Below are 47,879 nucleotides of genomic sequence, written 5' to 3'. Positions count from 1 at the left end.
AGCGTGCGCCTGGAACGGAAAGCGACGGTTGTCAGGGGTTCCCCATTTATTCTCCAACCAGAAAGGGACTATCACAGAAAATCAGTTTTCACTGACTTTCTGGACAGCCCCCCTTTGAATTCAATTTCATCATTATTCGCCAGCTACCTCGCGCGCAATAATCACCGCGATTACTGTCGTTGCAAAGAATACGCCTGCCATTAAATAGAACATTGAAGATTCCCTCCTTTGCAAGGAAATATACCCTTCTACTATTTTACCATAAACCAATTACAATTTCGATATAGCTTGTAAAACAATATCTGAAGAATGACGAGCCGCTAATGGCAGGAATTCGTCAAAGCTTATTGATGATTCTTTTCCTGCAATATCGGATAGAGCTCGAATAACAACAAACGGCGTGCCGAATTGGTGGCAAACTTGTGCAACTGCAGCAGCTTCCATTTCAGAAGCAATCATTTCCGGAAATTGCCCCTTCACAAGTGCCACTCTTTTGGGATCGCTCATAAAGACATCTCCAGAAGCAATCAAGCCAACAGCATAAGGATGCTTCCCAATTTCAATTACCGCTTCACGCGCCACTTCAATCAATTTCTCATCAGCCTCATATTTTGCCGGCATGCCTGGCACTTGACCAATAACGTAGTTGAATGCTGTCGCATCGACATCATGATGGCAAACAGCATCTGAAATGACAACAGTACCGACATCAAGTAAAGGATCAAAGCCTCCTGCTGAGCCTGTATTTAAAATAACATCCGGTTCGTACTGTTGGATTAAAAGCGCTGTCGCAAGCGCTGCATTCACTTTTCCAATTCCGCTTTTTACTACGATAACAATATGTCCGCTAACTGTCCCTTCAATGAATTCACACCCTGCAATTGTTGAAATTTGTGGGTCTGCTAACTTTCCTCTTAAAATTTCCACTTCTTGCTCCATTGCACCGATAATTCCAATTCTCATTCATACAACCTCCAACTGAACGTACCGTTCAATAATCAAAATCCAATGTGTTTAAAATATCCATTTGGACTGGCTTCCAGCCCTCACCATCCACCCATTCCAAATAAACACGATATTTTTCGGATTGATCTTTCGTCGAGACGATCCCTATCGATTTTTGTGGATCGCCACCATTTTTGATCTTCCAGAAAATCAAGTTGCTTTCAGGCACATTTGTCGCATAGGAAATTGCCTTCTTCTTCTCATTCCAATCAACAGATTCGCCATCATATAAAGACACATGCTCTCCAGTTTGCTCGGTGCCGATTGGCTCCCATGCCGTTTCAATAACGGTTTCCTTGACGATTCCGTCATCTCCTTCTGTAATTGTCACCGTGCCGGGCTCATCCGTGCTTTGCTCTTCATTGCGATTTCTTTCCGAATCATTTTCTTCGGATGCTCCGTCGGACGAAGCCCGCTCTTCACTTATATCGTCAGGTTCTTCTTGCTCTTCAGTTCCCTTTTCAGAGTCATCTTCATCCTGTTCCTCATCCACCACTAAATCAATATTATCATCTGATGCCGTGTCTTTATCGGCTTTATCGTCGTTGCCTCCGGAGATAATTGTATAGCCAGTTATTATAATCAAGATAACGACTGCACCGATTAAAATATTCAACAATTGATTTGAACGTTTTTTCTTCCGTCCGACACGCGAAAATTTTGGATCCCGCTCTTCCATAGTACCCCCTCCTTATATGCGATTACGCGAAATCGACTACTCCATATTAATTCGGAATAATTTGCAGCAGTTTTTTCTGTCTATGAATCCAATGCTAAAACGCATAAGGTAGTCCATTTTCCGATACGTAGCCACAAAGTTCTTTCTTTTCGCATTGATGTATAATGTAGTTAGATAGAACTGGAACACTATTTCACCATGCATCTTAAGTCGAGATTCTAAAGTGCTACAATACCCAATCAAAGAGGAAAAGCCGCCTTCAGCTGAAAGCGGCCCCCAAAAGGTTACTTAATGTCTACGATCGTAACCGTCATTTCTCCCCCGGGTGTCATAATTTTCACTTCATCGCCTTTTTTGCGGCCAATCAAACCTTTGGCAATCGGTGAATCATTTGAAATTAATCCTTCGATCGGATTTGCTTCCGCAGATCCGACAATTGTGTACGTCTCTTCATCGCCGTCAGGCAACTCTTTAAATGTAACCGTTTTCCCAAGCTGCACCTCGTCATTGTTCATCTCATCTTCGTTAATGATAACAGAATTGCGGATCATGGATTCTAATGTTGAGATTTTTCCTTCTACAAATGCTTGATCTTCCTTAGCTGAATCATATTCAGAGTTCTCGGAAAGGTCACCGTAACTGCGGGCAATTTTAATTCGTTCTACAACTTCTTTACGTTTAACCGTTTTTAAATATTCAAGTTCCTCTTCTAACTTCTTCTTTCCAGACAATGTCATTGGGTATTTTTTCTCAGATACCATTTTACAACACTCCTCATATTCCTGTTCATAAAAACACTATGTCGCTTCTATAATACGTATGCGACATAGTCTTATTTATCTTTTTTCAGCAGAAGACTCGAACCTCTTTTCGATGGAATTTATGTTCATATAGCGTTCAAATTCCTGCTGAACTAAGATAGAGCCTCCAGCGGGTGTCTCGGATTTTCGATAGATTTTTTTCGGACCTTACCCGAAAATCAGGACGCAATCAAATCTAAGGCGTTGATATTAAATTCTGACTTTATCATATTACAATTTCGTTCCATATTCAAGAATTGTTTTTATTTTCGTCACCATCAAGTCGATCGCCACTTCATTTTGACCGCCTTCTGGAATAATTATATCTGCATATCGTTTTGTCGGTTCAATGAATTGATTATGCATCGGCCGAACAACCGTCAAGTATTGCTCGATGACAGATTCAACACTTCTTCCCCGTTCGTTAATATCGCGGAGGATTCGCCGGATAATGCGAAGGTCAGCATCAGTATCGACAAACAGTTTAATGTCCATCAAATTGCGTAACCGTTCATCTTCCAGCACTAAGATCCCTTCAAGAATAATAACATCTTTTGGCTCAATTACAACGATTTCGTTCGAACGAGTATGGCGTGCATAATCATACACTGGCTTTTCGATCGGCTTTCTATTCAACAGTCTGTCAATATGGTCAATGAGCAAATCTGTATCGAAAGCAAGAGGGTGATCGTAATTCGTTAACAATCTTTCCTCAAACTCTAAATGAGATTGATCTTTATAATAGTAATCTTGTTCTATAACAACTACTGAGTGTTCTTTAAACTCATCATAAATTCGATTTGTTACGCTCGTTTTTCCCGAGCCAGAACCTCCGGCAATACCTATGACAAGAGGTTTTCTCATTTCCATTTCTTTTCCTCCCTTAAACTGAATTCAGCAGAATTCCCCCATTTCTGCAAGTGGGGGTATGAATAACTATGATCCAGTAAGGGTACAACCCCGGCTGAATTAATTTTTGCTCCGGGGATGCCATAAATCTTGAAAAAAATTAAGAAAAGAAGTCTATATGAACGTCATCCTGAAGGCAACTCGAACCAATAGTTGTCGTATGCAAAACAATTAATCATATGACTCCAACCTTCTTACTTCTTTTTCGCGATTAAAATGCCATCTCCAATCGGAAGCATTGATGCATCAAAATCTGGATGGTGCATGATCCATTCTGTAAATTCTTTTAGCTTCCGGATCATCGTACGATTGCGCTTTGGCACTTCCTCATCGCTTAAAAGAACAGCACCGTGCATAAACATATTGTCGCAATATATGATGCCATTATGTTGAACGAATGGGGCATACTTTTCAAAAAATCGTTTATATTGCCCCTTTGCAGCATCAATGAACAACGCATCAAATTTACGATGAGCAAATTCTTCATCATTCAATTCCAAAGCATCTGCATGAATCAACTGAATCCTATTCTCTAAACCGCTTCGTTGTATATATTCCAAAGCAGATTCATACCGTTCCGAATCTCTTTCGATTGTGACAACTGAAGCATCTTTCAGAGCGGAAACCATCCGTATAGCAGAATATCCTATTGCGCTTCCAATTTCAAGTATAGAGGTCGGCTGCTGTATCCGTAAAAGACTAATAAACGTGTTAATTCCGTTCTTTTCCATTATCGGAATTTTGTTCTCTTCTGCAAAGCGCTCTATCTCCGTAAATAAAGGATTCTCCTCTTGCTCAAAAGATAAAAGATATGCTTCATATTCATTCATTAAGTTCACTTCCATTCACAGCATCAATCGCCAGATAAGTATTTCGCCTGATTTTTCAAATGTTCTTCATACGAGTTGGTGAAGTGGTTATTCCCTTCCTTATCAGCTAAGAAATATAAATAATCCGTATCTGACGGTTCAACGACCGCATCGATCGATGACTTTCCTGCGTTGGAAATCGGTCCTGGCGGCAATCCCTTCACAACATACGTATTATAAGGGTCTTGAACTTTCAAATCCGAATAGAGCACTCTATCTTTATGCTCCCCTAAAGCATAGAGCACTGTTGGGTCAGTTTGAAGCGGCATATCGATATCTAACCTATTGTAAAAGACACTTGCGATCGTTTCACGATCTGTCTTCGCTGTCGCTTCTCTCTCAAGTAAAGAGGCGAATGTCAGTAGCCAATGGACAGATTTTTCCTGTTCTTGAAGATACGTCAAGTAAGGCGTCAAATTGGCCGCAGTTGCATCTAACATCGTTTCAACTACCGTCTCAACTGATGGATTCTCTTCGTAAAATGGATAGGTTGCCGGAAATAAGTAACCTTCTAAAGGATATTTAATATTTTCATTCCGGATTTCATCTGTTAAAATGTTCGGATATTTCCCCATTAAATCATCGATCGTTTTTTCATCTTCTACATAGCTCATGAATGCCTGTTCAGTAATGCTCGTTTTCTTCTCTACAATTTTTGCTATTTGTTTTAAAGTCAAGCCTTCGGGGATTGCGATTGTGAAAACAGGTTCGCGGTAAACTTTTCCTGTTTTCAAGCTTTGAATAAGTTCATCAAGCGTCATTGATTTTGATAATGCGTAAGTACCTGCCTGGAACTGCGACTCATTGTTGAACTTTGCATAGTATTTAAATATTTTCGCGTTACGAATAATCCCTTCATCCTCCAACGTTTCTGCAATCGAAGATAATCCAGAGCCTATTGGGATTTCAACTTCAATCGTTTCTTCGGAGTCCGGATCTACCGGCTGCAGCGATTCTGTTATGTATTTATAAACAGCCCGGCTGCCAACAAGACCGATTATCAAAACGACGAGTGCAATAGCAAATACAATCCGTCTGACAATCTTCACTTCTTTTTTCTGTTCAATCATTTTTTCGAACATAACATCTTTCTTTGAGTCTTTCCCCATCGATCTTTCACCTCAATTCAAGGAATGAAATCCTCTTTGCAGTGCTGTTGTACAGAAAAAAACGGAATGGCCTGCACCATTCCGTCCGTGCACATATGGATTATTCCTCGTCTTCGTCCTCTTCAGCTAAAAACGTGTTTAGCATTTCTTCAATCATATCCCATTCTTCATCTGTTTCGATCGGTAGCAATTCGCCGTCTTCATTGTCTTCAGATGGAATGAATGCAGATGCATGGATTTCAATTTCTTCATCGTCTCCCACTTCATCCTCGCCTAAAATATGATATAGAACGTAAGATTTACCGAAGTCCTCCGAATCAAATGTAAAAATCACTTCACAAACATGCTCTTCACCGTGCTCGTCAACTACTGTCATTGTTTCCTGTCCGTGTTCCATGTTATCACCTCATCTATTTTTTGAATCAAGATACCCTTGAAGTATCATGACCGCAGCCATCTTATCGATCACTGACTTTCTTTTTTTTCGGCTGACATCCGCCTCAATCAGCATACGCTCCGCAGCCATGGTCGTAAGCCTTTCATCCCAAAGGACAACAGGATATCCGAATGTTTCTTTTAATAGTTCCGCATACTTCTCGGAAGCTTCTCCACGCGGTCCTACTGAATTATTCATGTTTTTTGGATAGCCGACGACGAATGAAGTTATTTCATACTCTGCAACCAATTCTTGAATTCTTGGCATGCCAAATTGGCCGGCGCTCTCATCGATTTTCACCGTTTCGATGCCTTGGGCTGTCCATCCAAGGGCATCGCTGATTGCGATCCCGACCGTTTTGGAGCCAACGTCCAATCCCATTACCCTCACTTACCGGAACCTCCGTTTTCACGGATATAGAACTTTACAAGTTCCTCCAATATTTCGTCCCTCTCCAGTTTACGAATTAGGTTTCTGGCTTCATAATGGCGTGGGATATAAGCTGGGTCGCCCGATAAAAGATAGCCGACAATCTGGTTGATGGGATTGTAACCTTTGTCTTCCAATGCCTTATGAACATGAAGCATGACTTGTGTCACTTCCTGCTCCATCGATTCTTCAGGAAAGTTGAACTTCATCGTCTTGTCGTATGAATCCATAGCCGACACCCCGCTTTCCAATCATCCGTCGCAAATCGGATACCTTTCCTACTTGCCTATACCCGACATATCATTCCTCTTAAACGGATTTGACATAATCATACACGGATTGAAGTGCTTCATCAAGTTTAGAAGCATCTTTCGCTCCGGCCATCGCCATATCAGGGCGCCCTCCGCCCTTTCCTCCGCAAAGAGACGCTACATGATTGACGATTTTACCTGCATGGAAGTTCCCGCCTTTCAAGTCTTCCGTTACTCCAGAAGCCAATAGTACTTTTCCATCTGATGCAGTTCCTAATACAATAATTCCTTTTGTCAATTTCTGCTTTAATTCATCAATCATTTGTCGAAGAGCATTATTATCCTTCACATCTACTCGAGCAGAAATGACAGTCATGCCGTCAATTTTGCTTGCACTTTCAATAATATCTGTCAATTGACTATTCCCCAATTTAGCGGATAGCGATTCGTTTTCCCGTTGCAGTTCTTTCATATCTGAAAGTGCCGAGCTCACCTTATTAACGATTTCTTTCGGATTGGACTTTAGCAATACAGCTGCGTTTATAAGCAAGCTTTCTTCCTCTTTAAACGATCGATAAGCCTGCTTGCCTGTAAATGCTTCAATTCTTCGCGTGCCTGCTCCGATTCCGCTTTCAGATTCGATTTTGAAAACGCCGATATTCGCTGTGTTGGAAACATGGCACCCTCCGCAAAGTTCAAGTGAATAGTCACCTACTGATACGACACGTACGACATCGCCATATTTTTCACCAAACAGCGCCATTGCACCCATCTCTTTTGCCTCATTGATCGGCTTTTGCTCAATTTTCACCGGAATCTCTTCCCAAATCTTTTCATTGACAATGCGTTCAATTTGCTCCAGCTCTTCTTTGCTCACTTGTCCGAAGTGGGAGAAGTCGAAACGCAAACGGTCCGGACCGACATATGAACCTGCCTGATTTACGTGCTCGCCTAACACTTCTTTCAAAGCTTTATGAAGAAGATGCGTTGCAGTATGGTTTTTGAGGATCAATTTGCGATCTTCTTTATTCACTTCAGCATACGCTTCTGCACCGACAGTAACATCACCGGAACGAACGGTTGCTGTATGCAAATGCTGTCCATTCGGCGCTTTTTGCACGTCTTTTACGTCTACGATGAATAAATCATTGACAAGTGTTCCCTTATCTGCAATTTGGCCTCCGCTCTCCGCGTAAAATGGTGTTCGATCAAGAATGAATTGAATTTCATCCCCCTCTGAAGCATGGTCCACTACCTCGCCGTTATGCAACAATGTTACAATTTTTGCATTGCAGGACAATGCATCATAGCCGATAAACTCACTTTTCTCATGCAGATTTCCTAACACTTCCGATTGCACATGCATTGAGTCAACGTCTTGGCGAGCCGCACGAGCGCGATCACGCTGATGTTGCATTTCTGCTTCAAAGCCTTCACGATCTACTGTTACACCAGCCTCTTCAGCAAACTCCTCAGTCAATTCGAATGGAAAACCATACGTATCATAAAGGCGGAATGCATCTGTTCCAGCTACAATTGAAGAACCTTCTTCTTTCGCCTTTTTAATGACACCGTTTAAAATCGCCAAGCCTTCATTCAATGTTTCGTGGAAACGTTCTTCTTCATTTTTTACGACTTTCCTTATAAAGTCCTGCTTGTCTTCCACTTGTGGATAAAAATCTTTCATAATTTCTCCAACGACTGGAACCAATTCGTACATGAATGGGCGCTCGATACCTAATTGCTTAGCAAAACGGACCGCGCGACGCAACAATCTTCGAAGGACATATCCACGTCCTTCATTGGACGGCAATGCCCCATCCCCAATTGCAAAAGCGACTGTCCGAATATGGTCTGCTATGACTTTGAAAGCAGTATCTTTTTCGTCATCTTTACCATAAGTTTCACCGGATACTTTCTCGATTGCATGCATAATTGGCATGAATAAATCCGTATCAAAGTTTGTCGGCACATTTTGAATGACGGATGCCATCCGTTCAAGCCCCATGCCCGTATCAATATTTTTCTTTGGAAGCGGCGTATACGAATGATCCGGGTTATGGTTAAACTCAGAAAATACCAAGTTCCAAATTTCTAAATACCTTTCATTTTCCCCACCAGGATATAGTTCTGGATCAGAGAAGTCATCACCATACGATGGGCCTCTATCGTAAAAGATTTCTGAGTTCGGGCCGCTTGGACCTTCTCCGATATCCCAGAAGTTTCCTTCGAGCCGGATAATGCGCTCTTCAGGAATTCCAATTTTATCTCTCCAAATAGCGTATGCTTCCTCGTCCTCTGGATGAACCGTAACAGACAAAAGTTCTGGTTCGAATCCAATCCATTGTTCGCTCGTCAAAAACTCCCAAGCACGAATAATCGCTTCTTCCTTAAAGTAATCTCCGATTGAAAAATTACCTAACATTTCGAAGAAAGTATGATGCCTTGCTGTTTTCCCTACATTTTCGATATCATTCGTACGGATTGATTTTTGAGCGTTTACGATTCTCGGATTCTCCGGGATAACACGTCCGTCAAAATATTTTTTTAGCGTTGCTACTCCGCTGTTGATCCATAATAAGGATGGATCATCAATTGGAACTAAAGGCGCGGATGGCTCTTCGCTATGTCCATGCGCTTTGAAATAATCCAAAAACATTTGCCGAATTTGTGTTGCTGTCAACTTTTTCATGAATATGCCCTCCTTATGATTTCACGATGAACGAAAATAAAAAAATCTTCATCCCTATGAAGGGACGAAGATCTATTCTCGCGGTACCACCCTAATTTACCGGTTTGTAGACCGGTATCTCGGAAGCCTTAACGCGGCGAACGGCAAGGATTAGTTGCACTCTGGAGTAGCTTTCGGACAGATGCCAAGGGAACTCTTACAGCCAAGGAGCTCCTCTCTGTTCGTGGCAATCAGCTTACTTTCTCCATCAACGTGATCAATATGATACTTTGGATTATAGGGAAAGACGCTCCTTCTGTCAATCCATTCCTTCCAAAAAATCGTAAGGCGTTACATTTCCCATGCCGATCATAGGATCAATTCCGAAAATTGTTTGTTTGCTAAGGGTACATTTTTCAGCTTCAGCAAAATTTGCAACTGCTGGTTCCTCTATTTTTTGTGCAGATACAGATTCCTCTTTTTCAAGAACCGTTTCGTCCTCCATTGATTCGGCGAATCCGTCGCTTAAACGTTCTTTTAAAGTTGTTTGTCTTTTCGTCTCGTCAGTTCTTGAAACGCCATAGCTAAATTCCTCAGGTTCACCACAAAGGATCAAAAAGTCTTTCGCTCTCGTAATGCCTGTATAAAGAAGATTTTTGCGGAGCATTTTACGGTAGCCACGCACGATCGGCATAATGACGATCGGAAATTCACTTCCTTGGGATTTATGAATCGAACAGCAATATGCAAGTGTAATTTGATTTAAATCATTCCGCTCATATGTCACCTCGATGCCATCATACGACACGACTAATAGTTCCTTTTTATCGACTGTCTCTTTCGCTTTTATAATCGCAATGACTTCTCCCATGTCTCCGTTAAATACATTGCTTTCAGGCTGATTGACGAGTTGTAGTACTTTATCGCCAATTCGATAAACGGCATCTCCAAAAACAACTTCTTTCCGGTCTGGCCCAGGAGGATTGACAAGCTGTTGAATCATTTTATTAAGTCCATCGATGCCTGCAGGACCTTTATACATCGGCGCTAACACTTGAACATTTCTTATATGATGGCCTTTGGATAATGCATTTTTCATCACTTGCTCAACGACTTGCAATATTTGATTGCTATTCGCTCTTATGAAGGAACGGTCACCCGTCTTTTGCGTTAAATTATCTATATGTCGATTTTGTTTGATCATATGGGCCATTTCGATAATGGTGGAACCTTCACTTTGACGATAGATTTCTGTCAATTCAATCGTCGGAACTTTTTTTGAATCCAATAGATCTTTTAATACTTGCCCCGGTCCTACTGGAGGGAGTTGATCTTGGTCGCCTACAAACAAAACTTGCGTATCATTCGGAAGTGCCTTCAATAACTGATGGGCGAGCCACGTATCAACCATCGACATTTCATCGATGATAACTAAGCGGCCTTCTACTTCTTTGCCCTCGGCGTCTTCTTTTTCTTGGCCGGTGAATCCTAATAATCTATGAATTGTCATCGCGGGCAATCCTGTCGATTCCGACATCCTCTTAGCTGCACGGCCAGTTGGGGCAGCTAAGACGATTGGAAAAGGTTCCTGTTTTTTTGCATACTCTTTCGGCTCCAAAGATAAGCCATGCAATTCTGCATAAACCTCAACAAAGCCTCGGATCACAGTAGTTTTCCCTGTACCGGGACCTCCTGTTAAAATCATTGCGGGTGAATGCAATGCTTGTTCAATGGCCTGCACTTGTGTTTCCGCATAGCTAACACCTAACCGCTCTTCAACCTCTCCGATCGCCTTGCGAATTTCTGCAGCCGGAAATTGGTCCGCAAAATCATTTTGTAAAATACGGTCGATTTTTGAAGCAATTCCGATTTCCGAAAAATAGAGAGATGGAATATAGAGTCTTTTCCCTTCAGCGCATAGTTTGCCTTCTTCTACACATTCAATAACACCGGCAGAAATGGCATCAAACGGTATTTCTTCCCGCTGGCTCGACTCCAAAAGCCGCTTCACTTCCGGAAGGACATGATCTGCTTCCATATAAACGTGGCCTGCTGATTGGACGGCTGTATTCATTGTGTGCAATATGGCAGCTTTCACCCTATCAGGATGCTTCCCCGTAATGCCCAATTGCTTGCCCAATTCATCCGCACGTTGAAAGCCAATTCCTTCGACCTCTTCAATGAGCCTGAATGGATTTTCATTCAACAGCTCAATGGCGTCTTCTCGATACGTCTGGTAAATTTTCATCGACAGTTGCGGTCCGAAGCCCCAATCAGTTAGCTGCACCATCGTCCGTTCCAACCCTAAGTTCTCTCGTAGCACTGTAATAAGCGTTTCTTTCCGTTCATCGGAAAGACGGGGAACTCGATCCAACACATTATCGTTTTCAAGAATTTGCTTAATTGCATCCTTGCCTAACGTCTGTACGATCGTTTCTGCTGTTTTCCTTCCGATACCCGGAAATAAATCACCTGACAAATAATGAATAATGCCAGTTTCGGTTTCGGGCATTTCTTTTTTGAAGGTGTGCACATCAAACTGTTGGCCATATGTAGCGTGATTCACCAATTTACCAGTGAAACGGTACTCTTCTTCTTGATTAAGAGCAGGAAAATTTCCTTTAATGACAATTTCTTTTTCTGTATAGCCACAATTCGTCTTCAATATTTTCGTCTTTACGATGGAAAATAGGTTGTCAGGATTATGGAAGATCGTTACGACAGGTCTTCCTACTAAAAAAATTTCTTCTTTTGTAGTCGTTTCGTTTCTCTCTTCCATATCCATCACCTTTTCATTACTTTCTTTATTGCTCGCTACCCATTTGGATCATGTCATAAATATAGCGCGCCTGTGTATGTTCTGGCTCGACTGTAAAAGCTCTTTCTAAATGATGCAATGCATCTTCCTTGCGATCCGTAGAGACCGCATATAGTACACCTAAGTTATAATGTGCATCTGCATTTTCGGCATCTTTGCTGATGACAAAGCGCAGCTCTTCACCAGCTAACTCGAATAGTTCCAATTCGGCAAGGGCGATGCCGTATGCTAAACGAATTTCAAGATCTTCTGGAGATAATTCTGCTGCACGCTGAAAATATGGAAGGGAAAGCTTTTGTTGATCAGCACGCTTTAAGCTTTTCGCTAGCATGAAATAAGCATCCGCCTCATCTAACCCAGCACGTACAGCTTTTTCATATAGCTTAGCAGCTTCCCCATAGCGCTCGCTCGTGTAATAAAGATTGCCTAATCCGTATAATGCAGAACCGGCATTTTCATCTAAAGAAATCGCTTTTTGAAAAAAACGTTCTGCTCTTTCAACGTCTCCAGCAGAAGCAAATACGTTTCCTAAATTAATATAACCGACAGGATTATCCGGTTCTTCTTCCGCCGCTTTCATGAAAGCTTCAATCGCTTTTTCGTACGCTCCTTCTTGTAACGCCTTAATGCCAATTTCATTTTGTTCCATGTTGTAAACCTCTCATCCTACATAATCAAGTTGCTTACCATTTTTTATAACCGTGTCGATTGTTCCGCCTCCTAAGCATTCATCTCCATCATAGAAAACAACTGCTTGTCCTGGCGTAATCGCTCGAACCGGTTGTGCAAAATGAACAATTGCTCGATTACCTTCTTGCAGTTCAACTGTCACTTCTGTATCTGGCTGACGATAACGGAATTTAGCCGTGCATTTAAAAGTTGACGGCATTTTTCGGGCTGTCGCAAAACTGATATCGGTTGCTGTCAAGCTATCAGAATAGAGTGCATCATTATGAAAACCTTGTCCGACTAATAATGTATTTGAAGATAAATCTTTGCCGATAACGAACCAAGGTTCACCTGCACCTCCAATTCCTAAGCCGTGGCGCTGTCCAATTGTGTAATACATTAATCCGTCATGCTTGCCGACCGTTTCACCTGCCATCGTTTTCATCTTGCCTGGCTGAGCGGGAAGGTATTGGCCTAAAAATTCTTTAAAGTTCCTTTCACCAATAAAGCAAATGCCCGTTGAATCTTTCTTTTTCGCCGTTGTTAATCCTGCTTTTTCAGCAATTTCCCGAACTTTCTTTTTGTCAATATCGCCGATTGGAAACATTACTTTTTGCAATTGGTCCTGTGTCAATTGATTGAGGAAATACGTCTGATCCTTATTAGCATCTTCACCCCTCAGCATAGCGACACCATCTTCTGTTTCAACAACTCTCGCATAGTGACCAGTCGCTAAATAATCCGCACCAAGGCTCATCGCATGATCAAGGAATGCTTTGAATTTGATTTCCTTATTGCACATGACATCCGGATTAGGCGTCCTTCCTGCCTTGTATTCGTCAAGAAAGTAAGTGAAAACCTTATCCCAATACTGTTTTTCAAAATTAACAGCATAATAAGGTATGCCAATTTCATTGCAGACGCTAATGACGTCTTCATAATCTTCAGTTGCTGTGCAAACGCCAAATTCGTCTGTATCGTCCCAGTTTTTCATGAAGATGCCGATCACTTCATAGCCTTGTTCTTTTAAGAGCAAAGCAGCGACCGACGAATCGACGCCTCCAGACATTCCGATGACAACTCTTGTTTCTGCAGGCGGTTTAATTGTTCTCATTTCAATCCATCCTTTATTTTTTCAACTATTAAGCCGTTTTACGATTTCCACAATTCTTAGAGCTGCTTCCCGAATGTCTTTCTCATCCAGTCCAAGACCAAAACTGAAGCGAACTGAATTTCTTAGCTTTGGCGAACTGTTCCCGAACATGGCAGATAACACATGTGAAGGATCCAATGAACCTGCTGTACAAGCAGAACCGCTTGAAGCGTTTATACCCGCCATATCTAAATTGACGAGCAATGACTCAATATCTGTATTAGGAAAGCTAATATTTAGGACATGCGGAAGCTTTTGTGCTCCATTTGCATTCACTTCGTACTCAATGCCGTTATCGTCAAAAACAGTGGTCATTATGTCCGCATATCGCTTATATTTCTCGCGATTTTCAACCATTTGGCGCTGAGCAATTTTTACGGTTTCCGCAAATGCGACGATAGCAGGAACGTTTTCAGTACCCGCCCTACGCTTACGCTCTTGTTGGCCGCCAAAAAAGATTGGGCTCGTTTGCAAACCTTTTCGCTGAAATAGGAATCCAATGCCCTTCGGACCATTCAATTTATGTGCAGATGCACTGAGTAAATCTACTTTTAGTTTCGTTACATCCAACTCTTCAATGCCAAAAGCTTGCACGGCATCGGTATGAAAAACGGCTTGATGGTCTTTCAGCAATTCACCAATTTCCTGAATCGGTTGAATTACACCGACTTCATTATTCCCGTACATTATCGTAACAAGAATTGTTTGGTCCGTTAATGCTTCACGCACTTGCTCCACTCGAATTAATCCATTTTCATCCACCGGCAAATAAGTAACCTCATAACCTTTACGCTCTAATTCCTTGCACGCATTCAAAACTGCATGATGCTCAATTGCAGTCGTAATAATATGTTTTCCTTTATCCGACATTGACATAGCTGTACCAAAAACCGCAATATTGTCCGCTTCCGTTCCGCCAGAAGTGAAGATCATTTCGGTAGGTTCTGCATGGATTGCTTCAGCAATGACTTTACGTGCATCATCGACCATTTTACGCGCATAACGCCCAACACTATGGATGCTTGAAGGATTTCCGAATACAGTTTCCATCATTTGCATATATACTGCGCTCACTTCCGGATGCATCGGAGTTGTAGCAGCATGATCAAGATAAATAGTTTCCATTGATAGTACTCCTTTATAAAATAAGGAAATTCCAAAACACGCTTTTATATATAAAACATATAGCCGTCTTGCTCGGGTTTACTGTCCGAAGCAACTAAATCTTCTATCGTTGTCGTATCAAGTACGCCCCTGATCGCCTCTCCAATTCGATTCCATAACTCTTGCTGTGGAACATCTGTGTCATCTATACCTTCGACAATTTGAATCGGCCCTTCCAATAAGCGGATGACATCTCCTGCGGTTATTTCAGTAGGCGCTTTTGCCAATTTATAGCCGCCATATGCCCCTCGAACACTTTTAACGATGCCGCTATTTCTTAACGGCGGGATTAATTGCTCTAAATAAGCTTCGGAAAGATTTTGCTCTTCCGCAATTTTACGTAAGGGCAATGGCCCTTCCCCATATTTTCTACCTAATTCAACAACAACCGTTAACCCATAGCGGCCCTTCGTAGAAATTCTCATCGTTCAACCAACGTCCTTTTCCTAAATTCCTTCAAGGTATTATATCATAACATATTAATCACTTCCTCCAAATGACTTGAACCTGACACTTGTGTATAATGGAAGAACGGATGTACGGAGGAGTGATTTTGTTGAACAATGAGCCATTGGCGTTTCGGATGCGTCCAAAAACGATTGATGAAATTGCTGGACAACAGCATATTATCGGCAAAGAAACGGCGCTATACCGGATGATCAAAAATGGACACGTACCGTCTATGTTATTGTATGGGGATCCCGGAATCGGAAAAACCTCTCTTGCATACGCAATTGCCGGGACGAGCCGCCTTCCATTCATCGCATTGAACGCCACCGTATCAGGAAAAAAAGACGTCGAGCAAGTCGTTTCTGAGGCACGGATTTCAGGAAAAGTGCTTTTGTTTTTAGATGAGATACACCGTTTCAATAAATTACAGCAAGATACATTGCTTCCTCATGTTGAAAGTGGAGCAATTGTTTTAATTGGTGCTACTACTGAAAATCCATTTCACGATGTCAATCCAGCTATCCGTTCTAGATGCGGAGAAATACTGCAGCTAAAGCGGTTAGAAACCGAAGATATTAACGCTTTAATTCATCGAGCATTACAGGATGAAGACCGCGGACTCGGGAAGCTCACCATTGAAATGACCGATGAACAGGTTGAACGTATTTCTGAAGGAGTGAACGGAGATGCCAGGAAAGCTCTCACCTTATTAGAGTCATTAATATCAGCTAGTGACGAAGAAGATGGGAAAATACAGGTGGAAGATTGGCTCATCGATAATTTAATCGGCAGAATTGGTCTTGTTGGAGATAAAAAAGGATCCCATCACTATAATTTACTGTCTGCGCTTCAAAAATCAGTTCGTGGAAGCGATGTCAATGCGGCAATTTACTATTTGGCAAACCTTTTGGAAACTGGCGATCTAATCGCGGTTACAAGAAGGCTTTTAGTCATGGCGTATGAAGATATAGGTCTTGCTGCACCAGAAGTCGGCCCTCATGTTTTGGCTGCGACAGACGCAGCAATCCGATTAGGCATGCCTGAAGCAAGAATTCCATTAGCGAATGCTGTCATTGAGATGTGCTTGTCTTCTAAGTCAAATTCTGCATACAAAGCAATTGATGCCGCCTCAAGGGCTATTCACGAAGGCAATGCCGGGGATATACCTCTTCATTTACGGGACGCTCATTATAGCGGAGCTGAACAATTGGGACATGTTGGTTATTTATATCCTCATGATACGCCAATCGGTTCTTTCGGAGGATGGGTTGATCAGCAATACTTGCCTGATAAAATAGCGCATATAGAATTTTATGAACCGGTCATTGCAGGAGAAGAGAAAAAAATCGCTAGCATATATAAACGTTTAAAAGAGTTTCGCAATAAATAAAGAAAACCGCCGTAAGAATTCCGTACGGCGGTTGTTTTATTATAAAATATATTGGTCCATTTTCAATACTAATTCAGCGATTTCTGGTTTGCTTACTTGATCGTTTGCACCGACACTTTCTCCTTTATGCTTTAGCTCATCAGTAATGAGTGAGGAGAAAATAATAACTGGCAATGCGCTTAAATCCTTGTTCTCACGAATACGTTTCGTAAAGTGGTGTCCGTCCATTTGAGGCATTTCGATATCCGTAATCACTAATTGAATTTCATCTGTAACAGTCTTACCATCAGCGACGATTGCTTCCAAGAAATTCAGAGCATCTTTTCCATTTTCGAAAAACTCGATATTGACATATCCTGCTTCAGATAATGTGTCACTCAGCAATTTTCGAAGCATTGGTGAATCTTCAGCGACGACAATTCGTTTATCAGATCGCTCTCTCTCACCTAACTTCTGCACTTCCTCTACACGAATGCCACTATCTGGATTAATTTCCATTACAATCTTTTCAAAATCTAATAACAATAGCATATCGCGTTCACGCTTAATGACACCGATCACTTGCGAAGCATCTCCGGAATATAGGTCTGAAGGCTTTTCGATATGATTCCATGATATTCTATGGATTTGAGTCACTTCATGGACATGGAAGACGACTTCCTGTTTATTGAAAGCTGCTACGATATACTTTCCATCATTTGGTCCGATTGTTTGAGGAAGTCCCATCACTTTTTCCATATTGATGACAGGCAATACTTCGCCTCTCAACTGCATAATGCCTTCTATTGCAGGGTGAGCATGCGGGATTACTGTAATTGGCGTAGGAAGAATAATTTCCTTTACTTTAATTACGTTTATGCCATATCTGTTATGTCCCATTTCAAATTCGACGATTTCAAGTTCGTTCGTGCCGCTCTCCAATAAAATGCCATCCTGTTTTTTCATCGTTCCCAATCCTCTCATGCTCAAACTCTTTATACTATATTACTATTCTAAGCCCTATATAGTAGGTCAATTGTATCAGCATTATGTCATTATAACAAGTTGTATTCATTATTCGATTATGATTGTTTTATGAATTCGTCTATTTTTCCCCACTCTTATTCACTACGTTTTGTACATGTTTATTCTCTTAGTTCAAAATCGTACGGAGCAACGGTTACATGTATCCCTTTATTTTTACTTACAAAAGAGCTGTTCAAAAAGTCAGTGAAAACCAACCTTCTAAACAGCTCTATCCTCATATATTCGCTTTATCTTTCACCCGTTCAATCGGGATATCCTTGACGATATCATTCAACACATAGCTTGCACAAATAAGACCTGCAACAGAAGGTACATACGCATTCGATGCTGGTGGCATTTTCGCTTTTCGAATGTTTGCGTCAGGATTTCCTACTGTATCAACGACATCTTCCCGGACAACGATTGGGCTCTCGTCTGAAAAAACGACAGGAACGCCTTTTTGAATACCTTCCTTTCTCAGACGAAGACGGATGACTTTTGCAATCGGATCTGTATGAGTTTTAGAAATATCAGCAATTTGAAATCTTGTAGGATCTAATTTATTTGCAGCGCCCATGCTTGAAATAATTTTGATGCCTCGTTTGACACATTCTTTGATCAAATGAATTTTATAGCTGATCGTATCCGATGCATCAATGACATAATCAGGCTTGTAGCTGAAAATTTCTTCATAAGTCTCTTCCGTGTAAAACATATGCAAACTGATTACTTCACATTCTTTATTAATATCAGCAATCCGCTCCTCCATCACTTCCACTTTCGATCTGCCTATAGTCGATAGGCTTGCGACAAGTTGACGGTTGACGTTCGTAATATCGACTGAGTCTTTATCGATTAAAATAATGCGGCCAATGCCACTTCTTGCACAAGCCTCTGCAGCGAACGAACCGACGCCGCCAACACCTAAAATAGCAACCGTTTTTTGGCGCATCCGTTCTACGCCTTCTTTGCCTATCGCTAATTCATTGCGAGAAAATTGGTGCAACAAAATGATTCCGCCTTTCAAAATAAAATATGTCAATAGAAAACCCCTCTGCAATGAAGCAAGAGGGGGATTAAACTAAATTCGTGTCATTTCAAATCAAAACAGTTACGAATCCCGAATGTGCCGTCTTATTCGTATCGCTTTGAACCCGCACTCAGCAGGTGGGTGTCTTCTCCATTCCTTTTGAAGTCCCCTTAAAGAAGGCATGTCATCCAGAATGAAATGCAGACTCCCTACGATCAATATGTTCGGTCAAAACTGATTAGTCAAAGACGAACACCTCAGGATTCGTATTACTTGTATACTACCATACATTTTTTTTCGGTTCAACGATTTTACTTTTGCCATTTTTACAATTTTACGAGAGTTGCGTTAGTGATTTTCAGTTGTTTTTACAGCAATACCTAACTCGGAAAGCTGTGCCTGATCAACTTCACTTGGCGCTTCAGTCAACAGGTCGCTTGCGCTTGCTGTTTTCGGGAATGCAATTGTATCTCGTAAATTAGACGAGCCGGATAATAGCATTACAATGCGATCTAAACCGAATGCAATACCGCCATGTGGAGGTGTTCCATAATCAAAAGCATCCAACAGGAAGCCGAATTGCTCCCGCGCTTCTTCTTGTGTAAAGCCTAATGCTTTGAACATTTTTTCTTGAACATCACGTTGATAAATCCGCAAAGAACCTCCGCCTAATTCGTAGCCATTCAGAACAAGGTCATACGCCTGAGCTTTTACTTCTTCAGGTTTCGTTTCAAGCTCCTCGACATTAGCCGGCATCGTGAACGGATGGTGGGCAGCATAATAACGGCCTTCCTCTTCGTCGTATTCGAATAGCGGCCAATCTGTTACCCAGAGGAAATTGAATTTCGATTCGTCAATCAAATTCAATTCCTTCCCTAATTTCAATCGAAGAGCGCCTAATGCATCTGCAACAACAGATTTTTTATCTGCTACAAATAATAAAAGGTCACCAGCTTCAGCATGTAAAGCGTTTTTCAATGACTCTGCAGTTTCCTCTTCAAAAAACTTAGCGATCGGGCCTTTCAAGCCTTCTGCATCCACTTTAAGCCATGCGAGCCCTTTTGCACCATACCGTCCTGCAAATTCACCTAACGCGTCGATATCTTTCCGAGAGTAATTGTCAGAAGCGCCTTTTACGTTAATTGCTTTCACCTGGCCACCTGCTTCAACCGCGCTTGCAAACACTTTGAATGAAGAGTCTTTCACAATTTCGGATAGATCGATCAATTCCATCTCGAATCTTGTATCCGGTTTGTCGGAACCGAAACGTGCCATCGCTTCATCATACGGAATTCGCTTGAATGGTATTTCAATATCGATCCCCTTAACATCCTTCATCACTTTTTTCATTAATCTTTCATTCAACTCAATAATGTCTTCAATCGACATGAAACTCATTTCCATATCGATTTGCGTAAATTCAGGTTGTCGGTCTGCACGCAGGTCTTCATCACGGAAACAACGTGCGATTTGATAGTAACGGTCAAAACCGGATACCATGAGCATTTGCTTGAACAACTGCGGAGATTGCGGCAACGCATAAAATGCACCGTCATGCACACGGCTTGGCACGAGATAGTCCCGTGCGCCTTCTGGTGTCGATTTTGTCAAGATAGGCGTTTCGACTTCGATGAATCCTTCATCATCGAGAAAGTTTCGCACTGTTTTTGAAATATCCGACCGCATTTTAAAAACTTTTGCCAATTGTGGACGGCGCAAATCTAAATAACGGTATTTTAGACGGATCTCTTCATTGACATCCGTTTCATCTTCAATCATAAATGGAGGCGTCTTTGCTTCGTTAATGATTTTTAATTGTTCTGCGTGTATTTCAATAGAACCAGTCTTTAGCTTTTCGTTCTTTTGGTTCTCCTCACGTTCTACAACTTTTCCTCTCACTTCAATCACATATTCATTACGGATTTTCTCTGCCAACTCAAGCGCTTCTTGAGAGAAATCCGGATTGAAAACAACTTGCACGATGCCTGTGCGGTCGCGCACGTCAATAAAAATCAATCCGCCCAAATCACGGCGTTTTTGCACCCATCCTTGTAATGTTACTTGCTGACCGATTACGTCTTCAGTCAATTCTCCGCAATAATGTGTTCGCTGCATTGTTCATCAACCTTCCCTATTTCAACTGTTCTTTAATTTTTTCTAGGAGTAAACTATCTTTCACTTTTTGTTGTGTGCCATCTTCCATATTTTTTAATTGCACAACATTTTCTTTTACTTCGTCTTCACCAATGACAATTACTGTTTTTGCGTTAAACCGATCCGCCGATTTCATTTGAGCTTTCATCTTGCGGTCCATGTAATCCATATCCGCACGTATGCCCGCATTTCGCAAATCATTTAGAACCGTGAATCCTTTTCGGTGTGCTTCCTCATCAAGTGATACGATGTATACATCCAAATCCGGTTCATCTACGAACGTTTTTTCTTCTGCTTCAAGCGCTAATAATAGGCGTTCAATGCTCATTGCAAATCCGATGCCCGGTGCGTGCGGCCCGCCGATATCTTCTGATACGCCATTGTAACGACCACCTCCGCAAAGAGTTGTAATCGCTCCGAACCCTTGGGACGTGCTCATAATTTCAAATGCTGTGTGATTGTAGTAATCAAGCCCGCGTACTAAATTCGGGTCAAGCTCATACGAAATGCCGATGGCGTCCAAATAGCGCTTCACGTTTTCAAAATAAGCTGCAGACTCCTCATTTAAATAATCTGTTAATGAAGGAGCTGAAGCCATTAACGGATGATCTCGATCTACTTTACAATCGAGAATTCGCAATGGGTTTTTGTTCAATCTTGATTGGCAATCGGTGCAAAATTCGCCGATATGCGGTGCAAAGTGAGCGATCAAGGCTTCACGGTGTGCCTTTCTTGATTCCCCATCTCCTAATGAATTCAATACCAATTTCAAGTCTTTTAAGCCTGCGCGGCGATATACATCGAGAGCAAGTGAAATAACTTCTGCATCGATGGCAGGATCAGCACTGCCGATTGCTTCCACGCCAAATTGTACGAATTGACGATACCTTCCGGCTTGCTGTCTTTCATAGCGGAACATCGGTCCTGAATAATAAAGCTTTACTGGCTGATCTGGATAGCCAAACATTTTATGTTCTACATACGAACGTACGACAGATGCTGTTCCTTCTGGACGTAGCGTCATGGAACGGTTTCCTCTATCTGTAAATGTATACATTTCTTTTTGAACGATATCTGTCGTGTCTCCAACGGTCCTTTGGAATAATTCCGTCTGCTCAAACATCGGAGTACGAATTTCCTTATAGCGGTACAATTCACATACATCACGAATAATCGCTTCAACTTGTTGCCACTTCCATGATTCAGATGGCAAAATATCTTGCGTCCCTCTTGGCACTTTAAATTTCATAAGACTTCCCCTTTCTCCTACATCGTTTTTCCGCGAACAATAGAAAAAGCTCCCATCCCTTGTTAATAAAGGGACGAGAGCTAGTAGCTTCCGCGGTTCCACCCAAATTGGCTTCGATTATCATCGAGCCCACTCGTATCCGGATAACGGCCGGTTCCGTCCACACCTAATAGAATGATTCGTTCAGCATGGATCCTCGATGGTGTTATTCGCTACTTCCGTCTGTAGAGTGGATTTCAGCCTCGTCCACCCCTCTCTTGTCAGTCTGCAAAGCAGCTACTTGCCACGTCATAGGGTTTTAATTGTATTGCCTTATATCGATTAGATTAACCAACATCTTAGCGATTTACTACAGAAGTGTCAACCTTTTTCATTTCATTGTAGTTTTTTATTCGAAAAAACACTACAATTATTCTTAAAGGAGAGTGATAGTTTGTCGAAAGTGAAGATTTGGACAATCGTCGCCGTTTTAACGTTAGCAATCTTTTACAATCAATCCGTCATAATTGCCAATAGCGGAACGGCAGTAGTAAATACGGCTTCATTGAATGTCCGATCTGGTCCCGGACTTACGTATCCAGTTATTGGCTCAATGAAGAGAGGCGAGTCCGTCGATATTTTATCTACTTCAAACGATTGGCTGGAAATTCGGTTAGGCGCAAGCACTGGCTGGATTGCTTCATGGCTCGTTACATCCGAAGAGTCTTTGGACAACCAACCAAAAAATATCATTTCTAAGGTAAATGCCTTAAACATACGGACGGAACCATCCATAAACGCTGCTATCATTGGTCAATTGAGTGCCGGGGAAGAAGCACTTATGACTGGACAAACTGATAAATGGGTCGCTATTCAGAAAAACGGAATAGACGGATGGGTATATGCCGATTATGTAACGGAATTAGTTCATCAACAAACTGAAAAAGAAGAAAAGATTGAAAGCGAATCGCGGGAAAAGTCTGTTGAGAAGATCGCATCTAATGTGGAACAAGATCAATTATTTACCGTTTCAGTTGATGCGTTGAATGTTCGAAAAAAAGCAGATCTAAAGGCAAAAAAAGTTGGATTGGTACATAAAGACGAATCGTATTCTGTAATCGAGTCAGATGGCAATTGGGTTCGAATCGACCTTGGAAAAAAGAAGTCTGGTTGGGTTTATTCTTTCCACGGATATCTAACTGGTAAAAAAGATGATTCCTTACGCCATGACAGTAAAACAACTGTAACCGTTTTGACGAATGGGACAAACATTAGATCTTCTGCAACAACTGCTTCTGAAATTGTAACTCGCGTCAATGCAGGAAAAAGACTTCCTGTCGTAAAAGAAGATGGTGATTGGTATGAAATCGCACTTGAATCTGGTGATACGGCCTTTATTGCAAAATGGGTCGTAACTACAGGTGACGAAGAGTTGCAGAAAAAAGAGCAACCGAAAAATACGGTTGCAAGAGCTGCCGGTACTCTAAATGGTTTAACGATTGTCATCGATGCAGGACATGGAGGCAATGACAGAGGAACGACCGGGTCGAGAGGGACCGATGAAAAAGATTTGACGCTGTTAACGACCGAATTGCTTTCGGCAAAGTTGAGAGCTGCCGGTGCCAACGTCGTTATGACGAGAGAATCCGATACGTACGTTTCGTTAAGAAAACGAGTTTCCATCGGCCACCAAGCTCAAGCTGATGCATTCATCAGCGTCCATTATGACGCTAACTTAGACAGCTCGGTTACTGGATTTACAACGTACTACACACAAACATCGCAAAAATCTTTAGCAGAAGCAATTAATAACGGCTTAGATGGGGCGATTAACATTAGGAACCGGGGTGCACAGCCTGCCGACTTTTTAGTTTTGAGGGAAAATAAGCAGAATGCCGTTTTAATTGAGTTGGGCTTTTTATCAAATCCTTCCGAAGAACGAATCTTGAAAACGGATCTATTCAGAGAACAGGCTACACATGGAATTTATCAAGGCCTCCTTGAGTATTTTGATGGGAGTCAATAAACAAGAGACGATCACCCCTCTCGCTCAGAGGAAAGTGATCGTCTCTTTTCAAATTTATTTTGATTCGACTATGATTGTTACTGGACCGTCATTCACAAGTTCTACGTCCATCATTGCACCGAAAACTCCTGTCTCTACTTGAAGTCCATAGCCCTCTAAGCATTCATTGAAATAGTGCCATAGAGGCTCAGCCTTTTCTGGTCTCGCAGCTTCAATAAAACTCGGGCGTCTCCCTTTTCTGACATCACCATATAGTGTAAATTGCGATACAGAAAGAATGGAACCTCCAACTTCATCAATTGATTTGTTCATTTTTCCATCATCGTCTTCCCATAAACGCAGGCCTGCTATTTTTTTCGCTATATACTCTGCATCTTCTTTTTCATCTTCATGCGTCAATCCGACAAGCAATACATATCCTTTGTCAATCGAGCCAGTGATTTCTCCATCAACAGTAACACTTGCTTTGCCTGAACGCTGTAATACAACTTTCAATTCAAACACCTGCCTACTCAACTTGTTCACATGACCTTAATTAATTCACTATACGCTGGACGGAATAAATATCACGGATTTGTTTAATACGTTCAACGATTCGATGTAAATGGGCGATGTCTTTTATTTTGATCGTCATATTGATCTTCGCCAATTTATCGCGATCTGCTTTGCCACTTACTGCTACCATCGGCGTTTTCGTATCCGCGACAACCATCATCACTTCATTCAATAGGCCTTGTCGGTCAAATGCGGAAATTTCAATATCCACTTGGAAATCTTTCACCGCATTGCTTGTATCGACTGCCCATTCAACATCGATTAGCCGATCAGTATCTTCATCTGCATGGATATTTGGGCAATCCGAGCGGTGCACCGAAACGCCGCGCCCTTTAGTTATGAAGCCAACGATTTCATCTCCAGGAATCGGGTTGCAGCATTTCGATAATCGGATGAGCAAGTTTTCGATTCCTTTTACAATAACGCCAGACTCAGTCATAACCGGCTGCGTCGCCTTCATATCAGAAACAATTTTGTCGATCGTATCTTGCTGTTCACGTTCTTTACGGATCTTTTCAGCTAGTCGATTGACGACTTGCTGTGCAGTGATTCCATTTGACCCTACAGCTGCATACATATCTTCTTCTGATGTAAAGCTGAATTTCTCGATTACTCGTTGGATATTTTCTTGCGTAAGTATAGCTTTCACATCAAATTCTTGCAGCTTGATTTCCTTTTCGACCATCTCTTTGCCTTTGATGATATTTTCCTCACGCAATTGCTTTTTAAAAAATTGACGGATTTTATTTCTTGCCTGTGAAGTATTTGCAATTTTCAACCAATCTCGACTAGGTCCAAACGACTGTTTCGACGTTAAAATTTCAACGATATCTCCTGTGGATAGTTCGGTGTCAAGCGGTACCATTTTGCCATTCACTTTTGCCCCTATCGTTCGGTTCCCTACTTCGGAATGGACACGATAAGCGAAATCAATTGGCACCGAACCTTTTGGAATTTCTATCACATCTCCGTCTGGCGTAAAAACATAGACCATATCCGAAAATAAATCGAATTTCAATGACTCCATAAATTCTTCGGCATTCGAAGATTCATTTTGAAACTCCAATATTTCACGGAACCATTTCAGCTTAGAATCAATATTGCCCGGCTTTTCAGAAACCGTCTTCCCTTCTTTGTACGCCCAATGTGCGGCTACCCCGTATTCGGCTATACGATGCATTTCTTCTGTACGAATCTGCACTTCAAGTGGATCGCCCGCCGGACCGACGACAGTCGTATGGATTGACTGGTACAAGTTCTGCTTAGGCATCGCAATATAATCCTTAAACCTGCCCGGCATCGGCTTCCACAAAGTATGAATGATGCCAAGGACTGCATAACAATCTTTAATGCTTTTGACAATAATGCGCACAGCTAAAAGATCATATATCTCATTAAATTCTTTTTTCTGCAAAATCATTTTTCTATAAATTGAATATAAATGTTTCGGACGACCCGAAATGTCCGCATCGATACCCATTTCTGCTATTTCTTTACGGATCAATTCCATAACGTTTTGCAAATATTTTTCGCGCTCATCACGCTTACGCTTCATCATATTAACAATTCGGTAATATTGCTGCGGATTCAAATAACGAAGTGCAGTATCTTCCAATTCCCACTTAATCGTGGAAATTCCGAGACGATGAGCGAGCGGGGCGAATATATCCAACGTTTCTGCTGCGACCCTTCTTTGCTTCTCCTCAGGCACATGCTTCAACGTTCGCATATTATGAAGCCGGTCTGCTAATTTAATGAGGATCACTCGAATATCCCTCGCCATCGCAATGAACATTTTCCGATGATTTTCTGCCTGCTTCTCTTCGTTTGACTTGAATTTCAGCTTTTCTAACTTCGTCACTCCATCTACAAGCATTGCAACCTCTTCACCAAACTCCCGAACGATGTCCTCTCTGCTAACATCCGTATCCTCCACAACATCATGAAGGAATCCGGCAGCAACTGTAGCCGGGTCCATTTGCAGTTCTGCTAAGATGCCCGCAACTTGAATAGGATGCAGTATATATGGTTCTCCTGAGCTTCTGTATTGCCCTTCATGCGCCGCATAAGCTGCTTGATAAGCCTTTTTGACGAACGCGACATGTTTATCATTCATATAGGAGGCAACAATTTGAAATATATCATCCGCGGTCATGTCACGGTTTTTCGCCATTCTATTACTCCTTTCGACAACTTCAGCAATCATTTACGACTCTGCGTAAGTTCGTCCAGATTTTTAGAGTCTGCTTGAAGTACTCTTTCTAAAATCCGTGACATCCACCGGAGGCTTTAGCCAACAAAAATCTACAATCAATTAGGCACTGCCACATGGAGTGACCGCCTTAGCCAATTTGCTGCTAATGTTCAGCAAAGTAAGTGCAGCTGCCGAACCGAAAAATATTCATCTCGCCATCTATTAAGGTGGGCGTTTTTTGCTGAATAAAGTTAAAAAATAAAGATAATCTTATTGTATGTATAAATAGCTATGAATGTAAAGTATGAGAATGCAAAAGAACCCTCGCAAAAGAAGCGAGGGAACATTTTTCAATAAGTGATTAAAGAACGAATTTCATGGCCTACCAATTTTTCGCGGCCGTTCAAGTACGAAAGTTCGATTAAAAATGCACAGCCTGCAACGATACCGCCTAATTTTTCAACAAGCTCAACCGTTGCGCCAACCGTTCCGCCTGTTGCAAGCAAATCATCGACGATAAGAACACGTTGGCCAGGTTTAATGGCATCTTTATGAATCGTCAATGAATCTTTGCCATACTCTAAATCATATTCGACCGAAATCGTTTCACGCGGTAATTTTCCAGGCTTACGAACAGGAGCAAATCCGACTTCCAATGCATACGCGACCGGACATCCAATGATGAACCCTCTCGCTTCAGGACCAACGATAATGTCCGTACCTACTTCCTTCGCAAACTCCACAATTTTATCCGTTGCATATTTATACGCCTTGCCATCGTCCATAATCGTTGTAATATCTTTAAAGCTAATTCCTTCTTTTGGATAATCAGGTACAATCGTCACATAACTTTTCAAATCCATAACTGTTGTTCCTCCCTGTTGACAGCATTATCACATAATGCGTCAAACCATTGTTTCAATTCATGATAAGGTGCATAAACTAATTTTTTCTCAAGTTCAATTTGCCTTTCCCTCTCTTGATAAGAAGGAGCTTCAGACAAATCTTTTTTCCCAGCCGTTTCAACAAAAAGAGCAAGACCATTCTCTATCTTAACAAATCCTAACTCAGAAAACACCTTCGACATGAAATAAATTGTGTCTATCTTCCAACCTCTATGTTTAGAAAGCTCATGAATTTCTTTGCGTAAATCGAAAGAACCCCTTTTTTTCAATAAGCTATAAAACCATCCAAACTGTTCCCGTCCAGGAATTCCTTCAAAATAAATCGATTCTGGAACATAGAAGTGAAGATATACTCTCTTAGGATTAACAGATTGCATAATGCTTTGAATTTGCTTAGCCTCGTTTGGAAGATCTAACAATACAAGATGATCTGTTTCCTCAATCTGCTGTTGATCATACAATCGCATGTCCATTTCACCTAACACGGGTTTGAAATGTTCTATAGATTTTGCATGAAACGCAATGAACACAGTATTTTTCTTCGGTATCGATGGAAGCCATCTGCTTGGTTCTTGAACACCTCGTAAGTCGAACAGTTGCCGTTCAGTGACAGTTAGGTCTTCCAATAGCATTTGTGGCTTTTTCCGTCCGTTCCATTCATTCACTTGCAAATCACCCGTTACAGACATTTTCACTGCTGGACTCATGTCATCTGCAAGCTCACCTTGTCCGAACCCGATAACATCCAAACTTTCATCACCGGCAGTCAATTGCAATTTTAAATGATTTTTCGCTGCCCCAATTTTTCGGACAGATTCTGCATAAACATTTTCCAATAAAAAGATCGGTTTTTCGAATGAAACACCGAATGGACGTAAATTTTCCATTTGTTCCAATACGTTCACATCTATTTCTGACACTTCTATCGGAACATCAATATGTAGGCGAGGAGTAAGAATATCATCCGTCATAGACCGTTTGCCAATGTCATTTAAACGCTCTCTAAGCAACTCAACATGCTCAATGGATAAAGACATGCCTGCCGCCATTTCATGCCCGCCAAAATGCGGCAACAAGTCTTTTATTTTGGAAAGGCTCTCATACAAGTCAAATCCTGCAATGCTTCTACCTGAACCTTTCGCTATGCCACTCTCCTTATCAATCGATAGGACAATTGAAGGCCGATAATATTTTTCAGTCAATCTCGAAGCGACAATCCCGACAACTCCAGGATTCCAGTTTTCTCCCGCAATGACAATAACGTATGGAAGCATATCTCCATACAGGTCACCCATGGCTTTTTCAGCTTCTTCTGCAATAGAAGCGACGAGCGCTTGTCTTTCTTTGTTCAGCTCGTCCAGCTCTTCTGCAACTGCCATCGCCATCATAGGGTCTTCCGCTTTTAATAGGTGGACCGCTTTGTCTGCACTGCCTAATCTTCCGGGTGCGTTTAACCGTGGTCCGATCATGAACCCAAGTGTCTCTTCCGACACTTTTGACTGTTCCGTGGCACTTACTTTTAGTAACGCTTGCAAACCAAGATGCTTCGTATGTCTCATTCGCCGTATACCTTCTTTGACGATGAAACGATTTTCATCTCTTAATGGCACAAGGTCTGCAACCGTTCCGATTGCGGCAATTTCATAAAGCTCTGCAGGTACTTCACCTAATAATGCACATGCCAATTTAAAAGCAACGCCAACCCCTGCTAATTCCCCAAATGGATAATTTCCATCAGGATGCCTTGGATGTATAATTGCATCCGCCTTAGGAAGCGCTTCGCCGATTTCATGGTGATCCGTAATAATAATATCCATTCCTAAGGACTTGGCAAGTTCTACCTCTTTAATACCGGATATGCCGTTGTCTACCGTAATAATAAGTGAGGTGCCCGTTGCATGGAGTTCCATGAACAGTTCACTGTTTGGTCCATAGCCATGTTCAAATCTGTTCGGTATGGCGTATTCTACATTGGCGCCAAGCCTTTCCAATGCCGTCGTTAAAACTGTGACACTCGTTACTCCGTCTGCATCGTAATCGCCATAAACAGTAATCTTTTCGGCATTTTCAATCGCTTGCTGTATGCGCTTCACCGCAATATCCATACCGTATAGCAAAAATGGATCATGTAAATTTCTTTCGGTCATATGTAAAAAAGCTTCGGCCTCGTCTAAATCGATAATCCCTCGTGAGACTAATATTTTCGCATGGATCGACGGAAGACCAAGCTTATCTATGAAAAGCTGCACAAGTTGCTCATCAGGACGGTTAATTGTCCACATTTTCTTTGATTCTATCAAAATGCTCACATCCTTGTCCTTATTATATCGGAAGGCGTGAGGGACATAAAGCGAAATCTCCCTTACTTCTCTCAGCACTTACGAATACCAAGAAAGAGGAGTCTGCCTTATTCCATAACGTACGGTCAAATCGTTATATACTTACGCATAAACAGAATAAAGAGCTCATAAACCCTTGTAAAACCTCATAATACAATCTGTATACTCATAATCAACAATAAGCATGATTAATGGTTTGGCGTATGTATAACACTGCTACAAAATGGCTTACATTTCCAATAGGATAAATATACTAATAAACAACAATAGCCCAAAATAAAAAGCATCACTCAAACAAATTTTGAAAGATGCTCTAATTGCTTATTCATCATTATCTCTAATTCGTGCCCTAAAATCTTCACCATGCTGCAAAGCTGCAATTTCGTTTTGCTGCGAAGCGATCATTATTTCTTTTGCCGTCATTTCTTTTTTCAACTCATTAATTTGACGTGTCATATGGACGGAACGGAACATCCCGACGATGCCGCTTATAGCAGCTCCTAACAACGCCATAATTAAAATGACTAAGATAAGCGGAATTTGCGCTGTGCCAAATAAATAATTCACTTTCACTGCTTCGACGTTAACGATAGCAAATACGGCAATTACGATTGCAAAAAGAAGTCCTACTAATAAACCCCATTGAAACCGCATCATTCCACTCTCCTTCAAAGAAAAAACAGAGTATACAATATGTATACCCTGTTTCCTATGCGATTTAAACGCATTATACGACTGGTTCGTCTGAACCCCATTGCTTTTTCTCTTTGTTTACTTTCAGGCCGCCTTCTTTTTTCATTTCTTTCTTCTTCAAATCAAACCAGATTTGCGCGGAAATGAAAATTGAAGAATATGTTCCTGCAAGTAAACCGATCAATAACGCAACCGAGAATGGACGAATTGCCTCTGCACCAACTGCAATTAATGCAACAACTACAAAAATTACTGTCAATACCGTATTCACCGATCGTCCTAATGTTTGACGAAGCGATTTATTGACGATATCCGCCAATTGCTTTTCATCGTCAATTTTACCGATACGATGCAAGTTTTCCCGGATTCGGTCAAACGTAACAATGGTGTCATTGATGGAGTAACCGACGATTGTCAATACTGCCGCAATAAACGTAATATCCACTTCAAGCCTCGTTATACTAAAGACCGCAACCATGAAGAATGCATCATGCAGCAACCCGACGATGGCAGACAAGCCCATTCTCCATTCGAAGCGGAATGCTACGTATATAACAATTCCTAAAGCAGCAACCGCAAGTGCTTTAAACGCATTTTTCACCAATTCTTTTCCTACAGTATCCGAAACTGCAGATATATTTGGATCTACACCATAATGTGCAGATAAATCATTTTTAAACTTCGTGATCGTTTCTTGCTTGAATTCCTCTTTGTATCGGACAACCCCAATATTATTTGTATCCCCCGACAACACGATGTCTGAAGATGGATGGCCCAATTCTTCAAGCGTGCCCGAAATTTCTTCTGTCGTCAATGGTTGATCCGACATAATTTCTACGCGTGTACCACTTGAGAAATCAATCCCTAAGTTCAGCTTAAATATGCCTAACATGACAATGCCTGCAACGAGCAAAATAGTTGAAATAACATAGAAAATTTTTCGCGTGCCGACAAAATCAAAACGGTCAAACTTCGTTGTCAGATCTAACGTATCAACATTTTCTTCAGGTGCATGCACTTTCTTTTTCGATATGCCGAATAATCCTGGTTTACCGTCCAACACGCCGCTATGCACTAAGAGGCCAAGCAACAATCTCGATCCCCATACAGCTGTCAAGAAGCTGACTAAAATACTAATGATGAGCATTGTCGCAAATCCTCTTACAGAGCTTGTCCCGAAGATGAACAAAACGACTGCAGCCAATATCGTCGTAATATTGGCATCCAAGATAGCTGTAAATGCTGACTTAGCACCTGCAGCAAATGATGTTTTCACCGATTTGCCAACCCGCAGCTCTTCCCTGATCCGTTCATACGTCAAGATATTCGCATCGACCGCCATACCGACCCCTAACATGAGGGCAGCAATTCCAGGCAACGTCAACACACCATTAATTCTTGTGAAGACAAGTAATATTAAATAAATGTAAAACGATAGTGTGATAACTGCAACAAAACCTGGCACACGATAATACACTAACATGAATAAAAGAATTAAAGAAATACCTACAATACCTGCAAACACCGTTTTATCTAATGCTTGGGCACCGAATTGGGCACCTACTGAGGTCGAATAGATTTCCTCAAGATGTACTGGCAATGCACCAGCATTTAAAATGTCTGCTAAATTCTTCGTTTCTTCAACTGTAAAGTTACCTGAAATCTCTACATTCGAAGAGTTGATTGTTTGTTTAACATAAGGAGCTGAAATGAATTTAGGTTTTTCCTTTTTCATTTCTTCCTTGAATGAATCAACACCTTCTTCAAAGTCCATCCAAATGACCATGACATTTTCCGGTGCTTTACTTGCTACCTTCGCAGTTACTTCACCGAATTTATCCGGATCTTTCATTTCTAACGTAACGACAGGATTTCCAGTTTCACCGAAGTTCGCTTTCGCTTTTCCTTCTTTGAGATCATCGCCATCTAAAAGAAGATTGTCGTCAGCATCCCGGAATGTCAAATTTGCCTGTGTCGATAGCAATTCACGAGCAGTTTCTTGGTCTTCAACCCCCGCCAATTGGACACGAATCCGATTATTCGATTCGACTTGAATACTCGGTTCAGTAATCCCTAACACGTCAACACGTTTACCTAATGCAGAAGCCGTATCCGAAACGACTGATTCTGTAATCTTTTGGCCCTCTTTCAATGGCTGGACTTCATAAAGTACTTCAAAGCCCCCTTGCAAATCCAATCCTAATCTTACATCTTTTAAAATCGGATTTGTCGTAGTTCCGACTAAAGACCCCAAAACGACAAGGATCAATAAAAACGCGACAATCCGGCCTCTTGTTTTCATAAGTAAGTTCCCCCTCTGTACTCGGAGCGGCAAAATCGACTACTATGTACAGTTATTCAAAAAATACAACACTCCAATTATGAAACAGAGTATCCCATCTGTCAAATAGTTGAAGCATTACGATCCCCTACGCTCCTCTGATTTTCTTGGAGATAGCAACAGCTGCAATTCATCGCTGTTCAAATCTGAAAACCAATCTGAATCACGTTGTTCTTCAATCTGTGTGTACGTCATGAATTCGGCGGGTGTCAATTTTAGGATGCTATTCACAACTTCGTGGATGCGCATGGATGCTACATCTTTCTTTCGCCATTTTTTCTTTACGCAAAATGTCCAAATATCTTTTTCGGTCACCGTCGTATAGCCATACAAACGAAGCTCACTCTTTTTGCTTTTGATTGCCGGAAGCGCATGGTTGAAAATTTCCTCGAATTGAATTGCCATCATCCACCAACCCTCTCCTATTCAGTCGTAAATAACCAAATCACCGCATAGATTTAGTTTATACGAAATGATCGGAATTGAGAAGGAGTTGTTTGGGAATGTCCACTTTCATCCGAGGTACCGCCATACTCATGGTAGCAGTATTTCTGTCAAAATTATTAGGGTTCGTTTATCGGATTCAATTTATGCGCGTAGCTGGAGAGGAAGCAGTAGGCATTTATATGACAGCCTATCCCGCTTTCATCTTCTTTTTGTCCTTAGTACAATTAGGTGTTCCCATTGCTGTAGCAAAAGTGATCGCAGAATTAAAAGCAAAAGGCGAATCGACAAAACTTCCTGCCGTCATGAAAACCGCTACTGTCATTACAATTTTGACAGGCATCGTTTTCATACCGGCTTCTATTTTGTTTGTCCCCTATTTATCCGAAACATTATTAGGAAATGCAGCTTCATCGACTGCGCTCTATGTCGGGATCGCCATTATACCAATTGCTGCGATTTGCGGTTTGATCCGTGGATATTTCCAAGGGATTGTAAGAATTGAAGAGACTGCATGGTCACAAATACTTGAACAATCTTTTAGAATTGCCATGATTACTTGGCTATTGCCGAAATTATTAGTTGAAGGCGATAATGCAATGAATGCTGCATACGCGATGGGGATTACCCTTTTGGCCGAGGCAGTTTCCGCAAGCTATCTGCTCTTCAAATATTACCAGCATAAGCGCAAAGAGCCGAAACCAATTAAAAAAGCAGCAAAATATCCGATGGAACCGTTGCTGTCCATTGCGTTACCTTCCTCGGGAAGCAGGCTGTTCGGAACATTCACCTGGTTTTTAGAGCCGATCATTTTCATTCGAGCTCTCTCAATGGCAGGTGTAGGGGCAGTGGCCGCCACTTCTTTGTATGGCGTCATTTCTGGAGTATTGATCCCCCTGTTGTTATTTCCATCGTTCATTCCTTATGCACTTTCTGTCGTTTTAGTGCCTGCAGTGAGTGGTGCGGCGGCTTCCAGCAATAAAAAGAAATTGCAGGAAAGGATTCATCTTGCATTGAGGCTTTCTGCATTGACCGGGGCATTTGCCGCTGCCGTATTTTATATACATGGCCAAGATTTGGCGGAGAAGCTTTTCCATGTAAAAGAAGGTGCTTCTTACATGGCCATGCTCTCTCCGGTTTTCTTCTTTTACTACATTCAAAGTCCGCTCTATTCAATTTTGCAGGCGACAGGAGATGCGAAAGCCGGCATGATGAACTCCGTATATGGTGGCATTGCAAAATTAGGAGTCATGTTTGTACTGGCCTCCCAGCCTGGCTTGCAAGAAACTGGCGCCGTGCTGGCGATTGGATTCGGCGTCTTAGTAACTTCATTCCTCCATATTGCAACCTTGCGCAAAAACAAAGCAGCCGCAGCTGGATTTACAATGTTTGCTTTACCGTATGTTTCATTCATTTTAACGGTAGTCATCCGTCCAATCTTTTTACCTGTCGGAACGTTCGGCTTAATAGGGGAATGTATCGTTACGACAATCTTTTTACTGATCATTTTAATCTTGTTCGGTCAAGTGAAGAAAAATGATTTTGGTATGCTAAAAAGACTATTAAAAGTTTATTGATACTTTTCTTTCAGCTGAAAATGAAGTTTCCCCTGTTCAAATGAGCAATAAAAAACATATTCAGGATGTGATACGCCAACTGATTTCAGCTCAGAAAGAAGCCACTCCTCTGTTTTTCCTATAATTTGTATATGTCTTTTTTGAATGACGCCATCAGAAATAAGTGCCAATACAGGCTGTGTGTCCTCAATTGTAAAGACGGACAAATTGCCGGAGGGCTCCAAAAAAGCATAGGATACTTCCTGTATGGATCCGACTTGCTGCTCTCTCAGCTGCTGAAACAAATCATCCAAGTTATAACGCTGCTTTCTCATAGCTTGTTCTTCAATTTGTCCATTTTTTATGATCATGACGGGATCTCCATCTACGAGGTCCCTAAATTTTTTGCTTTTCAATGAAATATAGGACGTCAACAATTGAATCCCTAATAATATGAACAAGGGCAGCAATGAGTGGCTCAGTTTTTTATCTGGCGAATCAAGTGCAAATGCTACGACTTCCGCCATAATAACGAAGACGACAACATCTATGACGCTCAATTCTCCAACTTCCCGCTTTCCCATCACTCTTAGCACAACTAAAATGAGACAATATAGAAAGACAGTCCGTATCCCAATGATGAACAGATCATTCATGTTGCACCCTCCTTTATAAGAAGGATTCCTGTTCAACTGTTTTCTATACAATAACTTAAAAAAACGGCTACCCGAAATAATACAGGCGCCGTTCCATTATAATCATATTCAAGAAGCAGATGAATCCAACACTCGTCCAATCGCTTGACGATCGAACTGCAGTGTCGTGCCCTCTGAGACTTTTAAGTAAACAGATGACTCGTCCACCGCGTCAATCGTTCCGTGAATCCCACCGATTGTAATGACTTTATCTCCACGCTGTAGACTATCTTGCATCTGCTTTGTTTGTTTTTGCCTTTTTTGCGCTGGTCTGATCAATAAGAACCACATGATCGCAAACATCGCAATTATTGGCAATAAAGTTCCCAACAAATCTCCTTGCATTTTCTTCCCCCCTCTACTCTCGATTTATTATACAAGATTCAAAAGTTTTTTGCATTTGGTTTGTTGAATCCGTATTGTTCGAAAAACGCTTCCCTGAAATCACCTAAACGGTCTTCGCGAATTGCTTGTCGCACTTGTTCCATTAAGCGCAACAAGAAATACAAGTTATGATAGGACGTCAATCGAATTCCAAAGGTTTCATTGGCACGTATCAAGTGGCGAATATACGCACGGCTATAATTTTTGCATGCATAACAATCGCAGTTCGGATCTAACGGACCGAAGTCTCTTTCATATTTTGCATTTTTAACGACGAGACGTCCTTCGCTTGTCATTAATGTGCCGTTCCTAGCAATTCGGGTAGGCAATACGCAGTCAAACATATCCACACCGCGAATCGCGCCGTCAATTAGAGAATCCGGAGATCCGACGCCCATTAAATAGCGAGGCTTATCTGTCGGCAATAACGGTGTCGTAAATTCCAATACACGATTCATTACATCTTTAGGCTCACCAACAGATAGACCTCCGATTGCATAGCCTGGAAAATCGAGAGAAACGAGGTCTTTCGCGCTTTGCTTGCGCAGCTCTTCGAATTCCCCGCCTTGCACGATACCAAATAGACCTTGATCATTTGGTCTCTCATGAGCAGATAAGCAACGTTCTGCCCATCTTGATGTCCGCTCAACGCTCGATTTCATATATTCGAAAGTAGCCGGGTAAGGCGGACATTCGTCAAACGCCATCATGATGTCCGAACCTAATGCATTTTGAATTTCCATTGCTTTCTCTGGACTTAAAAATAGCTTGCTTCCGTTCAAATGATGGCGGAAATGAACACCTTCTTCTTCTATTTTACGAAATTCGCTCAATGAAAAAACTTGGAATCCGCCAGAATCCGTCAATATAGGACGATCCCAATTCATAAATTTATGGAGACCGCCAGCTTCCTTAATTATATCATGGCCCGGGCGCAGCCATAAGTGATACGTATTGCTCAAAATAATGCCTGCACCCATTTGTTTTAATTCCTCTGGAGACATCGTTTTTACCGTCGCTTGTGTACCAACAGGCATGAAAGCCGGCGTCTCAAAAGAACCGTGAGGCGTATGGACGATGCCAAGCCGCGCACCGGTTTGTTTGCAAGTTTTAATATGCTCATATGTGATTGCTGCCACTCTATTCATTCCTTTCTAATGGGCAAAACTTTCAGTTGCTTCGGTGCGGTCGGATGTACATTGCATCACCAAAACTGAAGAAACGGTATTCATTTTCTACCGCTTCACGATAAGCTGCTAATATATTTTCTCTCGTTGACAACGCAGAAACCAACATAACCAATGTTGACTTAGGCAAATGGAAATTGGTGATCAAACCATCCAAAATGCTGAACTTGTACGAAGGGAAAATGAAGATCGAGGTCCAGCCACTTGTTGCAACAATCTTGCCATCGTTTTCCGAGGCGATCGTTTCCAATGTACGGGCAGATGTCGTACCGACAGCGATGATATTTCCACCTTTCGCTTTTGCTTCATTAATCGCTTGTGCGGCGCTCTCGCTCACTTGGTAGTACTCCGAATGCATCGTATGCTCTTCAATCTTATCGGAGCTTACTGGCCGAAATGTCCCTAATCCGACATGCAGTGTAATAAATTCAATGCCAACGCCTTTATCTTTTAATTGCTGCAATATTTCCTCAGTAAAATGCAAACCTGCTGTAGGTGCAGCTGCAGATCCTCGTTCCTTAGCAAAGACGGTTTGGTAGCGCGACTGGTCATCCAAAGTTTCCGTAATGTATGGAGGCAAAGGCATTTGGCCAAGCTCGTCCAAAATCTCATAAAAGATTCCAGAATAGGTAAATTTGAATTTGCGCCCACCTTGCTCCAAAACTTCGACACATTCAGCTATCAATTTGCCATCCCCAAACGTGACAACAGTACCAACTTTAACACGTTTCGCTGGCTTAACAAGTGTTTCCCATTCATCATTCCCTGTTTCTTTTAGCAATAGTAGTTCAATTGTCGCTTTTGTGTCCTGTTTTTCTCCAATCAAGCGTGCCGGCAACACTTTCGTATCATTTAAAACGAGCATATCGCCCGGCTGTAATTCATCGACAATATCTCGAAAATGCCGGTGTTCAATTGCGCCAGTCGTTTTATCCATAACTAACAAGCGGCTGGCCGTACGGTCCTTTAAAGGTGTTTGTGCAATTAGTCTTTCAGGCAAATCAAAATCAAAATCATTTACATCCATCGTATATGTAAACTCCTCTATCGTAAAATTAACTTTCGTTCAAGGAAAAATGGTACACTCCTTTGCCAAAACTGTCACTACTTCTGCTTCTCATAATTTCTGAAGCAAAAAGTTGGATTTATATTTCTTCAGGCATAGCATACCCAAAATGATCGTAAGCGAGGCGTGTCGCTACCCGCCCGCGAGGTGTCCTTTGAATAAAGCCGATTTGCAGTAAATATGGTTCATAAACATCTTCGATCGTAACCGACTCTTCTCCAATGCTTGCTGAAAGCGTATCGATGCCAACTGGGCCGCCACGGAATCTCTCAATCATACCGACAATTAGTTTATGGTCGATATGATCAAGGCCATGTGCATCGACTTGCAGCATTTCAAGCGCCTCTTTTGCGATTTGGACAGTAATATTGCCATCGCCCCGCACTTGTGCATAATCTCGGACGCGCCGCAACAGACGATTTGCAATTCGCGGAGTTCCACGCGAACGACGGGCGATTTCCTCTGCAGCAATATGATCGATATCGACATCGAATAGACGCGCGCTTCTTGTTACGATATCTTGCAACGGCTTTACATCATAGTATTCCAATCGTAAAGGAACCCCGAATCTGTCTCTTAATGGCGCGGATAAGGAGCCTGCACGTGTCGTTGCACCAATAAGCGTAAAAGGGGGCAAGTCCAAGCGGATCGATTTCGCGGAAGGCCCTTTCCCCACAACGATATCAAGGCAGAAATCTTCCATCGCTGGATAGAGAACTTCCTCAATTGCTCTGTTCAACCTATGAATTTCGTCGATGAAAAGAACGTCGCCTGGCTCTAATGAAGATACGACAGCTGCTAAATCACCAGGCCGCTCAATCGCCGGCCCGCTCGTCATTTTCACATTGACGCCCATTTCATTCGCTATGACAGTCGCCAAAGTCGTTTTCCCTAATCCTGGTGGTCCATAAAGCAATACATGGTCAAGACTTTCGCTACGTCCTTTTGCTGCCTCAATGAAAATGCTCAAATTATCTTTTACGGTTTCTTGACCGATATATTGACTTAAGGTTTGTGGCCGTAGCGACAATTCAAATCCTTCATCATAATTCGATTGTTCACTAGAAATAACCCGTTCCATAGTCGCTTTCCTCCTTTCCCAATCATATGACCTTATTCTACCCTTATTGCTGTTTCAATAATAAACGCAAGGCAAGCTTCATATAGCCTTCCGTATCAAGATCCTCTTTTTGCAATTGCGTCTTCACTTTTGTCAGTTCGCGCTGTGAATACCCCAATGCTTGCAAAGCTAAAATGGCCTCTTCCAAAGAATCATTCTCCGCCATTGACAGCAAAGTCACTTCTTCATCAGGCATTTCGATCTCTGTAAATAAATCGTGCAATTTCCCTTTCAAATCTAAGATAATTTGTCTAGCAGTCTTTTTGCCGACGCCAGGAAACTTTACTAAGTACGCTTCGTCCTCGCGTTCAATTGCTCCGACAACTTGTGAAGGAATGCCGCTCGCCAAAATCGCAAGCGCACCCTTTGGGCCAATACCTGAAACGGTAATGAGCTTCTTGAACAATTCCCTCTGTTCAATCGATTTAAATCCTAAAAGCAATTGTGCATCTTCCCTGACGTGCAAATATGTATACACTGTTTGCGGATCTTCAGTCATATGGAATGCGTATGGATTCGGCGTCATAATTTGCCAGCCAATTCCTCCGTTTTCCAAAGTGATATATTCTGGTGTTACCCTTGTAATCTGTCCTTTTATATAATCATACAAATATTTCTCCCCCTAAACTTTCCACCTCATTATAGCATACGAACGCGCTTTCTATCTATTCGTGAAATGAAGTGGCTCTCCATTCACCTTCAAACTTTTACTTGCTGTAAGGATTTATCCAGTGCTTGTATCTCTATGATCCATAAATGGCGTTCTTTGTCACTTCATTGCGGAGATACCGAAAGGATAAAGGTTTTATTCCATGAAAAACCATCGCACAGAAAATGCGATGGTTGTTTTGTACTGGTCACCCTTTTCGGGTGATTTTCTTCTATTTTACAAAACTACGAATGAGCTTATCCTTCTGATGTGCTCGCATTATGATACACATTTTGTACATCATCGTCATCTTCAAGCGCCTCAATCATCTTCTCAAATTGTTCGCTCTGCTCTTCGTTTAGTTCTGTATACATTGTCGGAACCATTTCAACCTCTGCAGCTATAAAAGACATGCCTTCATTCTCTAACGCTTCTTTGACTACCATGAAATCCGAAGGGGCCGTCAAGATTTCAAATCCGTCTTCAGTAGCCTCGATATCTTCCGCTCCTGCTTCCAGTGCCGACAACATAATAGCGTCCTCATCCATTCCTTCTGTCCGTTCGATGAACAGACGCCCTTTCCTGTTGAACATATAACTGACTGAACCGCTTTCGCCCAGACTGCCTCCATTTTTATTGAATGCTACACGTATATTCGGGGCGGTGCGATTGCGATTTTCCGTGAGGCAATATACTAATACCGCTACGCCATTTGGACCGTACCCTTCATAAATAACTTCTTCATAGTTTTCATCAGCACCTGCACCAGTTGCTTTATCAATTGCACGTTTAATGACATCATTCGGCACATTGAACCCTTTGGATTTTTCGATTGCGAGCCGAAGTGCAGGGTTCATGTCAGGATCGCCGCCTGATTTTGCAGCGACAAAAATCTCTCTTGACATCTTTTGAAACACTTTTCCTCGCTTCGCATCTTGTGCACCTTTACGATTCTGTATATTTTTCCATTTTGAATGGCCTGCCATTTGTTTCACACTCCTAATTCATGCTCCGTTCAATATCATACCATAACTTGGGCCATGAAGAGAGTGCTTCAACTGTAAAGGGAGCAAGCCGATCTGCAAGTTTTTCTTGGTTTTGACTTGGCAATGACAACAAATGCAGCCATTCCCTCAAAATTTCATTCGGGTAGAGCAACATCGTCTTTGCAGCGTCATCCATTTGCTGCAATATCGGCTGCTCAGCGAAAAGAAACGATACATGATAGCCAATATGAGGCAATACTCGATGCGTCCATAGCGCTAGTTCCAAATGTGCTGGTCCAATACATGACAAGTCAAAATCGATAAATCGGATAAGGCCATTTTGATCTCGTAAAATATTATGATGGACGACATCTCCATGCAATAAAGTCTGTTCTGCACAATCCCACTTCTTTTTCTTTAATGCGCTGAACGCTTCTTTGCCGAATAAAATAACATCGTCCACAAAAGTTTTTTCTATAAACTTTTCAATCGCGCGACGATTTTCAATAAATCTTTCTAAACGTTCTTCCCACTTATTCATTAATGGATAATAGTATAAATAAGGCGATGCTTCCCAATCTATCTGTTGTTTTGTATTGTGCAATGCTTGCAATGCCAATAATGAATCTGTTCGATCAATTCTCTTTTTAAAATTGACAGCTTTCGTCCCGGTAATCCACGGCTGCATAATGAGCAACGGATCACCGGTCGAAAGCATAGGAACGATATGCGGAAATTGCATATACTGGAGTTCCTGGTGGATGTGTCGCACTTTCCTTGCGGTCGCTTGAGAGCTATACCGCTTCAGTGAATAAGCCGCTCCGCCTTCGTCCAATTTCCAGACATTCTCTTTCACTTTCCTTATATTTTTATCTAACGTCATTCACTGCTCAACAGCCGCAGTCATTTTGAAAATCGGACGGGAATGGTTGCATATGCATTGGTGCCATATGCATTGGAGTTGCATGAAACGGCATCACATGCCCACCGCCATGGAACATCGGAAAACATGGAATTGGCGGGCAATAATTGTGCATAGGCATCATCATTGGCTGTTGGCAACCACAATCAAAATGGGAATGCGGGGCCATTCCGAAAGGACCTTGAAAAGCCGGCGCAACCATTTGAGGTATATATCCATGCTCAGGAGGACAATGAACCATATCTTCAAAATCCATATGATCATGCTCAAACCCTCGATGTGATGTAGATTCTGCCAATTCCCAGCCTTGTGTATATGGATACTGCGGTGGAGCTCCATGCCCCATTCCCGGATGGATCGGCATTTCCTCCGCTTCCTCTTGCACTGGCAATGACGGTCTAAATGGCATCATCGGTTCTTGATTCAGCTCCGGTCTAGGCATAGGCATTGGTAGAGGAGCCGGGGCTTGTGCTTGAGGCATTTGCTGCGGCCACATATGATGATGATGCGGCATCGGCAAGCAGTCAGCATCGTAAATCGGCATCCAATTGCAAGGTATCGTAAAAATCGGCTGAATAATTTGCGGTACCGGCATCGGCATTGGCATTGGTATAGGCTGTGGTTGCGGCTGTGGCTGCGCTACAGGTGGCCTATGAGTCTCCGGCTTGACTGGCGGTACTTGCGGTTCAGCTGGCGGCCTCGGTTTTACATGCTCTTCCTTTGGCGGCACCGGAATTGGCGCTGGCGGCCTTGGCATTGGCTGAGGTTTCGGTGCCGGCATAGGCGCCTTATGTTGCGGTGGTGTTGGCTTAGGTGCCTTATGCTGAGGTGGAGCAGGCGTCGGCGCTTTATGCTGCGGTGGTGCCGGTGTAGGCATCTTATGCTGCGGTGGTGTCGGAACTTTATGCTGCGGTGGCTGTGCAGGTGCTTTATGTTGCGGCGGATTCGTGTGGCCAGGTTTTTTCGCCGGTTCATTTACCGGTGGCTTTTGGCCTGCTTTCTGAGCCGGCAAGAAAATCTTCATGCCCGGAACAATATAGTCCGGATTCGCCAAATGAGCGTTCACTCTTTTTAACTCTTCAAAAGGGATTCCGTACTGTCTGGCAATTTTCCATAACGTATCCCCTTTAACAACAACATGAACATCCACTAAAAATATCCCCCTTCCATCAATTCATCGTATGAACGAACGCCCGTCTATGTGACGCATTTTTATCAATTATGCATTCGCATGATTGTGCACAGGTTTTAGCAATCTACCCTATCCTTCAAGTAAAATTTTGTTCAGCAAATAACTTAGTAGGGAGAGTGAATTGCCGCCTGCACTTTACAAAAATGTTTCTTCAGAACCATATGATATTGGGCATCCTGTTCTACTATATATATTGATAGGAAGGTTTATTTATGATAGAAAATAGTACAGTTACAATCATTACATAAAATAAAAAAAGGGCTTTATGCCCTTTCAGACTGTAGACAAAGTATTTTTTCACTTTGTCTACAGTCTTTTAGAGGTTTTTAGTTATGGGATAAGTATTTGCCCAGCTTGGCTTGAAAACGCTTGCCACGTGGGAGGCAGTATAGGTGCGCGATGTCCGCAGTGCCTTAATTTCCGCAAAGAGCGAGTAAATACGGCAGATTGAACTCTTCGTAGTTCGAGTGACTGCATGACCTGCATCGTGCAGGCCCGCGCGAAGTCGAGCGAAGACCCGAATAGAACTTAGGTTCATGAGTGGACGAGCGAAGAAAAAGCAGCCTATGCAAAATCATAAAGGTGCCTTAATTTCTGCAAAGAACGCAGATATTAAGGCAAATCGAACCCTTCGTTGTTCGATTCGCAGTATGCGAGCGTTTGTCAACAAGCTGAAAGAGCTTTACGCCCTTTCACTTATTTCTTGATCGTATGTAAAGTAAGAGCCGAAAGAACGGATGCTGCAATTTAAAGCTGCCAATTCTTCCTTTGCACCAATCATCATTGGATGGTTTTCATCCTCTAACACATCGATGATGAAAAAATAATTTCCTAACCCCGTTTTCAACGGTCTAGACTCAATTTTACTCAAATTCAACTTCCGCCACGCAAAGACAGATAGTATTTGATGCAAAACTCCCGATCGATCCTCTTCCGGCAGTTTGACCATCAAAGTGGTTTTCGGTTTGTCAGAATGACCTTTTCTATCTAGGGAACCTTTGCGCAACGACAAAACAACAAATCTCGTATGATTGAAATGAAAATCATGAATATTTTCTTCCGCTATATGTAATCCATATTGTTCTGCTGCAAGCCGATTTCCAATCGCCGCAATGCATTGTTCCGGATGCTCTGATACATATTTAGCGGCAGCGGCTGTGGAAGTTGTTTGAAACAAAGGCACCTTGCGGTAATGGTACTGCAAAAACTTATGGCATTGAGCCAATGCATGAGGATGTGATTGGACCGATTCGATTTGTGCAACCGCATTTTTCTGCTCTTTATGCACCATTAAATGTTGCTCAATCGGAATGGACATTTCTGCGTTGATAAACAATTCGCTCCCATGGAACAAATAATCAATTGTTAATGGAACAGAACCTTCTAAAGCATTTTCCAAAGGTACAATGGCATAAGCGACATGACCTTTTGCAACTGCTTCGATGCAGTCAGGGATTGTTGGAAATGGCCTCAAGCCCGTTCTGCCAAACATATAAGTTGCTGCAATATGTGTAAAAGAAGCTTCGGGACCTAAATAAGCAACTGTAGGTGTATAATCTTTTTCTGTCATGAATATCCCCCTATAACGTTAAAGTGCGCCGGAACTTATTAAATGGACGGATTCAATGAAAGTAGGCGCTTTCAGCCTTTGCATGAATTCCTCCATTTTGATTGGCATTTCTGTAACATCAAGCGACAGCGTAATATTTGCGCGTCCTTGTACTGGTATCGTCTGATGAATTGTTAGTACATTGCATTTCGCCTCTGAAATGATGCGCATAATAGCTGCCAATGAACCTTTCCGATCTTCCAATTGTATGAAAATCGTCAATACCCGTTCGCGTGCAATCGATTCAAATGGAAAAACGGTGTCTTTATATTTATAATAGGCGCTACGGGAGAGTCCGACCCGCTTTGTTGCTTCTTGAATCGTCCTCTCTTCTCCGCTTGCAAGCAGCCGCTTCGCTTCTAACATTTTTAACATAGATTCAGTCAGCACATCTTCTCTGACAAGATAGAACTGCCCTTCTCCAAGTGGCTTCATTGAATTCCCCCTGTGCCCATCATTGTACATAGCGGATCGCCGCGATTATTCGATGAATTCAAATTCGAAATTCAGAATGCGGACGGTATCGCCATCTTGCGCTCCCCGTTCACGCAGCGCCTGATCTACACCCATTCCTCTCATTTGGCGTGCAAATTTGCGTACGGATTGATCGAAATTGAAGTCGGTCATTTTGAACAAACGCTCAATTGTATAGCCAGATAATACGTAGGCTCCGTCATCATCCCTCGTTATTTCAAAATCTGGTGTCTCACTTTCATATTTATACAATACGGAACGATCTTCTTCATCCGTAATCTCCTCCATCGGGAACTCAGGCGTCGTTTCAAGCAAATCCGCAACAGCAAATAACATTTGGTCCAAGCCAACGCGTGTAATCGCTGAAATCGGATAAATTTGCGCATTTGGATCATTTAATTTTTCCTTAAACGCCTTAAAGTTTTCATCTGCATCCGGCATATCCATCTTGTTGGCAACGATCACTTGCGGACGTTCCATTAACCGTAAATTATATTTTTCCAGCTCCGCATTGATTGTTTGATAATCTTCGTATGGATCACGGCCTTCAAGACCTGACATATCAATGACATGAATAATGACACGTGTTCTTTCGATATGGCGTAAAAACTGATGGCCTAATCCGACTCCTTCATGTGCTCCTTCAATTAAACCCGGCAAGTCCGCCAATACAAATGTTCTGCCTTCATCGAGTTCAACCATACCAAGGTTCGGCACCAATGTTGTGAAATGGTAATCAGCAATTTTAGGCTTTGCTGCAGAAACGACAGAGAGCAAAGTAGATTTACCAACACTCGGGAATCCGACTAGCCCCGCATCCGCAAGTACTTTCAATTCAAGCCCGACTTCTCTCTCAACACCTGGCTCTCCTTTTTCAGAAAGCTCTGGTGCAGAGTTTTGCGGAGTAGCAAATCGGCTGTTGCCTCGACCGCCTCGACCGCCTTTGGCAATGACAGCAGTCTGTCCGTGTTCAACTAAATCCGCAATAATATGTCCTGACTCCAAATCTTTGACGACTGTACCAGGCGGAACTTTTACAACAAGATCTTCTCCGCCCTTTCCGTGTTTATTTTTGCTTCCTCCATGTTCTCCACGAGGAGCTTTGAAATGGCGTTGGTATCTAAAGTCCATCAACGTCCTAAGCCCTTCATCGACGATGAATACAACATCGCCTCCTTTTCCGCCATCCCCTCCGGCCGGGCCGCCATATGCTACGTACTTTTCACGGCGGAAAGCGACCATGCCATCTCCACCGTCACCGCCTTTGACATAAATTTTTACGTGATCTACAAACATTAATTTTCCTCCTATCGTCCACTTACCATGAACGTCCATTGCTCGCTATCTATTGACTCGTGAATGGCGAAATTTCCTTCAATTTTTTCTGTAGGCCGTTTATCAATGATCGGACCTTTCAAATTTAAACGAATTTCCCATTCGCTTTCCGTAGCATTCACTTGGATCTCCATCATATACTCATGAAATGGGTCAACTGCCCTTGTGATATCACTGACCGCCTGTTCAAGCATTTGCGCCACTTTTTCATCATCTGCCAGACGTTTCCCGACAATAATGTCACAATGAAGCGTCTTTGAAAAAACAGTATGCACCCAATCGAATGTGCTAATCCACAATTCAGTCGCAGGCATTCGAAGCTTCTCCAATTTCGAAACTTGCTGCATCTTATCAGTTGCAGATAGCAAAGCATTTTTCGCTTCTGGCCATTTTCCAAGATCGATATTAAGCAAGATCAATTGCAGTTCATTCAAAAAGTCATGCCTTGAAAATTTCAACGCTTTTGCTATTGTCATTTTTTCGGTTTCCATTTTTTCACCGCCAACCGTTTCATACTAACAGTATAGCATCTTGCATATCATTTTCATCAAAAATGTTGTGATTTCAAGGCCACTATTCAAGAGAGTGAAGCTTCCATTCAGGCGTTCCGAATAACTAATGCCATCTCCGTTCGTTTTTCTTTAATATTCCCTTACAATCGATACCAGCAAATAAAGGTTCTAAATCAAATGTTGGGGTGATGTGATTTGCACGTCACCCTTTTACTTAGATACCGCTGAGTAATGTTGATTTGCGCTACAGGGCGGACGCTTTCCGCCGGCATGGCTTCAGCCAATCGAACAGCGTAGTGTTCGATTGGCCGTATTTCTGCGGTTTTTGCGGAAATTAAGGCAGCCTAATTTTCTGCTCCTAACGCTTCGCTCCAATCAACGAATCTCTTTTATACCGATTTTTGTATTCAAATAATTCTTATCCTAAATGAACCCCAATTTCTTTATATCTAATGTTTAATAATATCTTTGCTTTA

The 47,879-nt window shown here is 42.0% G+C and carries 42 protein-coding genes, 1 other RNA gene and 1 other annotated feature; of the genes, 3 read left to right on the top strand and 40 right to left on the bottom strand.

Annotation, left to right across the window (positions count from 1 at the left end; genetic code table 11):
- Window positions 1-270: 270 nt before the first annotated feature.
- From mtnN to cymR, 15 genes are all read right to left on the bottom strand, one after another.
- Window positions 271-963, bottom strand: a complete 693-nt coding sequence (gene mtnN, locus WFH04_RS12490) for a 5'-methylthioadenosine/S-adenosylhomocysteine nucleosidase (RefSeq protein WP_336824389.1) — start codon at window positions 961-963, stop codon at window positions 271-273.
- Between the two features lie 28 nt (window positions 964-991).
- Window positions 992-1,684: a YrrS family protein gene (locus tag WFH04_RS12485; protein ID WP_336824388.1), complete on the bottom strand. Its 693-nt coding sequence runs from the start codon at window positions 1,682-1,684 to the stop codon at window positions 992-994.
- 284 nt (window positions 1,685-1,968) lie between these two features.
- Complete coding sequence (gene greA / locus WFH04_RS12480; protein ID WP_336824387.1) at window positions 1,969-2,445, bottom strand: transcription elongation factor GreA; 477 nt, start codon at window positions 2,443-2,445, stop codon at window positions 1,969-1,971.
- A 270-nt stretch (window positions 2,446-2,715) separates the two neighbouring features.
- Window positions 2,716-3,354, bottom strand: a complete 639-nt coding sequence (gene udk / locus WFH04_RS12475; RefSeq protein ID WP_336824386.1) for a uridine kinase — start codon at window positions 3,352-3,354, stop codon at window positions 2,716-2,718.
- Window positions 3,355-3,587: 233 nt separating this feature from the next.
- The gene (locus WFH04_RS12470) at window positions 3,588-4,223 is read right to left on the bottom strand and encodes an O-methyltransferase (RefSeq protein ID WP_336824385.1); all 636 of its coding nucleotides are present in this window, start codon (window positions 4,221-4,223) and stop codon (window positions 3,588-3,590) included.
- Window positions 4,224-4,246: 23 nt separating this feature from the next.
- Window positions 4,247-5,371, bottom strand: a complete 1,125-nt coding sequence (gene mltG, locus WFH04_RS12465) for an endolytic transglycosylase MltG (RefSeq protein WP_336824384.1) — start codon at window positions 5,369-5,371, stop codon at window positions 4,247-4,249.
- A gap of 100 nt (window positions 5,372-5,471) precedes the next feature.
- Complete coding sequence (locus WFH04_RS12460; protein ID WP_336824383.1) at window positions 5,472-5,768, bottom strand: DUF1292 domain-containing protein; 297 nt, start codon at window positions 5,766-5,768, stop codon at window positions 5,472-5,474.
- Window positions 5,769-5,777: 9 nt separating this feature from the next.
- Window positions 5,778-6,197: a Holliday junction resolvase RuvX gene (ruvX, locus tag WFH04_RS12455; protein WP_336824382.1), complete on the bottom strand. Its 420-nt coding sequence runs from the start codon at window positions 6,195-6,197 to the stop codon at window positions 5,778-5,780.
- On the bottom strand, window positions 6,194-6,466 hold the full coding sequence (locus WFH04_RS12450; protein ID WP_336824381.1) for an IreB family regulatory phosphoprotein: 273 nt from the start codon (window positions 6,464-6,466) through the stop codon (window positions 6,194-6,196). Before WFH04_RS12450 ends, ruvX begins: the two co-directional genes overlap by 4 nt.
- A 79-nt stretch (window positions 6,467-6,545) precedes the next feature.
- Window positions 6,546-9,179: an alanine--tRNA ligase gene (alaS, locus tag WFH04_RS12445; protein WP_336824380.1), complete on the bottom strand. Its 2,634-nt coding sequence runs from the start codon at window positions 9,177-9,179 to the stop codon at window positions 6,546-6,548.
- A gap of 298 nt (window positions 9,180-9,477) precedes the next feature.
- Window positions 9,478-11,937 (bottom strand): SF1B family DNA helicase RecD2, encoded by a 2,460-nt coding sequence (gene recD2 / locus WFH04_RS12440; RefSeq protein ID WP_336824379.1) that lies wholly within the window; start codon window positions 11,935-11,937, stop codon window positions 9,478-9,480.
- Between the two features lie 25 nt (window positions 11,938-11,962).
- Window positions 11,963-12,625: a tetratricopeptide repeat protein gene (locus WFH04_RS12435; protein ID WP_336824378.1), complete on the bottom strand. Its 663-nt coding sequence runs from the start codon at window positions 12,623-12,625 to the stop codon at window positions 11,963-11,965.
- A gap of 12 nt (window positions 12,626-12,637) precedes the next feature.
- Window positions 12,638-13,759, bottom strand: coding sequence for a tRNA 2-thiouridine(34) synthase MnmA (mnmA, locus tag WFH04_RS12430; RefSeq protein WP_336824377.1), 1,122 nt, complete (start codon window positions 13,757-13,759; stop codon window positions 12,638-12,640).
- Window positions 13,760-13,780: 21 nt separating this feature from the next.
- Window positions 13,781-14,923, bottom strand: coding sequence for a cysteine desulfurase family protein (locus tag WFH04_RS12425; protein ID WP_336824376.1), 1,143 nt, complete (start codon window positions 14,921-14,923; stop codon window positions 13,781-13,783).
- 44 nt (window positions 14,924-14,967) lie between these two features.
- Window positions 14,968-15,387, bottom strand: a complete 420-nt coding sequence (cymR, locus tag WFH04_RS12420) for a cysteine metabolism transcriptional regulator CymR (protein WP_336824375.1) — start codon at window positions 15,385-15,387, stop codon at window positions 14,968-14,970.
- Window positions 15,388-15,518: 131 nt separating this feature from the next.
- Between cymR and WFH04_RS12415 the strand changes: the two genes are divergently transcribed.
- Window positions 15,519-16,802, top strand: coding sequence for a replication-associated recombination protein A (locus WFH04_RS12415; protein ID WP_336824374.1), 1,284 nt, complete (start codon window positions 15,519-15,521; stop codon window positions 16,800-16,802).
- 39 nt (window positions 16,803-16,841) lie between these two features.
- On the opposite strand, the gene WFH04_RS12410 is transcribed toward WFH04_RS12415, so the two are convergent.
- From WFH04_RS12410 to hisS, 5 genes are all read right to left on the bottom strand, one after another.
- Complete coding sequence (locus WFH04_RS12410; protein WP_336824373.1) at window positions 16,842-17,747, bottom strand: chemotaxis protein; 906 nt, start codon at window positions 17,745-17,747, stop codon at window positions 16,842-16,844.
- 295 nt (window positions 17,748-18,042) lie between these two features.
- Entirely contained in the window at window positions 18,043-18,816 is a 774-nt protein-coding gene (locus WFH04_RS12405; RefSeq protein WP_336824391.1) for a tRNA threonylcarbamoyladenosine dehydratase, read from the bottom strand.
- Window positions 18,817-18,920: 104 nt separating this feature from the next.
- Window positions 18,921-19,104: non-coding RNA, 6S RNA (gene ssrS, locus WFH04_RS12400), on the bottom strand.
- An 81-nt stretch (window positions 19,105-19,185) separates the two neighbouring features.
- Window positions 19,186-20,952, bottom strand: a complete 1,767-nt coding sequence (aspS, locus tag WFH04_RS12395) for an aspartate--tRNA ligase (protein ID WP_336824372.1) — start codon at window positions 20,950-20,952, stop codon at window positions 19,186-19,188.
- Between the two features lie 16 nt (window positions 20,953-20,968).
- Window positions 20,969-22,240, bottom strand: coding sequence for a histidine--tRNA ligase (gene hisS, locus WFH04_RS12390; RefSeq protein WP_336824371.1), 1,272 nt, complete (start codon window positions 22,238-22,240; stop codon window positions 20,969-20,971).
- A gap of 66 nt (window positions 22,241-22,306) precedes the next feature.
- Window positions 22,307-22,541, bottom strand: a binding site (T-box leader).
- A gap of 141 nt (window positions 22,542-22,682) precedes the next feature.
- Between hisS and WFH04_RS12385 the strand changes: the two genes are divergently transcribed.
- Window positions 22,683-24,245 carry an N-acetylmuramoyl-L-alanine amidase family protein gene (locus tag WFH04_RS12385; protein WP_336824390.1) on the top strand — a complete coding sequence of 521 codons (1,563 nt, stop codon included), beginning with the start codon at window positions 22,683-22,685 and terminating at the stop codon, window positions 24,243-24,245.
- A gap of 54 nt (window positions 24,246-24,299) precedes the next feature.
- Here the strand turns inward: WFH04_RS12385 and dtd are convergent, their stop codons facing one another.
- The 7 genes from dtd to WFH04_RS12350 form a co-directional block, all read right to left on the bottom strand.
- Window positions 24,300-24,740 (bottom strand): D-aminoacyl-tRNA deacylase, encoded by a 441-nt coding sequence (gene dtd / locus WFH04_RS12380; protein WP_336824370.1) that lies wholly within the window; start codon window positions 24,738-24,740, stop codon window positions 24,300-24,302.
- Window positions 24,741-24,780: 40 nt separating this feature from the next.
- The gene (locus WFH04_RS12375) at window positions 24,781-26,973 is read right to left on the bottom strand and encodes a RelA/SpoT family protein (RefSeq protein ID WP_336824369.1); all 2,193 of its coding nucleotides are present in this window, start codon (window positions 26,971-26,973) and stop codon (window positions 24,781-24,783) included.
- Window positions 26,974-27,344: 371 nt separating this feature from the next.
- Window positions 27,345-27,857, bottom strand: a complete 513-nt coding sequence (locus tag WFH04_RS12370) for an adenine phosphoribosyltransferase (protein WP_336824368.1) — start codon at window positions 27,855-27,857, stop codon at window positions 27,345-27,347.
- Window positions 27,848-30,199 (bottom strand): single-stranded-DNA-specific exonuclease RecJ, encoded by a 2,352-nt coding sequence (gene recJ / locus WFH04_RS12365; protein ID WP_408020190.1) that lies wholly within the window; start codon window positions 30,197-30,199, stop codon window positions 27,848-27,850. Before recJ ends, WFH04_RS12370 begins: the two co-directional genes overlap by 10 nt.
- A gap of 360 nt (window positions 30,200-30,559) precedes the next feature.
- The gene (locus WFH04_RS12360; protein WP_336824366.1) at window positions 30,560-30,892 is read right to left on the bottom strand and encodes a LapA family protein; all 333 of its coding nucleotides are present in this window, start codon (window positions 30,890-30,892) and stop codon (window positions 30,560-30,562) included.
- Window positions 30,893-30,965: 73 nt separating this feature from the next.
- A complete protein-coding gene (gene secDF, locus WFH04_RS12355) occupies window positions 30,966-33,233 on the bottom strand; it encodes a protein translocase subunit SecDF (RefSeq protein WP_336824365.1) in 2,268 nt (755 codons plus the stop codon).
- 117 nt (window positions 33,234-33,350) lie between these two features.
- Entirely contained in the window at window positions 33,351-33,680 is a 330-nt protein-coding gene (locus WFH04_RS12350) for a post-transcriptional regulator (protein WP_336824364.1), read from the bottom strand.
- 95 nt (window positions 33,681-33,775) lie between these two features.
- On the opposite strand from WFH04_RS12350, the gene WFH04_RS12345 reads away from it, so the two are divergent.
- On the top strand, window positions 33,776-35,293 hold the full coding sequence (locus tag WFH04_RS12345) for a putative polysaccharide biosynthesis protein (RefSeq protein ID WP_336824363.1): 1,518 nt from the start codon (window positions 33,776-33,778) through the stop codon (window positions 35,291-35,293).
- Here WFH04_RS12345 and WFH04_RS12340 read toward each other — a convergent pair.
- From WFH04_RS12340 to WFH04_RS12280, 13 genes are all read right to left on the bottom strand, one after another.
- Complete coding sequence (locus tag WFH04_RS12340) at window positions 35,287-35,928, bottom strand: DUF421 domain-containing protein (protein WP_336824362.1); 642 nt, start codon at window positions 35,926-35,928, stop codon at window positions 35,287-35,289. The two genes, WFH04_RS12345 and WFH04_RS12340, sit on opposite strands and share 7 nt — an antisense overlap.
- A 108-nt stretch (window positions 35,929-36,036) precedes the next feature.
- Window positions 36,037-36,312: a preprotein translocase subunit YajC gene (yajC, locus tag WFH04_RS12335; protein ID WP_336824361.1), complete on the bottom strand. Its 276-nt coding sequence runs from the start codon at window positions 36,310-36,312 to the stop codon at window positions 36,037-36,039.
- Window positions 36,313-36,350: 38 nt separating this feature from the next.
- The gene (tgt, locus tag WFH04_RS12330; protein WP_336824360.1) at window positions 36,351-37,490 is read right to left on the bottom strand and encodes a tRNA guanosine(34) transglycosylase Tgt; all 1,140 of its coding nucleotides are present in this window, start codon (window positions 37,488-37,490) and stop codon (window positions 36,351-36,353) included.
- A gap of 31 nt (window positions 37,491-37,521) precedes the next feature.
- Window positions 37,522-38,565, bottom strand: a complete 1,044-nt coding sequence (gene queA, locus WFH04_RS12325; RefSeq protein WP_336824359.1) for a tRNA preQ1(34) S-adenosylmethionine ribosyltransferase-isomerase QueA — start codon at window positions 38,563-38,565, stop codon at window positions 37,522-37,524.
- 118 nt (window positions 38,566-38,683) lie between these two features.
- The gene (ruvB, locus tag WFH04_RS12320) at window positions 38,684-39,685 is read right to left on the bottom strand and encodes a Holliday junction branch migration DNA helicase RuvB (protein WP_336824358.1); all 1,002 of its coding nucleotides are present in this window, start codon (window positions 39,683-39,685) and stop codon (window positions 38,684-38,686) included.
- A 43-nt stretch (window positions 39,686-39,728) separates the two neighbouring features.
- Window positions 39,729-40,334 (bottom strand): Holliday junction branch migration protein RuvA, encoded by a 606-nt coding sequence (gene ruvA / locus WFH04_RS12315; RefSeq protein WP_336824357.1) that lies wholly within the window; start codon window positions 40,332-40,334, stop codon window positions 39,729-39,731.
- A 296-nt stretch (window positions 40,335-40,630) separates the two neighbouring features.
- On the bottom strand, window positions 40,631-41,359 hold the full coding sequence (locus WFH04_RS12310) for a YebC/PmpR family DNA-binding transcriptional regulator (protein WP_336824356.1): 729 nt from the start codon (window positions 41,357-41,359) through the stop codon (window positions 40,631-40,633).
- Window positions 41,360-41,372: 13 nt separating this feature from the next.
- Window positions 41,373-42,242 carry a phosphotransferase gene (locus WFH04_RS12305; protein WP_336824355.1) on the bottom strand — a complete coding sequence of 290 codons (870 nt, stop codon included), beginning with the start codon at window positions 42,240-42,242 and terminating at the stop codon, window positions 41,373-41,375.
- 7 nt (window positions 42,243-42,249) lie between these two features.
- On the bottom strand, window positions 42,250-43,431 hold the full coding sequence (locus WFH04_RS12300; RefSeq protein WP_336824354.1) for a LysM peptidoglycan-binding domain-containing protein: 1,182 nt from the start codon (window positions 43,429-43,431) through the stop codon (window positions 42,250-42,252).
- 724 nt (window positions 43,432-44,155) lie between these two features.
- The gene (pheA, locus tag WFH04_RS12295; protein WP_336824353.1) at window positions 44,156-45,043 is read right to left on the bottom strand and encodes a prephenate dehydratase; all 888 of its coding nucleotides are present in this window, start codon (window positions 45,041-45,043) and stop codon (window positions 44,156-44,158) included.
- Between the two features lie 18 nt (window positions 45,044-45,061).
- Window positions 45,062-45,517 (bottom strand): ACT domain-containing protein, encoded by a 456-nt coding sequence (locus tag WFH04_RS12290; protein ID WP_336824352.1) that lies wholly within the window; start codon window positions 45,515-45,517, stop codon window positions 45,062-45,064.
- A gap of 45 nt (window positions 45,518-45,562) precedes the next feature.
- Window positions 45,563-46,852, bottom strand: coding sequence for a GTPase ObgE (gene obgE / locus WFH04_RS12285; RefSeq protein ID WP_336824351.1), 1,290 nt, complete (start codon window positions 46,850-46,852; stop codon window positions 45,563-45,565).
- An 11-nt stretch (window positions 46,853-46,863) separates the two neighbouring features.
- A complete protein-coding gene (locus WFH04_RS12280) occupies window positions 46,864-47,382 on the bottom strand; it encodes a Spo0B domain-containing protein (protein WP_336824350.1) in 519 nt (172 codons plus the stop codon).
- Between the last annotated feature and the right edge of the window lie 497 nt (window positions 47,383-47,879).

This window comes from Sporosarcina sp. USHLN248, from assembly GCF_037144575.1.
Taxonomy (GTDB): Bacteria; Bacillota; Bacilli; order Bacillales_A; family Planococcaceae; genus Sporosarcina; species Sporosarcina contaminans.
Note: the sequence above shows the minus strand (reverse complement) of the source record. Positions and strands in the feature narration are given on the sequence as shown.

What these genes read in the sequence shown, in the direction of transcription:
- WFH04_RS12425 (WP_336824376.1), bottom strand. Translation starts at nt 14,923, where the DNA reads ATGGAAACTATTTATCTTGATCATGCTGCTACAACTCCGATGCATCCG.
- WFH04_RS12460 (WP_336824383.1), bottom strand. Translation starts at nt 5,768, where the DNA reads ATGGAACACGGACAGGAAACAATGACAGTAGTTGACGAGCACGGTGAA.
- obgE (WP_336824351.1), bottom strand. Translation starts at nt 46,852, where the DNA reads ATGTTTGTAGATCACGTAAAAATTTATGTCAAAGGCGGTGACGGTGGA.
- WFH04_RS12370 (WP_336824368.1), bottom strand. Translation starts at nt 27,857, where the DNA reads ATGGATTTGAAAAGTTATGTGACGATTGTACCTGATTATCCAAAAGAA.
- WFH04_RS12350 (WP_336824364.1), bottom strand. Translation starts at nt 33,680, where the DNA reads ATGATGGCAATTCAATTCGAGGAAATTTTCAACCATGCGCTTCCGGCA.
- mltG (WP_336824384.1), bottom strand. Translation starts at nt 5,371, where the DNA reads ATGGGGAAAGACTCAAAGAAAGATGTTATGTTCGAAAAAATGATTGAA.
- WFH04_RS12290 (WP_336824352.1), bottom strand. Translation starts at nt 45,517, where the DNA reads ATGAAGCCACTTGGAGAAGGGCAGTTCTATCTTGTCAGAGAAGATGTG.
- hisS (WP_336824371.1), bottom strand. Translation starts at nt 22,240, where the DNA reads ATGAAATTTAAAGTGCCAAGAGGGACGCAAGATATTTTGCCATCTGAA.
- recD2 (WP_336824379.1), bottom strand. Translation starts at nt 11,937, where the DNA reads ATGGAAGAGAGAAACGAAACGACTACAAAAGAAGAAATTTTTTTAGTA.
- WFH04_RS12470 (WP_336824385.1), bottom strand. Translation starts at nt 4,223, where the DNA reads ATGAATGAATATGAAGCATATCTTTTATCTTTTGAGCAAGAGGAGAAT.
- greA (WP_336824387.1), bottom strand. Translation starts at nt 2,445, where the DNA reads ATGGTATCTGAGAAAAAATACCCAATGACATTGTCTGGAAAGAAGAAG.
- WFH04_RS12345 (WP_336824363.1), top strand. Translation starts at nt 33,776, where the DNA reads ATGTCCACTTTCATCCGAGGTACCGCCATACTCATGGTAGCAGTATTT.
- mtnN (WP_336824389.1), bottom strand. Translation starts at nt 963, where the DNA reads ATGAGAATTGGAATTATCGGTGCAATGGAGCAAGAAGTGGAAATTTTA.
- mnmA (WP_336824377.1), bottom strand. Translation starts at nt 13,759, where the DNA reads ATGAGAACAATTAAACCGCCTGCAGAAACAAGAGTTGTCATCGGAATG.
- WFH04_RS12485 (WP_336824388.1), bottom strand. Translation starts at nt 1,684, where the DNA reads ATGGAAGAGCGGGATCCAAAATTTTCGCGTGTCGGACGGAAGAAAAAA.
- aspS (WP_336824372.1), bottom strand. Translation starts at nt 20,952, where the DNA reads ATGCAGCGAACACATTATTGCGGAGAATTGACTGAAGACGTAATCGGT.
- WFH04_RS12450 (WP_336824381.1), bottom strand. Translation starts at nt 6,466, where the DNA reads ATGGATTCATACGACAAGACGATGAAGTTCAACTTTCCTGAAGAATCG.
- yajC (WP_336824361.1), bottom strand. Translation starts at nt 36,312, where the DNA reads ATGCAAGGAGATTTGTTGGGAACTTTATTGCCAATAATTGCGATGTTT.
- WFH04_RS12305 (WP_336824355.1), bottom strand. Translation starts at nt 42,242, where the DNA reads ATGACGTTAGATAAAAATATAAGGAAAGTGAAAGAGAATGTCTGGAAA.
- ruvB (WP_336824358.1), bottom strand. Translation starts at nt 39,685, where the DNA reads ATGGAACGGGTTATTTCTAGTGAACAATCGAATTATGATGAAGGATTT.
- WFH04_RS12435 (WP_336824378.1), bottom strand. Translation starts at nt 12,625, where the DNA reads ATGGAACAAAATGAAATTGGCATTAAGGCGTTACAAGAAGGAGCGTAC.
- WFH04_RS12410 (WP_336824373.1), bottom strand. Translation starts at nt 17,747, where the DNA reads ATGAAAAAACAGGATGGCATTTTATTGGAGAGCGGCACGAACGAACTT.
- WFH04_RS12340 (WP_336824362.1), bottom strand. Translation starts at nt 35,928, where the DNA reads ATGAATGATCTGTTCATCATTGGGATACGGACTGTCTTTCTATATTGT.
- WFH04_RS12310 (WP_336824356.1), bottom strand. Translation starts at nt 41,359, where the DNA reads ATGGCAGGCCATTCAAAATGGAAAAATATACAGAATCGTAAAGGTGCA.
- WFH04_RS12375 (WP_336824369.1), bottom strand. Translation starts at nt 26,973, where the DNA reads ATGGCGAAAAACCGTGACATGACCGCGGATGATATATTTCAAATTGTT.
- WFH04_RS12280 (WP_336824350.1), bottom strand. Translation starts at nt 47,382, where the DNA reads ATGGAAACCGAAAAAATGACAATAGCAAAAGCGTTGAAATTTTCAAGG.
- queA (WP_336824359.1), bottom strand. Translation starts at nt 38,565, where the DNA reads ATGGATGTAAATGATTTTGATTTTGATTTGCCTGAAAGACTAATTGCA.
- pheA (WP_336824353.1), bottom strand. Translation starts at nt 45,043, where the DNA reads ATGACAGAAAAAGATTATACACCTACAGTTGCTTATTTAGGTCCCGAA.
- cymR (WP_336824375.1), bottom strand. Translation starts at nt 15,387, where the DNA reads ATGAGAATTTCTACGAAGGGCCGCTATGGGTTAACGGTTGTTGTTGAA.
- secDF (WP_336824365.1), bottom strand. Translation starts at nt 33,233, where the DNA reads ATGAAAACAAGAGGCCGGATTGTCGCGTTTTTATTGATCCTTGTCGTT.
- alaS (WP_336824380.1), bottom strand. Translation starts at nt 9,179, where the DNA reads ATGAAAAAGTTGACAGCAACACAAATTCGGCAAATGTTTTTGGATTAT.
- udk (WP_336824386.1), bottom strand. Translation starts at nt 3,354, where the DNA reads ATGGAAATGAGAAAACCTCTTGTCATAGGTATTGCCGGAGGTTCTGGC.
- WFH04_RS12360 (WP_336824366.1), bottom strand. Translation starts at nt 30,892, where the DNA reads ATGCGGTTTCAATGGGGTTTATTAGTAGGACTTCTTTTTGCAATCGTA.